Origin of the sequence: Chondromyces crocatus (genome assembly GCF_001189295.1) — a bacterium.
GTDB lineage: Bacteria > Myxococcota_A > Polyangia > Polyangiales > Polyangiaceae > Chondromyces > Chondromyces crocatus.
Genome location: NZ_CP012159.1, coordinates 1720858 through 1778528 on the forward strand (window position 1 = coordinate 1720858; position 57671 = coordinate 1778528).

Here is a 57671-nt window from a genome sequence, read left to right on the forward strand (position 1 = left end):
ACATGGCGCCCGAGCAAGCCGGGAGCAGCCGGTCGATCCTCGCAGCGAGCGACGTCTACTCCCTCGGCGTCATCTTCTACGAGTGCCTGGCCGGCAAGCCGCCCTTCGACGGACCCCATTTCGCAGGGGTACTCGCCCGGGTCCTGTTCGAGGCCGAGGTGCCGATCCGTGCGCTCCGACCCTCCATCCCGGACTCCTGGGCCGAGCTGATCGGCCAGATGTTGAGCAAGACCCCGGCGCTGCGCCCGAAGGACGCGATCACGCTGCGGATGCGGCTCTCCAGGCTGCCCGCGGCGAGTGACGACATCGACGGCGATGCCACCGCCGCCTGGTCGACCAGCCCGTCCTCGCTCGCGGCCGGTGAGCAGACGCTCGTGTGCGTGGTGCTCATCATCCCCCTCAGGCACACGGTGGCCGAGCTGCAAGTGCCGGAGTCCGAGCGCTCCTCACACCTCACGGCCGAGCTGTTTGCCCGTCGCGATACGGTGCGGAGCGGGCTCTCTCGCTTCGGGTTCGTGACCGAGGTGCTCGCGGACGGCTCGCTGATCGCCACCCTCTCGTCGAGCAACGTCGCCACGGATCTCGCACGCATTGCAGCGAGAGGCGCCCTCTACGCGCGTGAAGCCTGGCCCGAGGCGCGGATCGCGCTGGCCACGGGCCGCCTTCTCCTGGGCCACCACACCTGCGTCGGCGAGGCCGTCGATCGCGCCGCGTGTCTCCTCTCGGCCACTCACGACAGAGGTCCGGGAGGCGTCGGCGCCGAGAGCGGGATCTGGATCGACCAGCTCACCGCCGGCCTCCTCGACGAGCGCTTCGTCATGAGCAAGGAGGCGGGCGGCGTGCTGCTGCGCGGCGAGCAGCAGGCGCCGGATCAGAGCCGCCTCTTGCTCGGGAAGCCCACGCCTTGCGTCGGGAGAGAAGTAGAGCTGGCGCAGCTCGAGGGCCTGATGGCCCGCGCCGTGGAGGATGACGTGGCCCAGGCCGCACTCGTGCTCGCGCCTCCCGGGGCCGGTAAATCGCGCCTGCGCCACGAGCTGCTCCGCCGCGTCCAGCGGACGTACCCCGAGGCTGTGATCCTCTCCGGCCAGGGGGATCCCCTCACGGCGGGGTCGCCGTACGGCCTGCTGAGCAATGCCCTCCGCCAGCACGCCGGGATCTGCGCCGGCGACCCCTGGGAGCAGTCCCGGGCGTTGCTCACCGAGCGCATCGGCAGGCACCTGCCGCCCGCGGAGGTCCAGCGGGTCATCGAGTTTCTGGGCGAGCTGTGCGGCGTGCTCTTTCCTGCGGACGGCAGCCTGGCGCTGCGCGCGGCCCGCAGCGACCCGCGCTACATGAGCGAGCAGATCGTGCAGGCCTTTCTCGACTGGCTCGTGGCCGAGGCGTCCCTGCACCCCATCGTGCTCGTGCTCGAAGATCTGCAGTGGGGGGACGCGCTGACCGTCAAGCTGATCGACAGCGTGCTCCGCGATGGCGACCACATCCCCCTTCTCGTGCTCGCACTCGGCAGGCCCGAGGTGAAGGACGCGTTCCCGGTCCTGTTCGCCGAGCACGCGCAGGAGGTCGTGCTCCGGCCCTTGAGCCGCAGGGCGAGCGAGGCCCTCATCCGAGGCGTCCTCGGTGACGCCGTCACCCCGTCGGTGCTGGGCCGTCTCACCGAGCTGGCGGGCGGCAACGCGCTGTTCCTCGAGGAGCTGATCCGCTCCGCAGCGGAGGGCAAGGCGGGGAAAGCACCGGAGACGGTGCTCGCCATGCTCCAGGCGCGCATCGCTCACCTCACGCCCGATGCGCGCCGCGTCCTGCGTGCGGCCAGCATCTTCGGCGAAGCCTTCTGGGCGGAGCCCATCCAGCGGCTCTGCGATGTCTGGGGAGGGCCAGAGGACGTCACGCCGTGGCTGGCCCACCTCGTCGAGGCCGAGTTCGTACAGCGCCGCCGTCACAGCCGGTTCCCGACCCATGCCGAGTACGCCTTCCGGCACGCCCTCGTGCGCGACGCGGCCTACAGTCTTCTCACCAGCAGCGACCGACAGTCGGGCCATCTCTTCGCCGGCCGCTGGCTGGAGGCCATGGGGGACACCGACGACATCGAGCTCGCTGGCCACGCCTGGGCTGGCGGCGAGCAGGAGCGCGCGCTCACGTTCTACACCCATGCCGCCGAGCAGTCCCTCGGCCAGAACGACCAGCACCAGGCCATCGCGCATGCGGCGAAGGGCCTTGCCTGTGGTGCTGAAGGCCATGCGCGCGGCGTCCTCTCGAGCATCCAGTCGATCGCGCTGTACAAGCTCGGCGAGTGGGCCCGCTGCAGCGAGACCGGGCTCGAAGCGCTCGATCTCCTTCCGCGCGGGAGCTTGTGGTGGTGCCGCACTGCCGAGCGGCTCTTGCACGTGCTCGCCCAGCTCGACCGGATCGACCGGGCGAACCTCCTCACCGACGAGATCCTGGCGACGACCCCGGAGACCGACGCGCGCGCCGCCTACGTTTACGCCCTCTGCACCTTGATCGGCTCGTTGACCCTCGTGGGTGCGCGGGGCAAAGCCGAGAGCTGCATCGCCCTCCTGGAGAAGAACGGCCACACCCTCTTCGACACCGACCTGCGCGCCCGCGGCATGGCGCTTTGCTGGCACTCGTACTTCCTGGCGGTACTCGGCGCCGAACCCTGGCGCGCGTGCGTGCTCGCGGAGGAAAGCGCTCGGGTCTTCGCCGAGGGCAAGGTTCCTTACCAGCTTGCCCTCGCCGGTGCCCTGGTGGGCTTCATGCGCCTGGAGCTGGGCGATCTCGAGGGGGCCGAGCAGTCGGGCCGCAGCGCGCTCGCTGGTGCCGAGCAGCTCGGCGACGGCTACATGCTCGTGAATGCGCGGTTCTACCTCGCGCACACCCTCAGCGAGCGTTCGGAGCCGGCCCTCCTCGACGAGGCGGTGGCGCTCGCGCAGCGCGTCCTCGATGCCGAGATCAGCGCGTCCTACGATGGTTGCGCCCACTGGATCTTCGCCGAGGTGGCGCTCGCTCGTGAGCAGTGGCCGGTCGCCGAAGTGGAGGCACGCCCCACGCACGCGCTGTTCGAGACGCTCCCATCGTACCGGGTGGCGCTGTCGCGCTGCCTTTTACGGAGCCTGATCGGCCAGGGCCGGGTCGAGGAAGCCGCGAACATCGCGAGAGAGGACCTCGAGCGGATCGACCGCCTCGGCGGCGGGGGCTTCGCCGAGATCCTGTTCCGAGCGGCTGCCGCGGAGGCCTTGCTCCTCGCGGGCGACGTCGATCGTGCGCGGGACACGCTCGGTCATGCGGTGCGCGAACTCGAGCGGTGCGCCTCCAGCATCCCCGACGCCCTTGCGAAGGAGCGCTACCTCCGCCGGAACCAGGCCGTCCAGCAGCTCGTCGAGCGCTGGCCGAGCGACGCAGGCCCTCCTCCCTGAGCGCGGAGCAGGTGCGGAAGGCCGCCACGAGGCGGCGAGCATTGCACGGAGCGCGCGTCGTTCATGAGCACGAAGTGGAGAGGGTGGTCTATGGTCCGCCCGCCTTTCCTTCACGCTTCCCGGAGGCTGGTTCATGACAGAGCGACACCAGGTGTTTTCGCGGTTCACCCTCATTCTCGCGCTGGCCAGCGTGAACGGCCTCGTGGGCTGTGGCGGAGACGAGGGGCCGGCGGGGCAGCCCGGTCCCACAGGGCCAGCTGGAGAGCCAGGCGCCCCGGGACCCGAGGGTCCGCCCGGGCCACCTGGTGACGGCAGTGGCACGGGCGCCACGGGCCCCACCGGCCCCGAGGGACCGGCGGGCGCACCCGGAGCGCAGGGGCCGGCAGGTCCGCAAGGCGCAGCAGGGCCCATGGGACCGCAGGGGCTACCTGGTTCTCCAGGTGCGGCTGGACCTGCGGGACCGACTGGACCTGCGGGCGGGGTGGGGGCGACGGGTCCTGCTGGTGCCGCAGGCGCCACGGGGGCCACGGGCGCGATGGGACCGGCGGGGCCGGCGGGGTCGGCGGGCCAGGCGGGAGCCACGGGCCCTCAGGGCACCACCGGCCCCGCGGGACCTCCTGGCCCTCAAGGGCCGGCTGGACCTCCTGGCACCGGGGCTCATACGGAGGACGATTGGGGCTTCGCCGGCTTCACCGTGGCGACCTTCAACGGCAACATCGGAGGCCGGACCGCCGCGCATACGGCCTGCCGTGTCGAGTTTCCCGGTGCCCATTTCTGCCACGCCTCCGAATATCTCCTCTCCAACTCCGCGACCGAGCCTCCCCCCGACGGAGCCTGGCTCGATCCCAGCGTCTCTCCCGACGGCTCCATCGTGTTCGGGAGCGCGCCTCACTTCGGCCGAGCCAACGGCGGCAACACCTGCAACGGCTGGCTCAGCAACAGCAACGGCTACTCGAGCACGAGCATCACGACCGGCGGCATCCTGACGAGTGCCGGCCAGTGCGGCGTCGCGCGCGCGCTCGCGTGCTGTAACGGCGCACCGCGCGTCGTGTTCGCGGGCCTCACCTCCACCACCCACACGGGCAACTTCGGCGGTCGCACCGGAGGCCACGCCCTGTGCGCCGGGGACCATCCCGGATCCCACATGTGTCACGTCTCCGAGTACCTCCGGTCCAACGCCCTGGATCCCATTCCAGCCGAAGGCGCCTGGCTCGATCCGAGCACCGCTTTCACGGGCAGCGTCGTCTTCGGGGGCGCCGCGATCTTCGGCCGAGCCAACGGCGGCAACACCTGCAACGGCTGGCTCAGCAACAGCAACGGTTACTCGAGCACGTCGATCCAGCAGGGGGGGAGCATCACGAGCGCTGGTCAGTGCGGCACGCTGAAGCCAATCGCCTGCTGTCTCTAGCGGGCCCGATGGTGCGCCGACCCGCGGTGGTCTCGGTCGAGCCGAGCAGACCTCGCGGGCACGACCTCACCGCCCAGGCACGACCTCGGTCTGATAGAACGATGGCTGGCCCGATGCTCCGGCCGGAGAGATGACGTTTCGTGCGAGGGGGGGGATGACTCATCCCAGGGGAGGTCATGGCGCGCGAGCAGCTGATGGTGATCGCGGACCGTTTCGAGGTCGAGCGCCTGGTCGCCCGCGGTGGAATGGGCTCGGTTTATCGCGCCTTCGACCGAGAGGAGCAGCGCATCGTCGCCCTCAAGCTCATGGATGGCGATGCCGGTGACGGGCTGGACGTCGAGCGGTTCCTGCGCGAGGCCGACACGCTCGCCCGTGTGCAGCACCCCCGCGTCGTGCCGTACCTCGGCAAGGGTCGCACCACCGAAGGGAGACCCTACCTCGTCATGCCCTGGCTCGATGGGGAAGACCTGCGTGGCCGGCTGGATCGCGGCCTTCTCTCGCTGCGGGACGCCCTCGACGTGATCCGCCGTGCCGCCGAGGCGGTGGCTGCGGTGCACGCCCACGGCATCGTTCACCGCGACCTCAAGCCAGCGAACTTCTTCCTGCCCGGCGGCTCCATCCAGCACCTCACGCTGCTCGACTTCGGCATCGCGCGCCGGTTCGCGACCCGCTCTCGGCTCACCCTGTCGGGCGCCATCCTGGGCACGCCCCAGTACATGGCGCCGGAGCAGGCCGGAAACGGCCAGGCGATCGTCCCCGCGAGCGACGTCTACGCGCTCGGCGTCATCTTCTACGAATGCCTGGCGGGCAGGCCACCGTTTGATGCCCCCCACATCGCCGGGGTGCTCGCGCGGATCCTGTTCGACGTCGAGGAGCCCATCCAGGTCCTGAGGCCTGGGGTCCCGGGGCCCTGGGCGGCGCTGCTCACGCGCATGCTCGACAAGACCCCGGCCCACCGCCCGCAAAGTGCGGAGGCGCTGGGTGTCGAGCTTGCGAAGCTACCCCTCGCAGTCCTCGAGGAAGGCACCACGGCCGTCGCGTGGTCGCCCAGCGCCCCGTCGACGCACGCGGCCCCGGCGACGCCCGAGCAGATGCTTGCTTGCGCTCTCCTGCTCGCGCTGCCCCAGGCCCCCGGCGAAGAAGGTTCCTCGCAGGCCGGATCGGGAAGCTCGACCCCGGGACACAAAGTGGAGAGCGCCTTGCTTCGCTTCGGCTTCCATGTCGAGAGCATTGCCGGATCGACGCTCCTCGCGATCCTCTCTTCGGGCAACGTCGCCACCGATCTCGCGCGCACCGCAGCGCGCGCCGCCCTCCACGTGCGCGAGGTCTGGCCGACCGCCCGGATCGCCCTGGCCACCGGGCGCGCCCTGGTCGATCTGCGGCACCCCGTCGGAGAAGCCGTCGATCGCGCCGCGCTCCTTCTCGAGCGCGCCACTTCGCAAGCCGCCATCGACCTGCCAGCGGAGGGATGGATCCGGATCGACCCGCTCACGGCCGGACTCCTCGACGCCCGCTTCCTCATTGCGACCGAAGGAGACACGGCCATCCTGCTCGGCGAGCGTTCTGATCTCGACGAGAGCAGGCTCCTGCTTGGAAGACCTACCCCCTGCGTTGGTCGAGAGATCGAGCTCACGCAGCTGGAGGGGCTCATGACCCGGGCCGTCGATGATGCCATCGCCCAGGCGGCACTGATCGTCGCGGCACCGGGGACCGGGAAATCCCGGGTGCGCCATGAGCTGCTTCGCCGCCTCCGGAGCACGCATCCCCAGGCGGAGATCGTCATTGGCCACGGCGATCCCGTCACTGCCGGCTCGCCCTACGGCATCCTGAGTGGTGCGCTCCGCGGCCTTGCCGGCATCCGTGCTGGAGACGCCCCGGAGCAGGCGCGCACACGGCTCGTGGCGCAGCTCTGCCGCCACGTCGCCGCTCCCGACACCGGACGCATCGCGGACTTTCTGGGTGAACTGTGCGGCGTGTGCTCGCCCGACGAGGACAACCCACCGCTCCGCGCCGCCCGTAGCGATCCCCACCTGATGAGCGAGCAGATCACGCAAGCGTTCCTCGACTGGCTCGTCGCCGAGTGCGCGCACCACCCGATCGTCCTGGTCCTCGAAGATCTCCAGTGGGGTGATGCCATGACGGTCAAGCTCGTGGAGACCTCGCTGCGGGATGGCGGGGATCTGCCGCTCCTCGTCCTCGCGCTCGCGCGGCCCGAGGTGAAGACCGCCTTTCCCGACCTCCTGTCGAAGCGCGCGCTGGAGCTGACCCTTCAGCCGCTCAGCCGCAGGGCGAGCGAGGCGCTCATCAGAGAAGTCCTCGGAGCCACCGTGGACGCCTCCACCATCGCACGGCTCTCCGATCTGGCCGGCGGGAACGCCCTCTTCCTGGAAGAGCTGATCCGCACCGAGGCGGAGGGCAAAAGCGGCGTCGTCCCCGAGACGGTGCTGGCCATGCTTCAGGCACGCATCGGACGCCTTTGCCTCACGTCACGACGCTTGCTTCGTGCGGCGAGCATCTTCGGTGAGGCCTTCTGGGCGGAGCCCGTGCAGCGTGTGTGCGAAGCGTGGGGAGCGCCCGAGGACGTCTCGCCTTTGCTGCCCCAGCTCGTCGACGCGGAGTTCATCCAGCGCCGCCGCAAGAGCCGGTTCCCTGACGAGCTGGAGTATGGTTTCCGTCACGCCCTCGTCCGCGACGCGGCCTACAGCCTGCTCACGGACACGGATCGTCGCACGGGCCACGTCTTCGTCGGGCACTGGCTCGAAGCCATGGGCGACTCGGACGCGATGGAGATCGCTGGTCATGCGCACGAAGGCGGGGAGCCGACGCGCGCGTTGACGTTCCACCTCCGTGCGGCCGAGCAATCGCTGGACCGCAACGATCTCGGCGAAGCCTTCGCGCGAGCGACCAAGGGGCTCGACGACGGTGCCCAGGGCCTCGAACTCGGGATCTTGCACGGCATCCAGGCCATCGCCCTGCATGGCCTTGGCGACTGGCCTCGATGCGCGTCCGTGGGCCTGACGGCGCTCGAGCTCTTGCCGACCGGCAGCGCATGGTGGTGCCGCACCGCGGAGAAGCTCTTGCACGTGCTTCCCCAGGTCGGCCAGCTCAGGCGTTCCGCGGCGCTCTCTGACGACCTCCTCCTGCTGACACCGGCCCCTGATGCGCGCGCCGCCCATCTCGTCGCCCTGTGTCAGCTCGTCGGCTCGTTCACCGTCGTGGGGGCGCGCGCGAAGGCCCAGCACTGCCTTGCGCGATTAAACGGTACCGAGCGCGAGTTCTTCGACGGCAACCCCCACGTCCGAGGCATGGCCCTCCACTGGCATGCCTTCTTCATCACCGTGCTCGACGCCGATCCATGGCGTGCGAAGGAACTCACCGAGCAGAGCGAGAGCGCCTTCCTCGACATCCAGGCGCCCCACCACCTGTCGTTCGTGCGCACCCTGGGGGGCTTCGCGCGGGCGGTGCTTGCCGATCTCGCGGGCGCCGAGCAGGCCTGCCGGAGTGCCCTCGCGCTCGCGGAGCGGCTCGGCGACGGCTACCTCCTGGCCAACGCGCAGTTCTATCTGGCGTACGCCCTCAGTGAGACCTCCACGCGGGAGAACCTCATCGAGGCGACCACGCTCGCTCAGCGCGTCCTCGACGCCGACGTCAGCCCCACCTACGAACTCAGCGCCCGCTGGGCCCTGGCTCGTATCGCCCTTGCGCAGGCGCAGTGGGCGAGCGCCGAGGCCGAGGCTGGTCGCGCCCGCGCCTTGAGCCACGAGGTCCCCATTTACCGGCTCGCCACATCCACCTGCTCGATCCAGGCCCTGCTCGGGCAACGACGGATCGAGGAAGCCGTGACCATCGTGAACGAAGAACTCAAGCGAGTCCGTCGGCTCGGAGCCGCTGGCTTTGCCGAGATCCCCTTTCTGGCCGCAGCGGCCGACGCCTTGCTGCTGGCAGGAAAGCGTGACGCCTCCAGGACCTGCCTCCAGGACGCTGCCGCAGCGATCGCGCTGCGTGCTGGGCGCATCCCCGACGAAGCGGCGAAACATCGCTATCTCCACGAGGAGCGCTGCAACCGAGGCGTCCTCGATGCGTGCTCCCGCCTCGTCTGACGCGAGATCGCCGCTCGATGCGTGCTGCCGCCTCGCCTGGAGCGAGCGTTCTCTTCGAGACCTCGATGCGTCGATGCGGTGCGATGCCTCGATGCCGGATGTGCACTTCACCTGAAGCGAGAGCGCGCGGTCTCTCCATGAACAGCGACTTTCGACGCGGTTTTTCGATCGAGCGCATCAGGAACGCACTCTGTGGATTATGGTCGCTCGCCTTTTTCATCTGGAGACAGGTTCATGGTGATGCGACTCCGAGCGTTCTCGCGGCTTTCCTTCGTCCTCGTGATGGGTCTGAACGGTGTGGCTGGCTGTGGCGGCGACGAAGGATCCGAGGGACCGCGCGGGCCGGAGGGACCTGCAGGAGAAACGGGTCCTACCGGACCTGAAGGTCCCCCTGGACCCCCTGGGGATGCCGACGGTGTGGGCCCCACGGGCCCCACCGGCCCCGAAGGTCCCGAGGGTCCCGCTGGCATGCCAGGCCTTCAAGGACCCGCTGGTCCGCAAGGACTTCCGGGACCTGCCGGGATGCAAGGCCTGCCCGGCCCCGCGGGGCCTCAAGGACCCACGGGACCTGCTGGCGCGCAAGGCGCGGCGGGTCCTGCTGGTGTCACGGGTGCGACGGGTGCGACGGGTGCGACGGGCGCGACGGGTGCGACGGGTGCGACGGGTGCGACGGGTGCGACGGGTGCGACGGGGGCGACTGGCCCGACGGGCGAAACGGGTGCGGCAGGTGCAATGGGAGCAGCTGGGCCAGCCGGACCCGCCGGTCCTGCGGGCGCCGTGGGGGCCATGGGGCCGATGGGGCCAGCCGGACCCACGGGTCCTGTGGGTCCCAGCGGCACGGGCCCCGCGGGCCCACCGGGACCCCAAGGGCCAGCAGGCCCTCCAGGCACGGGCGCTCATACCGAGGACGAGTGGGGCTTCGCCGGCTTCACCGTGGCGACCTACACCGGCAACCTCGGAGGCCGCATTGCCGCCCATGCCCTCTGCGCGGCCGAGTTTTCGGGCGCGCACTTCTGTCATGCCTCGGAGTACGTCCTCTCCGTGTCGATGACGCCCGTTCCTCCGGATGGCGCCTGGATCGATCCCAGCGCCACGCCGGATGCCTCCACCGTCCTCAGCGGCTCTCCTCAGTTCGGGCGCAGCAACGCCGCTTCGAGCGTTTGCGGTAGCTGGGAGTCCAGCGCCACCAACACCAACGGATACATCGTGCAGCCTTCGGGGATCCCTGTCTTGATCAGCTCATGTGCCCAGGCGCGGCCCCTCGCGTGCTGCAACGGGGCATCCATGTCCGCCTTCGCGGGGGTGACTTCGGACAGCTACGCGGGCAACCACGGTGGTCGCGTGGCAGCCCACAGCAGGTGCAACGCCGAGTACCCCGGCGCTCACCTCTGCCACGCAGCCGAGTACCTTCGTACGAGCTCGTCCCACACCATCCCTCAAGAAGGCGCCTGGCTCGATCCGAGCACCAACATCACGGGTGGCCTGAGCCTCAACGGCGTGCCCACGTATGGCCGCAGCTCCTCCCTGGCGGCGACTTGCAACGGGGGGGCCACCGCAGCGAGCAACTCCAATGGTACGAGCGTCAATGCCGCCGGCATCATCGCCAGCACCAGCAGCTGCGCCATCGCGCGTCCCTTCGCCTGCTGTTTCTGATCCTTTCCGAGAGATGGACAGCCTTCGCGCATCACGTGGAGGCGTTCCTCCGAGCCCACCGCTGTCGCAGCTTCCTTGTTGCTGACGGCGTCTTCATCGGCCCCTCGTTGCCGCAGCCACCCTGTGTACGTCCTCTCGCTGTCGATGACGGTCGTTCCATCCCAGGGCGCGTGGATCGATCCGAGCACGACACCGGACGGCACCACCGTCGTCAGTGGCTCACCGCAGTTCGATCGCTCCAACCTCACCGGGGGCAGTTGCCAAGGCTGGGCCTCCAGTGCCTCGAACAGCGAGGGCTACATCGTGCAGGTCTCGGGCTACCCCACCGTTCATTCGTGTGCAGCGGCGCGCCCCCTGGCGTGCTGCAACGACGTGCAACGGCGGCACCTCCGCCGCTGCTCAGCTGTACGGCACCACCGTCGACGCAGCAGGCATCGTCGCCACCTCCTCTTCGTGCGCCGTCCAGCCCCCCTTCGCCTGCTGCCTCTGAGCCTCTCGTGCCTCTCGCAGACGACATCCACGGAAGCTGCCCGGGCCATGAGCGCGGGCTACGCCCCGCCTCGCTGTCCGCGCCTGCCTGGCATCGAGCTCACCATCCCAGCCCGCTCACCGTCGTCATCGCCACCGTGTGCGCCTCCACGCCCTCCACCGCGAACGACCGCGAAGCCCCCAGCGTCAGCAGCTCCACCTGCGCGCCGCTTCCTGATTTCCCTCCAGCAGCGATCACGCGGAACGTCCCGTTCATCAGGTGCGACAGCGCAATCTCGCCCCGTGACGCGCGTCCTGGACCTGGCGTCCACGGCGACACCACTGCGCCACTCGGCGTCACCACCGCGACCCACGGGCATGCCGAGGGCTCCCCCGAGCACACCACCTTGGCCATGAAAGGTCCCCGACCCCCACCAGCTGCATCGAACCCTGGCGCCCGACCTGCTTCGAGCGCTGCGATCAACCCGCGCACATTCGCGCCTGACCCCTCCATCGCCCGCGCCTCGGCCAGTACCTCCGCCACCTCCCCGAGCGCTCGCGCCCGGCACCGCAGCGCCTCGTACATGTGCTCGTCGCTGCTCGGCCGCAGCTCCCCGAGCGCCCGCCAGTGGGCGCAGGCTCGCCGCTCCTCACCCGCTGCTTCGAACGCCTTCGCCGCGCGCAGGTGGTGTTTCATTTCTCGCGGCCCCCCCACCGACAGCGCGTCCATCGCCGTCAGCGCGAGCGCCGCCCGACCACTCGCTGCTGCCGCCCCGGCCAGAAGCTCCCGCGCAATCTCCAGATCTGGATCCATCCGCGCGAAGCGCGTCGCCGCCGTCAACGCTTCCTCGACCCGCCCCGCCACGAGCAGCTGCCGCACCAGCGCTGCGTGCTTCTGCCGGCTCGCGCCCTCGCGCTCCACCCCCTCCCGCAAGCTCGCCAGCGTCGCTTCCGCCACCGAGCCCGCACCCGTCGGCGGCCGGTGCACCGCGCTCGGTCGCACCGGCTCGTAGCGGGGTGCCACGGTCTGCAGACTCGGCTCCCAGGTCAGGCCCGACCGCTCTGGCTCTCGCGGAGGGTTGAACTGGATCGGGTACGTCACCATCACCACCCCCCCCTCGGGCGACGGGAACGAGAGCCCCCGGAACGCTTGCACCACGCACCCCACCACCGTCGCGTCCGGGAGACTGCTCCCCCCATCGCCGACCCCGACCGCCGACCCCTCCGCGTTGATCGCGAACCGCACCGTCACCCGCCCTTCGAGCTCGGGATTCCGTTGCAACCCCGCGTCGTAGCAGAGCCGGAACCGCCCGAAGTTCTGGCGCACGATCCGCTGGATCACCTCCGGCGGAAGCCTCCCGTTCACCGTCGTTTCCCCCGCCCGCAACCTGGGCGACGGCATCCGGTGCGAACCCCCCAGGCGGCCGCTCGCACCCGACCCGAACCCCGACCCGGTACCCGCCGACGTCCCTGCGCCGTGCCCGATCACCCCCACCTTCCCCAGCCCGATCGCCCCGTCCCCTGTCCCACCGCCGCCGCGCCCCGTCCCGCTCAGCGCTGGCCCCTCTTGCGCCTCTGCGCGCTCACCCCACAGATTCCCTTGCGCCTCCCACGGGTCCCCGACCGTCCCGCCCGATGGCGATGCATCCTTGCGTTGCGGCTCCATGGGCGTCTTCGTCGATGCCGACGACGGTTCACCTGCCGCGTTGCCTCCGCTGCTGCCTCCGAGCCGGCCGTGACCCCGCGCAGCGAACGGATCCTCCACCAGATCCACGGCGCGCTTCGCCGTCCGCCCGATCCCGAACTCCGCGAACATCCGCTCGCTCTCCAGCACCAGCATCGCCGCGCCGCGCGTCATCACGTGGTGCTCCTTCGCCAGCACCAACGCTTCCATCCCCGCGCCCGCGCTCGTCTCGCGTTCCAGCTCCGAGATCTTCGCCTTCGCCCACAGCCGCGGTACCAGCGGGTTGTGCCCCGCTTTCCCCTCCGGCCATGAAACCCGCAGCTCCCGCGTGTACGGTGCCCCGGCCAGCGTCCCGCGCAGCGTCACTCCGGCGGCCGACTTCGCCGCCACCCGCCCGGTCACCACCACCTCTTGCCCCACCCGCAGGTTCGGGAGCTGCCGCGGGTACACCTCCGACATCCCCTCGGGCAACGTGAGCTGCGGATCCTGGATCACCGGCGCCCGCAGCGACGCCACCACCTCCGGCCCTCGCGTTCGCAGCGGCGCCCCCGTCGACACCCGCTCGTACGTCGCCCCCAGCGCCCGCGACAGCCCCCCGAGCATCACCTCGTCCACCGAGCGCCCCAGCCCCAGAAACCGCAGCTCCACCCCTTGCTGCCGCAGCACCGGCGCGACCCGCGCCGCGATCCGCGGACCCGAGAGTTCCCCCGACGACACCGCCCCGTCCCCGATCACCACCACCTGCCCGGCACCGTCCGGTGCCAGCCGCCGCGCTGCCGCGAGGATCGACCCCGCGAGGTCCGACGACCCCTGCGGCACCCGAGCGCGAAGCCACCCCTCCACCGCCACCGCCTCTGCGCTCCCTGCCACCCCGAGCCCGTCTTCGGGCCATGCCGCGCAGTCGCTGTCGCACGCCAGCACCACGAAGCGCTCCCCGGGTCGCAGCGAGCGCACGATGCCCGTCGCCAGCCGCGCCTCTTCCTCCACCGTCTCCGTCGACTGGCTGTGGCTCACGTCGATCACGATGGCCCGATCCCGCCGCGCCTCGGGCGCCTGCATTCCCTCCGGCAGCTCCGCCCGGAGGCGCAGCGCGAAGTAGCCCGGCGCTCCCGCATCGTCGTCGGCCTGCGCCGAGGTGGCCGGCGCCGCGTGCGCCTGGTTCCCGTGCCTCGCCGTGGCTGCTGCTGGCCCGGCGTGCGAGCCCTTCCCGGGACCACGCCTCCGCGCAGGCGCGCTCGACGGCGCGTACGCCACTGGCGCCTCCTCTGCGTCCGGCGCCTTCCGGTAGCTCACCACGAAGTCGGCCGTCGGTGTGAAGCCCTGCGCCGCGAACTGCACCAGGGATCCCTCGTCATCGCCGCGCAAGCTCGCCGCGTAGCCAGGTGACGCCACATCCGACAGCCCACCGCGCTCGGCGACCTTCACCTTGATCGAGAAATCGTCGATCCCCGTCGCCCGGTCCGCACCGAGGGCCAGCGGGTACACGTACCGCACCTCCCCGCGCGACCCCCGCGTCTCCGACGTCAGCGCCTGATCGTAGGCCAGCACCACCTTGCGCTTCCCTCGCGCCGGGATCGGAAAGATCTTCAGCGAGAACTCCGATGCGCTCACCCACTCCAGCAGCGCCGGGTCCCGCGGCCGCACCGTATCGTCGACGATCCCCTTGAAGATCCTCGCCGCTTGCGGCCGCTCCACGATCTCTCCCTCGATCAGCTCGTCGCCCACGTACAGCGCGAGCCGCGAGATGCTCGCGTCCGGCGGCAGTGGGAACACGTACCGTCCCTCCAGCACCTGTCCCGTGTCGTTCTGGAACTCCTCCTCGATGGTCGTCCGCGCGAACCCGTCCCGCACCGTCGCGCTCACGTGGTGCGACACCAGCCGCACCCCGGAGATCACGCGCTCGGTCCCAGGCACCCGCGCCGTCATCCGCCCGAACCCCCGCGGCGCGTCGTCCCCGCTCCCTTCGCCGGCTCCCTGACCTGCCCAGACTGCCGCCACCCGCTGCGCTGCGGCATGCTCTGCCACCTCGTCCAGCGTCCGGTGCAGCCCTTCCACCCCCACCGCTGCCCCCTTCAGCTCGGCGTGCTCGTCCACGCCGAGGGCGCCCACGGCGCCGACCACGCCGACCACGCCGACCGCCCCCACCGCGCCGAGCAGCGAAAAGCTCCCCACCCACCGACCTGCCCGTTCCACGCTGTGTGCGCGCGCCATCCCGTGCCTCCTGACCGTCGTGGAGACCTGAGACGACGCGGCGCGCTCGAAGTTCCCGGTCAGAGATCGATCCTGGCCATGGCATGGCGACCCATCGGCCTCCCAGCGGCCTCGGCACGATGGTTCCCCGCCGTCGTGGCCGTTTCCGTCGGCACGCCCCCCCGCCGCCATGGTGCTCCCTCGCCATGGCCCTTTCGTCGAGGTGCCCCCCCGGGCTCCCGCCCTCGCTGCTACGGAGCCGGCAGACGGAAGCCTACTGGGGCGGCGTACAGAACACGCCCAGCACCACCCCCTGGTTGTTGTCGTCCTTGCACTCCGCGTAGGCGTGGTTGTCGTTCGGGATCACCGCCACATCGACCGCTGCACCTTGCGTCACGGGCGGTGACGACCACACGCAGGACACCGTCTCGCACTCCCCGGGGGCCAAGGCCTGGCTCGTCTCGGTCGCGCACACGCTCGTCCCGTTCACGTAGAACCCCACCGACAGCCCCGTCCCGATGCTGTCTGCGCCCCGGTTGCAGATCGGCGCCCGCAGATCCACACCGGACCCCGAGCAGAGCGCCGTGTTCGACGCCCCCGCCGTCACGTCACCCGTCGCCGTCCCGTTCGGCGTGCCGGGCACGTTCTGCCGGAAGTTGTTCAGCGTCGGCTGCTTCCAGTTCGCCATCCACTGGCTGCTCCGCGGGATCGTCCCGTCCTCGTTCACGTGCGTGACGGCGTACGCGTGCTGGTTCCAGATCGTCCGCGACCGGACCCACTTGTCGTTCGCGTCCGAGTACACCCGGATCCCTGCGACCCCGGACGGGTGCGCCGCGCGGCACGTGTTGCCCGAGCCCGGTGTCCCTGCGGGCGGCGGCGCGCAGAAGTGACCCTCCGCGATGCACGTGGCGTCGTCGTTCGCGGTGCAGCACTGCGCCGTCGCGATGCAGCGGCAGAACCCGCTGTCGCACACGCCCGACGTGCAGTCCGCGCTCTGCTGGCAGCGCAGCCCCGGGAACTGCGGGTCGACGTTGTTCGCTTCGAGCCCCACGCAGGGGCGCCCGTTGCTCGTCGGCGAGCACGCCTTGTTCGACGGCACCACCAGGTCGGCGCGGAAGTTCCCGTCCACGTCGGCGATGATCGGGTTCTCGTACCAGGTGCACGACGAGCGGTACTGGCTGAACAGCACGTCCCCGGTCTGCCCGTTGTAGACGCGCGTGAAGCACTCGTCGCCGTACACCACCTCGCTCACCCCGTCGGCCTCGAAGTCGAACACGCTCGACCCGGTGACGTTCGACGAGATGTCCTGCGTCCTTCGCGACCACGCAATGTACCCCTCGGCCGGGCACACCCCGTCGGGCGCGAACTCACACACGGCCTGCGAGCACACCCCGTTCGGACGTGGTGAAGGCCCGCAGTCGATGTCGTAGATCGTGTAGAACTCCTCGCCCGCGACCGCGACCTCCACGAGCCCATCGCCGTCGAAGTCCGAGATCGTCGGCGGACCACCGCCCCCCTGGCCCGGCACCGCCACCTGCGGCATCGCGAGCTGCCCATCGCGCGCGTACACCCGCACCGTGCTCGACCGCACGACCGCCAGCTCCGGCGCATCGGCCGGCACCCCGTCGCCGCCGTACGCCCCGAAGTCCGCCACCGCCACGTGCCCTGGCGCTGCCGCGCTCGCCCCCGGGAAGTACGGCTCCAGCACCCATCCGTTCTTCGTCCACTCCCAGATGCGCGCCCCGTTCGTCGTCTCGATCGCCGGGTCGTCGTCCAGGTTCGCCGTCACCGAGAGCAGCCCCTGCGAGTAGCTCTGGTAGCCTGGCGGCGACGCCGACAGGAACGTCCCGTCGGCGCCGAAGACCGCCGCCTCGCGCAGCACCTCCGGCACCCCATCGTCGTCCAGATCGTGGATCGCCGGCCCTGCCCACCCCCGGCTGCAGCGGTGGTTGTTCGGGGTGCATGGGTTCCACACCGCGCCTGCCGGATGCGGCGCTTTCCAGAGCAGCGACCACGTGCCCTGCTTGCGCGTGAACGCCATCGTCGACCCGTCCGCCCCGTAGGCCACGATCTCCGCGCTCCCGTCGCCGTCGAGATCCCCGGCCGCGAGCGATGCCGACGACACCACCCAGTCGACCACCCCATCGCCGTCGAGATCGGTCCCACCGAGGTTCGCCTCGAGCGAGCAGTCGGTCCCGCGCAGCACGCGGATGACCCCTTGGTCCTCGGTGAAGCTGCTCTGCACCGTGACCGTGAACGACGCCGCGATGCTGGGCGGCCCTGCGTTCGACGGCACGTTGAAGTTCACCACGATGGGCGTCGCCTGCACGTCCAGGTGCCCCGGGAAGGGGTCTCCCGCGGGCGCCGCGGTGAACTCGCACTTCACCTTCGGTGCGAAGATGCCCGCCGCGATCACGTTGATGCACGCCTCGTCGTACGGCGGCATCCCCTGATCCCACGGCAAGCAGCCCTCGCCCGGCACGCAGGTCGTGTCGTTCGAGCAGTCATCGTCGCCCTCGCATGGCAAGAGCGGCACACACGTCCCGTGCGAGCAGATGTTCCCTTGCTCGCAGGGCTCGTCGCAGCTCACGGGCGTCGGTGGTGCGCCCCCGGTCCCTGGCAAGAGCGTCCCTCCGTCGCCATCGCCGCCCGTCCCGCCCGCGCCTCCCGAGGGGACGCCGTTCGGTCCCTCGTCACCGCTGCACGAGCACCCCTGGGACGAGCCCACGGAGAGCACCGTCAGCATTCCGAGCGACAGCAACCATCGAACCCTTCGCCCAACCATCTGCGAAGCTCCTTGAAGCAAGAACCCCGGATCTCACGTCGAGCGCTCCTGGCGTCGACATGGCCGGCCGCCATACGCCCATCGCCGCCCCGGCGATAGATGATTTCAATCGCCACGTGGACATCTCGGGGTGTCGCAAGGTCCACGACGTCACGCCGCGCCGAGGAGCACGTCCGCGCTTCACGATGTTCGTATGCTGCCGTCGTGGTGGCTCGAATCGTCGCGTCACAGGTCGCCAACGCGATGCTTCGGCGCCCGTCGTGCCGTGGTTGCGTCGGCAGTCGTCGTGCCGTCGATGCACGGCGACTCGCTCGATGTTGGGGGTGTGGTCCCTCGTCGCGCCGTGGGGGGCGGTGGCCCCGGTGAAGCTCGTGGCTGGGGGACGCTTCGCGGGACCATCGGCTTCAAATCCCGCGGCGCGGCGCCGCATCCGGGTCCTCCACGGCCACCACACCCCGTCAGGAAGGGGTGATCACCTCCAAGGAGTCGGTTTGGGAAGCAAGGACACATGGTAATGTGCCCAATATTTTTGTCCGCTCACCGAAAGCTCCAGGTCCGATGATGAACCGACCCTACCTGCATCCATCGAAACGACTCGTCCAGGCAGCCACGGTGCTCTGCAGCCTTCTCGGAGGAGCAGGCTGTGAGTTGATCGCCGTCGTCGACAGGGGCCAGATTCCCACCGAGTCCAGCTCGACGAGCTCGGGTGGCGGCGGAGGCCAGGGCGGAGCCGATGGCGAGGGCGGCGCGGGCGCACAGGGCGGTGCGGGGGGCAACCAGGGGGGGGGTGGTCATGGCGGCAGTGGTGGCGATGGCGGCAGTGGTGGCGATGGCGGCAGTGGTGGCGATGGCGGCAGTGGTGGCGATGGCGGCAGTGGTGGCCAAGGGGGCGGTGGGAATGGCGGAGGCGGTCACGGTGGCGATGGCGGTGGCGGTGTCGGCGGCCAGGGAGGCAGCGGCGGCCAGGGAGGCGGCAGCGCCTCCTGCGTGATGCCGAGCGATTGCCCCACCCCTGCGAACGAGTGTCAGGTGCCCACGTGCGTCAACGCGGCCTGTGGTGTCGCGAACGCCCCTTCAGGCGCACCTGTCGCAAACCAGGTCCCTGGTGACTGCCAGCGGCTCGTCTGCGATGGCAGCGGTGGCACGACCCAGGAGATCGACGACACCGACATCCACGACGACGGCCTCGACTGCACCCTCGAAGGCTGCTCTGCGGGCGTGCCCACCTCGAATCCAGCGCCTGCGGGCACGGCGTGCGATGACGCCTCGGGGGTCGTCTGTGATGGCGCGGGCGCTTGCGTCCTCTCGTTCTGCGGCGACGGTGTGGTCTCGGGCAACGAGGTCTGCGACGACGGCAACCAGAACGACTGCGACGGCTGCCGCGCCGACTGCAGCGCCATGGAGACGGGCTGTGGTGACGGTTTCGTCTGCGGTGCCGAGACCTGCGACGACGGCAATACCGTCGGTGGCGATGGCTGCTCCGCGGTCTGCACGGCCGAAGGTGTCATCGCGGTTGCGCCGGGCGAACTCCACACCTGTGCGCTGCTCGGTGACGGCACCGTCAAGTGCTGGGGCGCAAATACCGCGGGTCGCCTCGGCCTTGGTGACACCGCGCACCGCGGTGACGGCGCGGGCGAGATGGGCGCGAGCTTGCCCGCCGTGGACCTCGGCACCGGCGAGCTCGCCGTCGCCATCGCCGCTGGCGGCTCGCACACCTGTGCGCTGCTCGCTGGCGGGAGCATCAAGTGCTGGGGCTCCAACAGCTTCGGCGAGCTGGGCCTCGGGGACACTGCGCACCGGGGCGACGAGCCGGGAGAAATGGGTGACGCGCTGCCCGCGGTCGACCTGGGCACGGGCCGCACCGCCACGGCCCTCACCGTCGGCTACCGCCACGCCTGCGCGCTGCTCGACGACGGCAGCGTCAAGTGCTGGGGCTCCGGGCAGAACGGCCGCCTCGGCCTGGGCGACACGGCGAGCCGAGGGAACGGCAACGGACAGATGGGGGACCTGTTGCCCACGGTCGATCTGGGCACGGGCCGCACCGCCAAGGCCATCTCTGCAGGCGCCTTCCACACCTGCGTCGTGCTCGACGACGACAGCGTGAAGTGCTGGGGCGTGAACTCCCGCGGCCAGCTCGGCCTGGGCGACATGCTCCTCCGCGGTGACGAGCCGGGCGAGATGGGCAATGCGCTGCCCGTGGTCGCGCTGGGCGCGGGCCGCACCGCGAAGGCCATCACCACGGGCTACGAGCACACCTGCGCGCTGCTCGACGACGACCGCGTGAAGTGCTGGGGCAACGGCTTCAACGGCCGCCTCGGCCAGGGCGACCAGGAGCACCGTGGCGACGGCCCGGGCGAGATGGGCAACGCGCTGCCCGCCGTCGACCTGGGCACCGGCCTCACCGCGCGCTCGATCCGCGCCGGCGAGTTCCACACCTGCGCGCTCCTGAGCAACGCCACCGTGAAGTGCTGGGGCATGGGGACGTACGGCCAGCTCGGTCTCGGCGACAACGCGCACCGTGGCGACGCGGCCGGCGAGATGGGTGACGCGCTGCCCGCGGTCGACCTGGGCGCTGGCTTCTCGATCGCCGCCGTGCACGTCGGCGCCCAGCACTCGTGCGCCCGCTCCCAGACCGCGACCGTGAAGTGCTGGGGCCACGGTGGCCAGGGCCGCCTCGGCCAGGGCAACACCGCGAACCGTGGCAAGGCCGCGGGCGAGATGGGCGATCAGCTCCCCGTGATCCCGGTGCTCTGATGGACCTGGCGGGGGCACGCGCTCCCGCCGCCCCGCCGAGCAAACCTCGTCGGGGCCCCACCACCCCGCCAGCCACTCGGGAAATCAGGCATGTCTCGCCGCTTCGGGCCTGACGTCGTTGCATCGAGAAGCGGGCGAAGTCACCGGCCGTGTGCATCAGGCTGCAGGAAGACGTCCCCTTGCGGCGTCGTCGGAGCGCTTCGCTTCCACGTTCTCCTTCGCCTTGCGTGGCCGAGGGCGTCGTGTGCGCGTGCGCCGCAGGCACTCCCGCAGCGACACCTCCTCGAACGAGCGCCGCAGCGCCGGCTGATCGAAGCACGCGTTCACGCCCGCGGCCCGAGCGTGCCGACCTCGCAGCACCGCGTAGGTCAGCAGCGCGTCGCGCAGGTGATGCGCCTCGTCTTGCCGCCGGATTCCCACGATGCCCAGAAGGTTCCGCTGTCCCGCCTGGGTCAGGAGCGCTTCCCCCTCCTCGATCCATGCTTCGGTCGCGCCCACCGCGACGAGTCGCGCCTGGTGCTCTCGGGCCGCGCCCACGAGCCGTCGCAGCGCGGACAGCTCCTCGTCGATCGTCCCCGAGCGGTTCTTGCTGGAGAGCACGGCCCGTGTCGCTGGCTCGTAGGCGAACGCCTGCGCCGCGTACGCCCGGAGCCGAGCGCGAAAGGGCCGGCTCGCCGCCACCACTTCTTTCACGGTGAGCGGGCGGTGGTTCCGGGCGCGGGTGCCCTCCAGAAACCAGAGCTGTGCGGTGTCGACCAGCCGGATGGCATCCCGGAAGCTCTCGCGCGCGGTGGCGCCATAGTTCACGGCGGTCAGCGCGTCGGCGTGCTGGGAGAGGAGCCGGTACAGCTGGCGCAGCGCGATCAAGGTGGCGTCGACCGGCTGATCGGGGCCCATCACCTCGTCGACGAGCGCGCCGAGCTCTGGCTGCGCGTGCTGCAAGAGCGCGGCGAATGCTTCCGGCGTGTCGATGGCGCGGGTCTCTTCGAGGACGGCATGCTGCGCGGCGGTTAACTCGATGGCCATGCTGCCCCTCCTTCGGGGGGCCCGACCCTGAGCGAACGATTCCGGTCAGGGGGGATTTGTCAGGTGTAAGTCGAGAACGGCCGGAGTCAACGGGTGGCGCTCTTTCCCGTCGGGGCGTGAGGCCCTGGCGGCTGGGTGGCGTGACCTGGCAGGCGGTGTGCGAAACCTGGCCGCGGTGCAACGTGACCCGGCAGGGTGAAAAGGTGACCCGGCAGGGTGAAACGTGACCCGGCAGCCCCGCCACCGGCTCCAGCATCCGCGCCAGGGATCCCGGCAGGCACGTCATCTTGTCCCGGCTGGGTGGGTGGTCTGACCCGTCACGTTCGGCCATCAGCCCGCCAGCCCCGGACGAGATGACCGAGGTGCCGGGACGATGTGCTCACCGTGCTGGTGTCATGCGTCAGCCGCGCCGGACCGAGGCGCGTTTCATGCCGGGTCTCGACGACCTGGGTGCCGGGATGGCCTGACCCGGACGCCGGGTGCCCCGCCATCCCTGCCGGGATCGCCGCGCCAGTGCACCGGGCACCGTCGCCAGGCCTGCTGGGGCGTGTCGCCGTCAGGTTTCGAGGCGTTCCTGCCAGGAGGGGTGGCGTTGCAGTGGGTCCTCCGGAGCCGACAGGTCTCGTCAGTGACGCCTTCCTTTGGGCGTGAGTCGTCCGTCCGACGGGTCAACAGGGCTCTCGACGGCTGGCGTGGCGCGCAGCGCTGCCCGCACCTCCATCAGGATCAGGCCGAGCCGGTTGAGCCCAGAGCCATCGTTCCCGCAGCCCCAGTAGAAGTCCGTGGGCGACGCCTCCACGAGCTCCGCATCCCCCGTGTCGAGCAGCGCACGCCGCAGCTCATCGTGTGTCTCGAACTTGCACCGCACCCCCCGCCGCATGACGTCGTCCTTGACCTCTTCCCAGTCGCACCGGAGCGGGTGCCCGCGATCGCGCCCGAGCCGCGCGGCGTCCTTCGGCTTGTGGGCGCGCTGGATCCGCACCGCGTGCGCCGGGTCCGTCTCCGTGAACTTCGCCGCCTGGAAGAAGTGCTCCACGGTCGGCCAGTAGGTGCCATCGAGCGCGACCCCGTGCGGGGAGAAGTTCGAGAGGAAGCCCCACTCGTCTCGTGGCAGGTAGAAGTAGATCGTCACCCGGTCTCTCCACGGCGACATGACGCGTCACGTCGTTCCGCAGCAGGATAACACTGCCCTCACGTCACGCCCCGCTCGGACGAGGCATGGTAGCCTCGTGCGCATGTTAACCGCCGAGCAGATCCTCAACGAGCTGATCCTCGATAGCCGCGTGTTCCTGCACTACACGAGCAGCAGCGGGCTGTCGGGCATCATGAAAGACGGCGTGATCCAGACCGATGGAAAGTACGCCGTGTATTTCAGTCAGGAGCCGATGAGTCCCGACGACGTGCACACCAAGCTGCTCATCGGCGCGACCACACACGAGGGCCGGGGTACGCACCTGCTCGTCATCCGCGTCGACTCGGGCATCCCGATCGAGACCACGGGCTACCACGAGGTGTGCGTTCGTCAGCGGATCCGCCTCGATCAGCACATGGTGCTCTACCACGGCCCGAACCCCTTCTGACGCCATCCGAGGAGGGTCGCCTCCGTCGCGCCGGGCCTCGACCCGCCCCGCAGGTGGGCTTATCCTGGCTCCTCGATGTCGAAGGAACGCGATTTTCTCGTCTCGCTGAGCAAGCGTGTCTCGCACGCCCTCCGCCATGAGCCCTGGCTCTACGAGCTGGAACTCGATCAGGAGGGCTGGGTCCTCGTGGACGACCTGCTCGACGCGCTGCGCGAGGATCAGGGCCCCTGGGCTGCGCTGAAGCGCAATGATCTGGCCCGGATGATCGCCTCGGCGGACAAGAAGCGCTACGAGCTCGAAGGCGATCGCATCCGGGCGCTCTATGGTCACTCGGTGCCGGACGTCCTGCGCCGCACGCCGGCTCTGCCCCCGATGACGCTCTTCCACGGCACGTCCCCCGCGGCGGTGGAGATCATCCTCGCCGAGGGCCTGAAGCCGATGCGTCGGCAGCATGTGCACCTGTCCGTCGACCGGGTTACGGCAGTGCAGGTCGGAAAGCGCAGAGCGATGCTGCCCGTGCTCCTCGCGGTGCAAGCGCAGGTCGCCCACACGGAAGGGGTCTCGTTCTACGAGGGCAACGACAAGGTGTGGCTGGCCGACGTGATCCCGGCGCAGTTCATCGCGGTGGTCGACGACGAAGGGTGAGCGCTCACGGTGCTCCGGCCCATGCTCGCAGCGCGTCAGGTGAGCATCTGGATATCAGCGGGTTTCTCGATGGTGCTGCTCTTCGGGCGCCGTTGCAGCAGGCCGCGGAGCGACAGGTAGCGTTGGCGTTTATGGGCCTCGATGGCCTTCTCGTAGCCGGTTGGATCGAGCGTGCAGCGTGTGCGGATCAGCTCCTCCCCGACCTGGAGGAGGAGCACCACCTCTCCTTCCAGCGCCCCGTGCTCATTGGCCTCGCCGCGCAGCTCGATCACCTTGCCGACGAAGCGATCTTGCCGCGGAGCACTCGGAGGACGCAGGCGCTGGCTGAGGTCCTCGAACATGGGGAAGAGGGCCCGGTCCACCTGCACGCGTGAGGGGATCTGCGGTGGGTTGACGAGCGGCGACCAGGACGCGCCCACCCAGAGATCGCCACGCTGATCGGCCGGCATCATCTCGACGAGCGCCTCGCACAGGTTGGCCGTGATGACGGGCGGCTCCGGACCATCGAGGAGTCGTTCACGCTCACCCTGCCGGAGCAGGGCGACGGCGCGGTAAATGGAATTGAGGAGCTGCGCCACCGCGCGCCGCGCGAAGGGCGCCATGGGATCGTCGACGGGCGGCGCGTCCAGGGGACAGAGCAGGGTGAGTACGAAGCTCCCGCGTTCGGTCTGCCCGAGCCGGCAGCGGTCCACGAACGCCTCGGCGCTCTTCAGCGTCATCCTGGGGTGAAATCGTGCGTCGGGTCGCTCCACGCTGCACGCCGACGCCAGCAGGGCGCGGCGAACTCCCGCGAGGAGGGAGGCGCCGTCGAGGAGGCCGAGGGTACCCTCCTCGCTGCCCTCGTCCGTGCGACCGACGCGGACACGGTCGGCGCGCGGGCAGGTGAGGTCGGCAAGGACGGCTTCCGGGCTCCTGGCTTCGGCCGAGGCGATTCGCTCGGCGGCCGTGGCGATGGCCTCTTCATAGTCCGCGAGCGAGCGATCGAGGGGGACGAGGACCTCGCGCCCTTCGTGCCGGAAGATGTCGACGTCGTCCCGGCGTGAGCGGGCACGCGTCCAGCCGCGGCTCGCAAGGTACTGCTGGAGGTCCGTCCAGTCGACCGAGGACGCGGTGAGAAAGGTCTGGTCCTGACTCATCGTAGGTCCTCCTGACGCGCTGCGCACCGCATGAGCCGCTCCAGCGTGGGCGGGTCGAAGATCTGATGACGGGGCAAGCGAACCGTCTCGCCTGTCTCATTCATCGTGGGGGTATGCCCCTTCAGATCGAGCCAGTAGCCACAGCGGCGCAGCACGAGCTGCTGTTCCGAGAGGTGGAGCCACTCCGCAGGATCGCTCGGGAGATGAACGACCACGAGCAGCCGCGGCGTCTGGGCTCGCTTGACCAGGTCGTGATGGTTCTTCCGCTTGAGAAAGAATGTGAGATCGGCATCCGAGGTCGGTGCCGTCGTGCATGCCTTCACTTGCAGAGCGAGCTCCGGGGAGCGCAGAACCGCCTCGGGGTCCCCGTCGTTGCGGAAGCCGAGCTTGACGTCAATGCTGTCGCGGTCCACGCGTGGCTGGTCGAAGGAGCAGCGCGCTCGTGTCGCAACGGCGTACACATAGGCCAGTGCGAGGTGCTCTTTGACGTCGTTATCCGTGAGCATCGTGGTGAGCCCGAGGGAGGGAATCCGGTCGGCAGGGTAACCTGCGGAGGTACTCCGTGCTGGGACTTCGCATCTCATGGCACTCGGGGCCATGGATCGAGTCGGCCCGGGCGCGGGGCCGCCCGGATCACTCACTCCGCCGCGATGGCGGCTGGCTGCTGGAGCAAGGGAAAGCCGGCGGCTTCGCGCTGGGCGAGGTAGGACTCGGCGACGGCGCGGGCGAGGGCGCGCACGCGGCCGATGAAGCGCTGGCGCTCGGTGACGCTGATGGCGCCGCGGGCATCGAGCACGTTGAAGCGGTGAGCCGCTTTCACCACGAAGTCGTACGCGGGGAGCACGAGCGCTTTCTGAGGGTCGATCACCGCGCCCTTCTTTGTGCGGTCCACGTCGCGCCAGAGCAGGCGGTGCGCCTCGGCCTCGAAGTGGTCGAAGGCGGCGAAGTGCTCGGTGACGTCGGCCTCCTCGAAGTTGTAGGTCGACCACTCCCACTCCGCGCGCTTGTAGAGATCGCCGTAGCGCACGATGCGGCCGCCGCTGTTCGAGTAGTCGAGGTCGTAGACGCTGTCCTTGTTCTGGAGGTACATCGCGATGCGTTCGAGGCCGTAGGTCAGCTCGCCGGACACCGGGCGGCAGTCGATGCCGCCGACCTGCTGGAAGTAGGTGAACTGCGAGATCTCCAGGCCGTCGAGCCACACCTGCCAGCCCAGGCCCCAGGCGCCGAGCGTCGGCGACTCCCAGTCGTCCTCGACGAAGCGGACGTCGTGCTTCAGCGGGTCGGTGCCGAGGGCGCGCAGCGACTCCAGGTAGAGGTCCTGGATGTCGATGGGACTCGGCTTGAGGATCACCTGGAACTGGTGGAACTGCTGCAAGCGGTTCGGGTTGTCGCCGTAACGGCCGTCGGCCGGCCGGCGGGACGGCTCGACGAAGGCGACGTTCCAGGGCTCGGGGCCGAGGGCGCGGAGGAAGGTGGCGGGGTTGTACGTGCCCGCGCCGACCTCCGAGTTGTAAGGCTGGACGATGAGGCAGCCGCGATCGGCCCAGAACTTCTGGAGGGTGAGGATCAGGTCCTGGAAGGTCATGGTCGGAGGGGGGCCTTAGCGCGGAACGCACCCGGCGGCGACCCCTGCCATGACGCGCCGTGACGACGAGCAAGCGCCGCGGGCGTCCGTGGTCACCGCGGTGTGGTGGTGCTCGGGGACGCTTGCGAGGAAGGCCGCCGACCGCGTTCGGTAGCACGTGTACCGGACGATCCCCGCCGCAGGGATCGGTTCGCAGGGGTGACGCGACGCGCTACGATCACGGGTCATGCCCTCTCGCTTTCGTTCGTCCGTGGCTCCCGTGCCGACGGCCGGCGTGCCCGGAGTCGCTCCGGTGCCGGCCACGTGGTTCGCGTTCCGTCACAACGACCTGCTCGTGCGTGACCCCTCGGGCTCCGAGGCCGCGATGGAGAGAGCGCCTGCGGTCGGCTGGGGCGTGTCGACGCACGACGCGCCGCTGGAGCTGCCGCAGGTGGCGGAGCTCTCGGCATTGGGGCTCTCCGTGGTGCGGCAGCAGGTGCTCGGCGTCCTCGATGGACAGCTCTGCTTCTCGGCGGAGCTGCCTCAGGACGCCAAGGCGCCCGAGGGGTACGCGTTCGTGTCGCTGCGGCGGCTGTTCGGGCGCGTCGACGTGGAGGTGTACGATGCCGCGGGGGTGGCGTTCCAGGTGCAGTACTGGGACCGTGTACACCAGGTGTGCAGCGCGTGCGGGGCAGCGCTGGAAGCCCGCGGTGACGAGCGGTGCAAGCGGTGCGCTTCGTGCCGGCTCGACTACTACCCGCGCGTCGCGCCAGCGATGATCGCGCTGATCGAGGACGGTCCACGGGTGCTGCTCACGCGAGGGCCGCGGTTCCCGCCAGGGATGTACGGGCTCGTCGCCGGGTTCGTGGAGCCAGGGGAGAGCCTGGAGGGGTGTGTGGCGCGCGAGGTGATGGAGGAGACGGGGATCGAGGTGACGGACATTCGTTACTTCGGGAGCCAGCCGTGGCCGTTCCCGCACCAGGTGATGATCGGGTTCACGGCGCGCTACGGGGGCGGAGAGCTGCGGGTCGATCCGCGCGAGCTGGAGGATGCGCGGTGGTTTCACCGGGACGAGATGCCTCCCTTGCCGCCGCCGATCAGCATCGCGCGCAAGCTCATCGATGCCTGGCTCGCGCGGGGTGCATGACGGCATGACGGAGACGGCCTGCGATGTGCTGGTGATCGGCGCGGGCTTCGGGGGGCTGGGGGCAGCGCTCGCGCTCGCGGAGCGCGGGGCGCGGGTGGTGGTGTGCGAGGCGCTGCGTTACCCGGGCGGGTGCGCGAGCACGTTCGAGCGCGGCGGGCGGAAGTTCGAGGCGGGGGCGACGCTGTTCTCGGGGCTCGGGGAAGGCCAGGTGTTTGCGCAGTGGCTCGGGCGGCACGGGCTGTCGGTGGAGGTGGACTGGCTCGACCCGGTGGTGGAGGTGCGATCGCCGGGGCTGCGGTTGCCGGTGTGTCGGGACCGAGCGGCGTTCGTCGCGTCGCTGTGCGCGCTGCCTGGTGCGCCCGAGGCCGAGCTGCGGGCGTTCTTCGCGCGGCAGGGACGGGTGGCCGAGACGCTGTGGGCGCTGTTCGATGATCCGGCGCTGTTGCCGCCGCTCGGCGCGGGGGCGTTGCTGCGGCATCTGGGACGCGCGGGGCGGTATGCGGAGCTGTTGCCGCTGATGGGTCGGTCGCTGGGAGCGGCGCTCGGGCGTGCAGGACTGGGGGCGTTCGCGCCGCTGCGGACTTACCTGGATGGGCTCTGTCAGATCACGGTGCAGTGCCGTGCGGACGAGGCGGAGGCGCCGTTCGCGATGGCGACGATGGACTACTACTGGCGCGGGACGGGGCACGTGCGCGGTGGGGTGGGGGCGCTCGCATGGGCGATGGTGGAGGCGGTACGGCGTGCGGGGGGCGAGGTGCGGATGGCGAGCCGGGTGAAGGGGCTCGCGCGCGATGGAGAGGGGTGGCGCGCGGAGACGCGGTCGGGGGTGATCCGGGCGAGGCATGTGGTGGCGAACCTCTTGCCGCAGGATGTGCGGGCGCTGCTCGGGGCGCCGCTCGGCGCGCTGCCGCGGGTCGATGCGCTCGCAAACGAGGTGGAGAGCGGGTGGGGGGCGGCGATGCTGTACCTCGTGGCGCGTGCGCCCGAGGGGGCGGGGGACGAGCCGGTGCACCTGGAGCTCGTCGCCGATCACGAGGCACCGTTCATCGAGGGCAACCATGTGTTCGTGTCGATCAGCGGCGCGGAGGATGAAGGGCGCGCGCCGGAAGGGCATCGGACGATCACCACGTCGACGCATGTGCCCCTTTCGACGCTGCGCCAGCAACCGAAGACGGAGAGCGCGGCCTACGTGGCTTCGGTGCAAGCGCGGATGCGGGCGACGATCGACGCGCTCGCGCCGGAGTGGGCCGCGGGGGTGGTGGAGGTGATGACCGCATCCCCGCGCACCTTTCAGCGGTTCACGGGCCGAGCGGGGGGAGCGGTGGGCGGAATTCCGAGGCGGGCAGGGCTCGGCCACTACCTGGGGGCGTGGCCGCGCGCGGTGATGCCTGGGCTCTGGATGGTGGGGGACTCGGTGTTCCCTGGGCAGAGCACGCTGGCCACCGCGGTGGGGGGACAGCGCACCGCCGCGCAGATCCTCCGTGCGCTCGACATGGCCGTGCCGTGACACCGGTCGGGCTCGGGGCTGGTAGCATCGCGCTGGTGTACACGCCCAGCCTGTTCCGAGAGGTCGATCAAGCGCGTCTCTTCGAGGTGATCGAGGCCAACTCGTTCGGCACGTTGGTGGCACAGACGCAGGCCGGAGGGCTGGAGATCTCGCATCTGCCGTTTCTGCTCGATCGCGAGGTGGGGACGCGCGGTCGGCTCCGATTCCACGTGGCGCGGGCGAACCCGATCTGGCGGGCTGCACTCGATGGGGGGCAGGTGGTGTCGGTATTCCAGGGGCCGCACGCATACGTGTCGCCGCGATGGTACGAGCGGCCCCACGAGCAGGTGCCCACGTGGAACTACGCCGTGGTCCACGTGCACGGGCGCGTGGAGGGGCCGCTCGAGCCGATGGAGGTGCGGCAGCTCCTCGACGACATGGTGGTTCACTACGAGTCGGAGGCGGGTGAGCCGCCGGGGGAGCTGCGGGAGCTGCGCGGGGCGCGGGAGCCGCGCTTCGGTGGGTGGGGGAAGGGGAACGGTGCGGGCGAGGGGGCGCCGTGGCGGATGGCAGACCTGGACCCGGGGTTCGTGGAGAGCCTGGTCGGGGGGATCGTGGGCCTTTCGATCCACATCGATCACCTGGAAGGCAAGTTCAAGCTGAGCCAGAACCGCGCGCCCACCGACCGCCGCCGCGTGATGGAGGCGCTGTCGGCCCGAGGTGAACCGGCGGATCTGGAGGTGCTGCGGCTGATGGAGGCGCCCGCGTCAGAGCACTGACTCTGGTAGGGTGCGGGCCGTGCCGGCACCCGAATCCCTGAAGACCCTCCTCCTCTCCAGAAACGACGTGGCCTCCCTCTTGACCATGGAGGCGACCCTCGCCGCCGTGGAGGCCGCATTTCTCGCACACGGTCGTGGCGAGGTGCAGATGCCCAGCAAGGTGTACCTCTCGTTCGAAGCGGAAGGGGGTGACCTGCGCGCGATGCCCGCGTACGCCGCCGGCGCTGCGGGCGTGAAGTGGGTGAACTCCCACCCGCACAACCCGGAGCGCTTCGGGCTGCCGTCGGTGATGGGGCTGTACATCCTGAGCGATCCGGAGACGGCGTTTCCGCTGGCGGTGATGGACGCGACGCTGATCACGGCGATGCGCACCGGCGCCGCCGCCGCGGTGGCCTCGAAGTTCCTGGCGCGCTCCGCGCCACGGACGGTGGGCTTCGTGGGCTGCGGGGTGCAGTCGCGCTACCTGCTCGACGCGCACCGCGCGGTGTACGGAAAGAGCTTCGAGGTGCTCGCGGCAGACGTTTCAGCCGAGGCGAGTGCGCGGTTCGCGGGCGAGGTGGGCGGGCGCGCCGTCTCGCTCGAAGAGGCGTCGGGCTGTGACATCGTGTGTACGTCGACGCCATGCCGGGCGCCGGTGGTGATGCGCGGGTGGCTGCGGCCGGGCGCGCACGTGAACGCGATCGGCGCCGACGCGCATGGCAAGCAGGAGCTGGACCCGGCCATCCTGCGGGACGCGCGTGTGGTCATCGACGACTGGGCGCAGGCGACCGAGAGCGGCGAGGTGAACGTGCCCCTGCACGACGGCTCGTTCACGCGCGAGGCGATCCACGCCACGCTGGGCGAGGTGATCGCGGGCAAGCGACCCGGGCGCGAGCAGGCCGATCTCACCGTGTTCGACTCCACCGGCCTCGCAGTCCAGGACGTCGCCGTCGCCCGGGTCCTCCATGACGCCGCGCGTGCTCGTGGCGTCGGGACGGCCTTCGATCTGCTGAGCCTCTCGCGGTAGGAGAGCGTACCCTGCATCAGGGGGTCCGTCTCGACGCTCGGCGGCGCGCAGAGAGCGTGGGGCGCGTGGGGCGTATGGCGCGCTGCGGCGAAGCGCGCAGGTTTTCGTCGCCCTGCTGACCCTGAAATCGTGTGGTTCTCCGCGCGTGCCGCACTTGCCGCAGGCGACGCGCTCGTCTCGCTTGTCGCATCGGCGCGCGCCGGCTAGAACGCTCGTGCCATGATGCGAGGCGCACTCAGCGACATCACGAAGGCCGTAGGGCACACGCCGATCGTCAAGCTGAACAAGGTCACGGAAGGCCTGGACAGCGAGATCTACGTCAAGTGCGAGTACCTGAACCCGGGCGGTAGCCACAAGGATCGGGTCGCGCTCAACATGATCCGCGACGCGGAAGCGGCGGGGCTCAAGCCGGGCGGCACCATCGTCGAAGCGACGAGCGGCAACACCGGCGCAGCCCTGGCGATGATCGCCGCGATCAAGGGGTACAAGTGCGTCTTCGTGATGCCGGACAAGATGTCGCAGGAGAAGATCTCCAGCCTGCGCGCGTTCGGTGCTCGCGTGGTCGTCTGCCCGACGGCGGTGGAGCCGGATGATCCGCGCAGCTACTACCAGGTGGCGAAGCGGCTCTCCGAGGAGACGCCGAACTGTTTCTACGCAAACCAGTACCACAACCCCTCGAACCCGGGCGCGCACTTCCTGTCCACCGGGCCCGAGATCTGGGAGCAGTGCGGGCACGAGCTCGACGTGTTCGTCGCCGGCATGGGCACGGGCGGCACCATCAGCGGCTCGGGCAAGTTCCTCAAGCAGAAGAAGCCCGACATCCGCCTGGTCGGCGTCGATCCCGTGGGCTCGCTCTACTACGACTACGTGAAGACGCAGCGGATCACGAAGCCGTTCTCGTACAAGGTGGAGGGCATCGGGGAGGACTTCTTCCCGAGCACGATGAACCTCTCCATCCTCGACGACATCGTGCGCGTCGACGACAAGGAGTGCTTCCTGACGACGCGTGATCTCGTGCGGCTCGAGGGGCTGTTCGTGGGCGGCTCGGGCGGCGCGGCGGTGGCTGGCGCGATCAAGTACGCGCGGCAGAGCGGGCGCAAGGAGAACATCCTGGTGCTCCTGCCCGACAGCGCGTCCAAGTACATCTCCAAGATCTTCAACGACGACTGGATGCGCGAGAACGGCTTCCTCGAAGAGGAGAAGGGCCTCGGGACGGTGCGCGACCTCCTGGGCAACCGGCCGGCGAGCGCGGTGGTGACCGTGGTCGGCTCGGCGAAGGTGCGCGACGTCATCGACCTGATGAAGTCGAACGGCATCAGCCAGGTGCCCGTGCTCGACGGTGGCAAGCTGCGCGGGATGGTGCACGAGGTGGATCTCCTGCGGCACCTCGTCGACGGACGCCGCACGCTCGACTCGAAGATCGGCGAGCTGGTGGAGAGCGACTACGCGACGGTGACGCCCTCGACGCGCGTGGAGCTGCTGAAAGGCGTGTTGAGCGACGCGAAGATCGCCATCGTGCTGGACAAGGACACCGTGATCGGGGTCGTGAGCAAGATCGATCTCATCGACTACCTGGCGCGCCGCGCCGCGCCCGCGGCCTGATGAGCGCGCGGTGAGCCAGCCCATGACACCGTCGTTCGACGACGTGCGGCGTGTCCTCCACGATCACCTGGTGCACGAGATCCTGCTCCGGCCCGAGCCGCTCGGGCCGGACACGGATCTCTTCGAGGCCGGCTTCGACTCGCTGTCGTTGACCCGGGTGCTGGTCTTCGTGGAGGACCGGTTCGGGCTCCGGATCCCCGACGAAGAGGTGGTGGTCGACGAGCTGTCGACGCTGGAGCGGATGGCTCGCTTCGTGACGGTGCGGATCGAGGCGGCTGCGGTGAGTGCGGGGGGTCGACGCTGAAGGAACCTTCGCTCTCGTGGCGCTGAGCGGCGCGGCAGGGGCGTCGCAAGGAGAGAGCACCGTGGGCTTGCCGCTTCGCCTGGAGGAACTCGCCGCGCGAGGCGAAGCGCCAGCGATCGTGTCCCGCGGGGGGGTGGTGAGCTACGTCGAGCTTTCGCGACGTGCGGAAGCCGTCGGCGAGGCGCTGCGGCGCGTGGGCGTTCACGCAGGCGATCGGGTGGCGCTGCTGTCGGCCGGTCGCGGCGAGGACGAGGCGGTGGCACTCGTGGGCGCGCTGTGCGCGGGCTGCGTGGTGGTGCCACTCGACGCAAGCGCGCCGGCGGGAAGACTCGCGCGGATCGTGGGCGCGCGCGGGTGTCGGGCGCTGGTGCACGATGCTGGGGCCGAAGGGCTCGTGGGGGGGCTCCTGTCGGCGAGGGGCGAGTCCGGTGGATTGGGGCGGGTGACGCTCGATGCGACGGGGGGCGTGCGCTCGGTGGAAGGGGGCGTGCGCTCGGTGGAAGGGGGCGTGCGCTCGTCGAAGGTGAAGGAGCGCTCGGTCGACGAGGGCGAGTTCTCGGAGAGGCGCAGGACGTCAGCTTCGGGAGAGCCGGCGGTGAAGCGGCCGGGGCATGAGGCAGGACCTCTCCCGGCCGTGGAGGCGCTGGCGTGCATCCTCCACACGTCGGGCAGCACGGGCGAGCCCAAGCCAATCCCGATCACCTGGGCGGGGCTCGATGCGTTCACGGGGTGGGCTGCGCAGCTCACGGGGCTCGGGCCAGGGGACCGGGTGCTGCGGGTCGCAGAGCTGATCTTCGACCTCGCCTGGTTCGATCACGTGGCGACGCTGCGCGTGGGAGCGACGCTGGTCACGGTGGCGCGGCGTGAGCTCCTGGCCGGGCGCGCGTTGCGCGAGGCCGTCGAGGCGCTCGAGCCGACGGTGATCTACGGCGTGCCGTCGCTGTTCATGAAGCTCGTGGCCGCGCTGCCGGAGGGAGCGTCCCTCCTGCCGGTGCCGCGGGTGCTCCTGTTCGCGGGTGAGGTGTTTCCACCGCGAGAGCTGAAGGCGCTGGCCGAGCGGGCACCTGGTGCGGCGCTGTTCAACCTGTACGGGCCGACGGAGACCAACGTCTGCACCTTCCACGAGGTGGATCGGAGGGCGCTGGACGGGGTGCAGGAGGCGCCGATCGGGCTGGCGTGCCCCTATGCGGACTGCTGGCTCGTGGACGAGGACGGGAGCGGGCGCAGGATCGAGGGGGCGGGGACGGGAGAGCTGGTCGTGGCGGGGGTGACGACGGTGGGCGGGGGGCCGTACGCGACGCGCGACCGGGTGGAGCGGGGCGCCGATGGGCGGCTCTACTTCCGGGGGCGCATCGATCGGATGGTGAAGATCCGGGGCTACCGCGTGGAGCCCGGTGAGGTGGAAGCGGCGCTTGCGGGGCACCCGGTGGTGAAGCAAGCGGCGGTGGTGGCGGTGGATGATCCGCGGCTGGGGAGGGTGCTTCGGGCATTCGTGGCGGTGGGAGAGGGCGAGGGGAGGCGGGGGCGCGTGACGGTGGGGGAGGCTCTGGCGGCGGAAGAGGCCGTGGCGGGGCAAAAGGCTGCGGCGGCGACTGGGGGCGTGGCATCCCAGGAGAGGGATGCGGAGGTGGCGGTGGATGGGCAGACGCTGAGGCGCTACCTCGCGGAGAGGCTGCCGCCGTACATGGTGCCGGAGCGGGTCGCACTGCTGCCGGAGCTGCCACGCACGTCGACGGGGAAGATCGACTACCGCGCGCTGATGGAGGGGTGAGCATGGACTTCGGGTGGCGTGCCGAGCAGCGCGAGGTGTACGAGCGGATGCGCGCCCTCGGGGCGGAGGCGGATGCGACGGTCGCGGACGGGCGGATGGCGATCCTGTGCCGTGGTGGCGTGCTGGGGCTCGCCGTGGACGCGGAATACGGGGGCGGTGGGCTCGACCTGGTGACGACGGCGCTCGCTTACGAGGGGCTCGGCGCAGGGCTGCGCGATGGCGGGGTGCTGCTCGCGGCCGGGGCCCACCTGTTCGGGGTGGCGCTGACGATCGCGCGGGTGGGGACGCCGGAGCAGCGCCGCGCGTGGCTGCCGCGGCTCGCGACGGGGGAGGTGATGGCCACGATCGCGGCCACCGAGGCCGACGCGGGATCGCACATGGCGGCGGTCGAGGCGCGGGTGCACCACCTGGAGGGTGGGTTCCGGCTGACGGGGGAGAAGCGGTTCGTGACGTGGGCCGATCGGGCGGGGTTGTTCCTGACGCTCGCGCGGGACGATGGGAAAGAGCACGGGCTGACGACGTTGCTGGTGCCGCCGGGGCCCGGGGTGGTCTGCGGGGCGCTCCTGGAGACGGCGGGGCTGCGGGGGGCGCGGGTCGCACCGGTGCGCTTCGCGTGCGAGGTGGGCGCTGAGGCGCTTCTGGGCCGTGAAGGTGCGGGGCTCGCGGTGTTCCAGGTGGCAATGACGTTCGAGCGGGCGCTGATCCTGGCGTTCCGGATCGGGGCGATGGAGCGGGCGCTGGAGGAAGCGGTGCGCTTCGCGCGGGAGCGACGGCCGGGCGGGCAGTCGATCGGGCGACACGACGCGGTGGCCCACCGGCTGGCGCGGATGAAGCAACGGCTCGAAGCGTCGCGGTTGCTGGTGTACCGGGCGGCGTGGGAGCTGGACCAGGGGCACCGCGCACAGTCAGAGGCGGCGCTGGCGAAGTGGCAGCTGGCGGATGCGGCGCTGGCGTCGGCCCTGGATGCCGTCGCGCTGCGCGGGGGCGTGGGCTACCTGGAAGACGGGGGCCTGCCGAGCGCGGTGGATGACGCGCTCGGGGGGACCATCCACTCGGGGACGCCGGACGTGCTGGCGACGATCGTGGCGCGCTGGCTCGGCGTTTGAGGGTCTCGTGTCGAAACCAGGGCGATCAGGGGCGGGCGCGGCCGAGGAGGAAGGCGGCGAGGGCTTCGGCCTTGGGGACGAGCGAGGCGATCTCGATCTGCTCATCCTTGGTGTGGAAGCCGGTGCCGCGGGGGCCCATGGCGTCGATGCTGGGGATGCCGATCTCCGCGGTCGAGCTGGCGTCGGAGCCGCCGCCGATGAGGGCCGCTTCGGCATGGCCGAGGCCCGCGGCGCGTGCGTGGGCGGCGTACTCCTGGAAGAGGGCGACGTTCGCATCGGTGCGCTCGAGGGGAGCGCGTGCGATCCCGCCCTGAACCGTCACCGTGGTGCCCGGGACCTCGGCGGCGGCGGTCTTTGCGGCCTCCTCGAACGCAGCGACCGTGGCCTGCCCGTCGACGAGGCGCACATAGCGGAAGTCGACCTGGGCCTCGGCGTGCTCGGGGACGGTGTTCTTGCTCGTCCCGCCGGAGATCTTGCCCACGTTCACCGTGACACCGCGGTCGTAGTCGGTGAGGCGCTGGGCGTGATCGATGAACCGCGCGAGGGCCCAGATGGCGTTGGCGCCGTCCTTGTGGTTGGCGCCGGCATGGGCGGCCTTGCCCTCGACCTCGACGTGCACCGCGCCCGTGCCCTTGCGCGCGGTGATGATCGCGTCGGCCTTGCGGCCTGCCTCGAAGGCGAGGGCACACGCCGCGCCCCCGAGTTCGCGGTGCAGGATCGCGCGTCCCTCGGGGGAGCCCACCTCCTCGTCGGAGACGATGGCCAGCCGCACGGGGATGCGCGGAAGCTCGCCGATCTTCGCGAGCACGCGTAGCGCCTCCAGCATCACGACGAGGCCACCCTTCATGTCGAGGACGCCAGGACCGCGTGCCAGCTCGCCGTCACGCCGGAAGCCCTCGAAGATGCCGGGCGGGAACACCGTGTCGAGGTGCCCTACGAAGGCCACGAAGCCCTCCTTCGCGCCCCGCGCGGCGTCGCTCTCGCCGATCCAGTGGGTCGCGTAGCGCGTGCTCGCGATGGAGCGCGCATGCATTCCCGGGATCGCGCGGATCTCGGCAGCGAGCAGCGCCCCGACGGCGTTTCCGCCCTCGATGTTGTCCGTGAAAGAGTTCACCTGGACCAGCCGCTCGATCAGCCCGAGCATGGCATCCGTCCGCCCCGCGAGCGCCTTGCGAATGCGTTCCATGACGGCAGGAGCATCGCACGCCGCACCCCGAGGCGACCAGATCCGACCCCCCTCCCCTCGCGCAGGCGGCGGTGCTACGCCCATGTCATGAAGCGCTTCAAGGCGTCCATCATCGGCGGCAGCGGTTACGGCGCTGCCGAGCTCATTCGTCGCATCTTGATCCACCCGGAGGTCGAGCTCGTCCGGGTCGCCTCGATCGACTACGTCGGGGAGCTGCTGTCCGCGGCTCACCCGCACCTGGAAGGGCGCACGGAGCTGCGCTTCGAGAAGCTCGAGCCGGAGGAGGCGGCAGCAGGGTGCGACGTCGTGCTCCTCGGGTTGCCGCACAAGGTGGCGGCCAACGTGGTGCCACGCCTGCTGAAGAACACGCAGGCGAAGATCGTGGATCTGTCGGGCGACTTCCGGCTGCGTGACGTGGCGGCCTACGAGAAGTTCTACGGGGGCAAGCACCCGGCGCCGGAGCTGCTCGACGGAGCGGCCGTGTACGGCCTGCCCGAGCTGAACCGGGAGGCGATCCGGAACGCGCGCCTCGTCGCGTCGCCGGGCTGTTTCGCGACGACGATCCTGCTCGGGCTCTTGCCGCTGGCGAAGGCGGGGTTGCTCGATGGATCGGTGGAGACGGTGGGGATCACGGGGTCGAGCGGGAGCGGGGTGGCTGCATCGGCGACGACCCACCACCCGGTGCGCGCGCAGAACCTGCGCACGTACAAGCCGCTGTCGCACCAGCACATGCCCGAGATCACCGAGACGATCACCTCGGCGGGCGCGCGGAACTTCGGGATCAACTTCGTGCCGGTGAGCGCGCCGCTCACGCGAGGCATCTTCGCAACATCGTTCGCGCGCATCGACGCGTCGGTGCCTACGGAGCGGGTGGGCGAGGCCTTCGCGGCAGCGTACGAGGGCGAGCGCTTCGTGCGTCGGCCGAAGAAGCGGCTCCCCGAGGTGGTGGCCGTGGCCGGCACGAACTACGCCGAGGTGGGCTTCGAGCTGGGTCCCGTGGAGGACGGGAAGCGGACGGTGGCCTGCTTCTCCGCGATCGACAACCTGATCAAGGGCGGTGCAGGCCAGGGAATCCAGTCGATGAACCTGGTGCTCGGGCTCGATGAGGCGCTGACGCTGGAGGATCCGGGAGGCTACCCGTGAGCGGGACGCTGAGTTCTTCGCCGGATGGCTTCGAGGGGACGCTGGTCGTCAAGCTGGGCGGCGAGGTCGTGGGTGGGCCTTCGCTCGCGACGATCGCCGAAGATCTCGCCACGCTGAGCGGGGCGGGAGCGCGCATCGTGGTCATCCACGGAGGCGGGCCGCAGGCGACGAAGCTGCAAGAGCAGCTCGGGCTCCCGGTGCAGAAGGTGGCCGGGCGCCGGGTGACCGACCGGGAGACCCTCGAGGTCATGAAGATGGTGGTCGCCGGCAAGCTCAACGTGGAGCTGTGCGCGGCGCTGGTCGCGGCCGGCGCGCAGCCGGTGGGGCTGCACGGAGCGAGCGGTCCGGTGATCGTGGCCGCGCGGAGGCCACCGCGGGTCTACCCGGGCGCCGGGCCGGATCCCGTGGACCTGGGGTTCGTGGGCGACGTGATCAGCGTGAACCGCGACCTGCTGAACCTCTTGATGCGCAACAGCTACCTGCCGGTGGTGGCGTGCATCGGGGCCGGGCCGAACGGGCAGGTCTACAACATCAACGCGGACACGGTGGCGAACCGCCTGGCCGTGGAGCTGGGCGCCGAGAGCTTGCTCATGGTGAGCGACGTGCCCGGCGTGCTGCGCGATGTGGAAGACCCGAGTTCGCGCATCCAGAAGCTGACCCGCGCCGAGGGCCACGGGCTCGTGGAGAGCGGGGTGGTGAGCCGCGGGATGATCGTGAAGCTGGAGGAGTCGTTCGACGCGCTCCGCGACGGGGTGCAACGGATCCACATCCTCGGTCAGCTGAAGCCCGGCGACCTGGCGCGCGAGGCGCGGGAGCCTGGATCGGTGGGCACGGTGCTGCTGCCGTGAGAGGCATCGACCCGGTGCGGCTGGCGGATCGCCTGCCTGCGCCGGGGGCGTCCCCGAGCGCCCTGTCCTCGTGAGTGGCGCGGCTGGAGAAGGCAGGTAGGGTCGAGGAAGGAAACCACAGGGTCGAGGTCGGTTCGTCATGTCGATTCGCCAGCGCGACTACCTTCTCCGGATGATCGATCAGCTCGCCCACGCCATCGGCCGCGCGATGTTCGCGCGCAAGGCCGGCAACCTGGAGGAGGCGCAGCAGATCGTGCAGGAGACGGCGGATGGGCTGCTCGGGCCGGTCCGCGCCATGGTCGAGAAGGTGGACGCGTCGAGCGCGGCGCTGCTGCTCGGCAGCCACGAGAAGATCACGGCGTATGCGCTGCTGGTGGCCGAGGAGGCGATGATCCAGGAGGCGGCGGGAGAGCCGCGCGCGAAGTCCAGCCACCGTCGGGCGCTGGAGCTTCACCTGGAGTCAGCGCGTCTCGGCAAGGAGGTGTCCGAGGTGGCGCTCACGTCGATCGAAGCGCTCCATGGGAAGGTCGACCTGGAGCGGCTCGCGCCTCGTTACCGGGAGGTGCTGGACCGCCTCCCGAGACCAACACCATCGGATCCAGACGACGGCCCGGGGTGACTCACCCGCCGAACGTGCAGCCCTCGATGTCGAGCGTCATGTCCTTCTGGGGCTGGCAGATGCCGCAGCCCTCAGGGGGGTGATTGAACACGAGCTGACCGCAGGTGATGGTCAGCTTCATGTCGCCGCCCTGGGTCGTGTCGATGTCGCCGGTCACCTCGACCGTGCAGGGGTTCGGCGTGGTCGAGCAGGCGGCGTTCGGGTAGCTCTGGATGAGGTAGCTGTCGCTGCAGCCGGTGTCGGGCACGACCAGGTTGGCCAGGACCTGGACGGGGCCGTCGGCGGCGCCGTCGCCGCGGTAGCGGCCAGGGCCGTTGAAGTCGCGCAGGCGGACGGTGAGGCTGTCACACGTCTCGCTGGTGACCTGGACCAGCAAGCCGTCGGTGGACGAGTAGCTGCACTGCGCGGGCCCGCTGAGGCTGCGGACCACGGGGACGCCTGCGGAGAAGAAGTCGGAGCAGGTGAGGTCGATCTGCCCGTCGCCCATCGCAGGTTCCTCGTCGCCGCAGACCTGGGTGCCGTCCGCGAGGGTCCTGCAGGTCTCCCACTCGCAGCTCGCCGCGCCGAGGAGCGAGAGAAGGGCGGAGGCGACGACAAGGGTGGCTCTCATCAGGGGCTCATACTGCCGGACCTCGCGTTTTCTTCCCAGATGTAGCGGCAATTTCATCGAGGGGACGGCGGGGACGGTTGTGGGCGACCAAAGGGGCCGCTGCTGCATCCGATGCAAGACAGGCCGGGGGGGCAGGCTGCCGCGCGCGTCGAGCAGGCGTGTGGACGGCGCCTTCCTGTACGCTCGGGCCTGCCGGACAGGGCGGTGTGGCGAGCATGGAGGAGAAGATCAGCGCGTGGCTTGCCTATGCGAGCGCCCATCGAGGACAGATCGCCTGGGGCGTGGGCTTGTTCCTCGTGTCGTTGCTCGGCTCGCTGGCCCTGGTGACGTTCGTGCTGGTGAGGCTGCCGGTCGACTACCTCAGCTCGACCGAGGAAACGCCGTTCATGCAGGGGCGCCACGCGGGGCTCCGGTTGTTCGCCCGGATCGGCCGGAACCTGGCGGGGGTGGCGCTGGTGGTCCTCGGGGTGCTGCTCTCGCTGCCAGGGGTGCCCGGGCAGGGGGCGCTGACGATCCTCATCGGGATCATGTGCCTCGACATTCCGGGCAAGCGAAAGCTCGAGCACAAGATCCTCGGTCAGCCGCGGGTGTTCGCGAGCGTGAACAAGCTGCGTGCGCGGTTCGACAAGCCGCCCCTGGAGCCGAAGCGAGACGACGAAAAAGAGCGCTGAGCTGGCGTGGCGGTGACGTCGCGGCGGTGACGTCGTGGCGGTGACGTCAGGCGGCCGGCGGTTCTTTCGGGGCTTCGTCGGGCGTCGCCTCCGATGCGGGAGGGGCGTCTCCAGCTGGTGCTTCGGGCAGTGCTTCCGAGGTCGTCGTGGTGCTGGCTGTCTCCGAAGTGCCGCCCGTCTCTGTGGCGCCGCCTGCCGTAGCTGGAGCAGGGGATGCAGCCTCTTCCTTGCTGGTACGCACCTGGTGCCAGACGTAGAGCGCGACGGTGAGCGCTGCCGCCATGCCGGCGGAGACCCACTGGCGGGGGAGGAGGAGCAGCGTGCTCGCCGAGAGGGCCGAGCCGATGAGCGCTCTCCGTTCGCTGGCGTCGAGCTTCACGGGGACCTGGGAGGGCTCGTAGTCCCGCCGACGGGCTGCCGCAACTGCGAGGCCTGCTGCGCTGCGCGCGAACCTGGGGTACCTATCGGCGGAAGGACCTGGCTCGTCGCGCAGGCCACACGCACCCATGAACGCCGACAAGGAAAGCGCCGCCGCGATCGCAGGCCACCCGTCCGAGGCCACCCCCGAGCCGCCGCCCGCGCCCACCTCGCTGGGCGGCCGCATCCGCGAGGTGCTCACGCCGATCTACGATCCGACGGGGCGCCGGTACTCGTGGTGGGATCTCTTCCGGGACTCCTACTTCACGCTGGATCGCCGCACGCTCGGGTTCACGCGGATCCTGCTCGGGCTGTACCTCATCGGCGACCTGTTCCGGCGCACGTGGGACTGGGGCGACATGTACTCCGTCGAGGGGGTGCTGCCGAACCACGTGAACCTGTTCCGGCGCGGGGCGGACAACTTCACCATCTTCAACGCCTTCTCCACGAACGGCGAGCTGTGGGTGCTCTGGGCGATCATCCTGGCGACGTACGTGTGCGTGCTCGTCGGGTTCAAGACGAAGCTGGCACAGGTGCTCTCGCTCCTGTGGGTCGCGAGCATGAACGGGCGCGTGCTGCTGATCGAGAACGGCGGCTACGTGGTCCACAACCTGTTGCTCCTGTGGACGTGCTTCCTCCCGATGGGGGACCGCTTCTCGCTCGACGCGATGCGGGCGTCGCTCCGGCGCAGCAAGGAGCGCGGGGCAGCGGACCTGAACGACAGGAGCACGATCGACGATCCGGACAAGCCGGATCGGTACGTGTCGATCATCGGGCCGGTGATCATCCTCCAGCTCGCGTCGATCTACTTCTTCAACGTCGTCCACAAGACGGGGATGGCGTGGAAGAACGGGACGGCGGTGCACTACGTGCTTTACGTGGACCGGATGGTGACGCCGGCCGTGGCGCAGGTCCGCGAGTACATCCCGGGGTGGATGATCTTGATCATGACGCGGGCGGCGCTGGCGTTCGAGGCGTCGATCCCGGTCTGCCTGCTCGCGCCGATCGGGCGGGTGTGGGCGCGGCGGCTGGTGATCGTGATGATGAACGCGCTGCACCTCGCGTTCGGGACGACGTTCGTGCTCGGGCCATTCGCGTGGGCGCTGTGTGTGTTCTCGACCTTGATGTTCCAGCCCGAGGACTGGGAGATCGCCACCCAGACGATGCGGCGGGAGCACCGGGCGCGGGTGGTGAGGTTCGACCCAGCGTCGGCGGGAGCGCTCGGCGTGTGCCGGCTGCTGATGCGAATGGACCGGTTCGGGCTCTTGACCTTCGAGGAGCAGCCGGGCCTCGGGGGGCGGCTGTCGGTGCGGACGCCGGACGGCAAGACGGTGGACGGCGCGCGGGCGCTCGCGGACATGGTGGCGGCGCTGCCGCTCGGGCCGGTGGTGGCCTGGATGCTGCGGCTGCCCGGGGTGCGGGGACTCGTGGACGCGCTGCTCGGGGCGCTGGACCGCTGGAATGCAGGGGCCTGGTTGGGGCTGCGCGTACCGGAGGTGGCGAGCGTGGCGCCGCCGCCGTCTCCGCTCCTGCGGGGTCGGCGCAAGGGGGTCGCCGCGCTCCGGGAGCTTTTGATCGTGGTGATGTGGGCCTCGGCGGTCAACCAGGCCGCGGTGGAGCTGTGGTGCATCAACCGGAGGATCCGGGTGCCGCAGCACGAGCCCATGAGATCGCTCGCGCACAAGTTCAGGTTCCTTCAGGGCTGGTTCATGTTCTCGCCGAACCCCGTGATGGACGACGGGACGATCATCGTGGACGCGGTGACCATCGATGGGCGGCACATCAACCCGTTCACGGGGCAGGAGCCGGACTTCGACCTGAAGAGCGTGAAGAGCTACGGGTACAACCAGATCTGGAGCGACTACTTCAACCGGATGCACCTGCCGGCGAACACGGGCTACCGGGACGCGATGAAGGAGTACATGTTTCGCTACCCGGAGCGGACGGGGCGGCCGGAGGACGTGATCGTCTCCGGGGACGTGTACTGGGTGAAGGACTTCAACCCGAAGTGGGGGAAGACCGAGAGCTACAACCAGGAGAGGGAGAAGCTGTTCTCCTTCGTGAACCCGAAGGCGCAGGCGCAGTCGCAAGGGATGACGCGGCCCTCGTCCGCGCCCCCTGCGCCCGAGGAGCCACTGATGCCCCGCCCTGCGCAGGACGATGCGTCGTCGGGGCCAGTGCCTGCGCCAGAGCCACCGCAGACGCCGTTCCCGTAGCCACCGGCGGGGGAGCGCGCTTCTCCTGAAAAGGCGCGTGCGCTCCGAGAAAACGCGCACGCGCTCCGAGAAGGGGACAGGAAGTCGTGCGGATGGCGTGATGCCTGTATGCTCCCGCACCGCATGGCTGAAGAGACGGGTGCTTCCGCGCAGACGACCTCCGAGGAGGTCGGGGACAAGGCGCTCCTGGTGGGGGTGCTGAAGGAGGTGGATCCACGGGAGAAGCGGGTGGCGGCGACGCCTGCTTCGGTGGAGCGCCTCCTGAAGTTGGGGCTCGAGGTCGCCGTCGAGAGCGGTGCCGGGGCCGGAGCGGGCTTCGAAGACGCGGCATACGCGGAGGCTGGGGCCCGCGTTCTGCCGTCGGCCGAGGCGGTGTGGCAGGAGGCCGACCTGGTGATCAAGGTGCGGCCTCCGATGGAGCACCCGACGACGGGTCGACACGAGGCGGAGCTGGCTCGGAAGAAGCAGCGGCTGATCTCGTTCCTGTGGCCCGCGCAGAACAAGGCGCTCGTCGAGCAGCTCGCGGCCCACGAGATGACCGCGCTGGCGATGGACGCGGTGCCCCGGATCACCCGCGCACAGAAGCTGGATGCGCTGAGCGCGATGTCGAACATCTCGGGCTACCGAGCGGTGGTCGAGGCGGCGTTCGGCTACGGGCGCTCGCTGGGTGGGCAGGTGACGGCGGCGGGGCGGGTGAAACCGGCGCAGGTCTTCGTGATCGGGGCCGGGGTCGCGGGGCTCGCGGCGATCGGCGCGGCGCGCTCGCTGGGCGCGCAGGTGAAGGCATTCGACACGCGCCCGGTGGTGCGCGAGCAGGTGGAGTCGATGGGCGCGCAGTTCGTGCCCTTCGAGTTCTCCGGGGAGACCGGCGAGGGGAAGGGGGGCTACGCCAAGGAGGTGAGCGAGGCGTACCTCGATGCGGAGCAGCAGCTCATCGGAGATCACTGCCGCACGAGCGACATCGTGATCACCACGGCGCTGATCCCGGGGAAGAAGGCGCCGGAGCTGATCACCTCGGGGGCAGTGGTGGGGATGCGCCGCGGCTCGGTGATCGTGGACCTCGCGGCGGAGCAGGGCGGCAACTGCGCGCTCACCGAGCGGGACAAGACGGTGGAGCACTACGGGGTGATCATCAACGGGCACACCGACCTGCTCAGCCGGATGGCGCTGCAAGCGAGCGAGCTGTATGCGAACACCATCGTCAACCTGATCGAGGAAATTCTCGGCAAGGAGCGGGTGTGGCGGCTGAATCTCGAGGACGAGATCCAGCGAGGGATGGTGGTGCTGCACGAGGGGAAGCTGCTCTGGCCACCGCCGAGCCCCACCATCCGGCCTGGCGCGCCCGCGCCGCAGAAGCCGGCGGCGCACGCATCGGCGAAGCCGGAGGTGCCGTCGAGTCCGTGGCCTGCGCGAATCGGGATGCTGATCGGCCTGGGCGTGCTGCTTCCGATCGGCCTCTTCGGGCAGCGGGATCTCGTGCAGCACCTCACGGTGTTCCTGCTGGCCTGCGTGGTGGGCTGGCACGTGGTCTGGAACGTGACCCCGGCCCTGCACACGCCCCTGATGAGCGTCACCAACGCGATCAGCGGCATCATCCTGATCGGCGGCATGCTGCTCTCGGCGAGCGGCACCGTGGGGGTCCCGGTGGCGGCGATCCTCGGGGCGGTGGCGGTGCTGCTCGCGTCGATCAACGTGGCGGGTGGTTTTCTCGTGACGCAGCGGATGCTGCGGATGTTCCACAGGTGAGGGGAGCGCGATGCGGATCAGCCTGATCAATGTGGCCTACCTGCTCGCGAGCCTCCTGTTCGTGATGTCGTTGCGCGGGCTGAGCGCGCAGCAGACGGCGAGGAGCGGGAACGCGCGCGGTGCACTGGGGATGGTGCTCGCCGTGGTGGTGACGCTGGGCGCCCTGCTCGCGCCCGATCCGGAGGTGGGGGCGCACGGAATGCACGCCGCCATTCGCCCGGAGGGTCTCGGCCTCCTGGCGGCGGCCATCGGCGTGGGGAGCGTGGTCGGCGCGGTGCTGGCCGCGCGTGTGGCGATGACCTCGATGCCGGAGCTGGTGGCCATCCTGCACAGCTTCGTCGGCGCGGCCGCGGCGCTGGTGGGGATCGCGACCGAACTGGACGCGGTGGGTCGAGGGGCGCCGCCCGAGGTCGCACACCATACCGAGATCCACCTGGGGGTGTTCATCGGCGCGGTGACCTTCACCGGCTCGGTGGTCGCCTTCTTGAAGCTACGCGGCACGCTCGGGAGCAAGCCGCTGCTCTTGCCGGCGCGGCACGCGCTGAACATGCTGATGGTCATCGGGTGCTTCGCGCTGGGAGGGCTCGCGTTCTCTCAGGGGGGCGACGGGAGGGTGACCTTCCTGCTCGTCTCCACGGCCATCGCGGGCGTGCTCGGGGCGCACTTGGTGCTGGCCATCGGCGGCGGCGACATGCCCGTCGTGGTCTCGCTCCTGAACAGCTACTCGGGCTGGGCGGCGTCCGCGGCGGGCTTCATGCTGGGCAACGACCTGCTCATCGTCACCGGCGCGCTGGTGGGCAGCTCGGGCGCGATCCTGAGCTACATCATGTGCAAGGCGATGAACCGCTCCATCTGGAACGTGGTGTTCGGCGGCTTCGGCGAGCTGAGCGGCGCCAAGGTGACCGGGGGGGACGGGGGACCTGCGAAGCGCGTGAACGAGACCACGGTCGACGGCGCCGCCGAGCTGTTGCTCGGGGCGAAGAGCGTGATCGTCGTGCCGGGCTACGGGATGGCGGTGGCCCAGGCCCAGCACGCGGTGAAGGAGATCACGACGCTGCTGGCGCAGCGGGCGGTGAAGGTGCGGTACGCCATCCACCCGGTGGCCGGGCGGCTGCCGGGCCACATGAACGTGCTGCTCGCCGAGGCGGACGTCTCCTACGAGATCGTGAAAGAGATGGAAGAGGTCAACGAGGACTTCGGCGACACCGACGTGGTGATCGTCATCGGTGCCAACGACATCGTGAACCCGAGCGCGCTCGACGATCCGTCGAGCCTCATCTACGGGATGCCGGTGCTGGAGGCGTGGCACGCCGGGAAGGTGATCATGCTGAAGCGTGGCATGGCCGCCGGGTACGCCGGGGTCGACAACCCCCTTTGTTACTACGACAACACGCTGATGCTCTTCGGGGACGCGAAGGCGAGCGTGCAGAAGCTCTTGGTGGCCCTCCAGGGGCGCGTCGATCAGGCGGCGTGACCGCGGGAAAACCCCGAGGGATGGCGGGCTGGAACGAAACTGCGTCAATCGGTCTTGACAGAAACCCTTCGCAGAGTAGAGTCCGCCGTCCCAACGACACGGGCCTGTAGCTCAGCTGGGAGAGCGCTAGAATCGCACTCTAGAGGTCTGGGGTTCGATCCCCCACAGGTCCACTGATTCGCTGCATCGCGCCGAGCAGCGCATCCGACATCATCGGAGGCGCACTTTGGCTGATTACGACAAACTGGCAGGCTTGGTCGAGCGCGACCAGGACCATGATTGCACGGGCTACGGCCCGGATCAGGTCTGCGTGCGGGTCGCTGGCGTGGCGGAACTCCCCACGCGGCTCGGCAGGTTCCGCATCGTCGCCTTCTGGAACAACCGGGATGCCAAGGAACACATCGCCATGGTGCATGGCGACGTGGTGGGCGCTTCGGAGGTCCACACCCGGCTGCACTCCGAGTGCCTGACCGGCGACGTGATGGCGTCGTTGCGCTGCGACTGCCGGGATCAGCTCCTGGAAGGGCTGCGCAAGATCCAGGAGGCGGAGCGAGGGATCCTGCTCTACCTGCGGCAGGAGGGGCGCGGGATCGGGCTGATCAACAAGGTGCGCGCCTACGCGCTGCAGGATCACGGCATGGACACCGTCGACGCGAACCTGGCGCTCGGGTTCCGGGACGACGAGCGGGACTACGCCGTGGCGGCGCACATGCTGCTGAGCCTGGGGGTGCAGTCGGTGAAGCTGATCACCAACAACCCCGAGAAGATGAAGCAGCTCGAGCTGTACGGGGTGAAGGTGGCCGGGCGGATCCCGCACGTGATCCCTCCGCACGAGCACAACAGCTTCTACCTGCAGACGAAGGCGAAGCGGTCGGGGCACTACATCGATCCCTCCGGCTTCACGCACCTCTCCGAGCAGAGCGACCCGGTGATGGTCGAGGGGATGACCGAAGGGACGACGGCTCCTGCGACACCAGAGGCTGGACCGGACGGGAAGCGCAAGACCGGCTGAGCCCTCCTCCTGCATGGAGCGCCGAAGCGCCGAGCGCGCGTAAGGCCTTCCAAACACGGTGCAGCGCGTCGTCATGCAGCCCGCCGAGCGCAGGGCGCAGGTCTACTTGAGATGCGCGAGGCGCTTTCGTAGGCTGCCGCCGTGCGTCCGGAGGGTGCGGAGAAACAACCGACGGCATCGGGCCGCGCATCGTCGTGGGACCCTCGGGTCGTGGAGCGGAGTCCTCTGTTCTGGCCCCTCCGCGCGGCCGCGTCGGCGTTCACGGGCTTCGAGAGCTGGCCCTCCGTCGACGACTACGATCGGGCGGCGGGTGAGGAGTTCCCCGTACGGTTTCGCGAGCAGCCACCACGCCCCCGGCGGCGAGGGCGGCGAGGGCCGGTGGAGATCACCAGCCTCTACGAAGGGCGGATTCACCTGGAGGGGTGGATTCCGACGCGCCCGGCATCCTGGCACGACTTCTTCAACCTGCTGGTGTGGCTGTCCTTCCCTCGGGCCAAGCGGCAGCTCAGCGCGCGGCAGGCGGGCACGCTGGCGCAGTGGGTGACGCCAGGAGCGCGGGGGCTGCCAGGCCGTCGTACGCGGGAGCAGGACGGTCTCGCCATCCTGGACGAAGGCGGCATGCTGCTCCTGGTCGAGGAGGCTGCCGCGCCCGAGATCCAGGCTGGGCTGGACGCGCGCCAGGGGGACGCCGTGGCCGACGTGATCGCGACAGGGCGTGCGGTCGCACTGGTGTTCGGTCACGCCGTGTACGAACAGCTCGCGCTGGGTGGCCCGCTGGTGCGGGCGATGACCCATACGCTATCGTCTACAGGCCCCTTGCCGGCGAACGCAGAGGCGCGGGTGGCGCTGGCCGACCAGCTCCTCCAGGCCGCGTTGCGGCAGCCAGAGAGCTTCTGCGACCCGGCGTCGTTTCGCTCGCTTCCCGTGGACGAAAGGTTGCTGGGTGGACACGTGTCGGCGTGACGACCCGCGAGAGCGACCCGCCTGTCCCTGGGTTGCCGCGCCGCGGGGTTCGTCTTACGTAGCAACCCACTCTCATGAGCGAGCCTACCGAGAATCCTCTCCTCTCCTCTGGCTACGAGATCCCGTTCGACCGTGTGCGCGGTGAGCACGTCGAGCCCGCCGTGAAGGTGCTGCTCGACGAGGCTCGGCATCGGCTGGATGCGCTCACACGGGCCTCCGGTGCGCGCACGTACGAGAACACGCTGCATGCGTTGGAAGAGGTCACGGGAAGGCTCGACCAGGCGATGAACGTCATCTCGCACTTCGAGTCCGCGGTGACGACGCCGGAGCTGCGGGCCGCCTACAACGCGGTGCAGCCCGAGGTGAGCGAGTTCATGAGCGGCATCTCGCTGTCCGACGAGGTGTGGCGCGCCCTCAAGTCCTTCGACGCCACCGAGGAGGCGAAGGCGCTGACGGGCGCGCGGCGGAGGTTCCTCCGGAAGACGGTCGACGACTTTCGGCGCAGCGGTGCGGACCTCGACCCCGCCGGCAAGGAGCGGCTCCGTGCGATCGAGGTGGAGCTGGCGAAGCTCACGCTGCGCTTTGGCCAGAACGTGCTCGACGCGACGAACGCCTTCGAGCTGGTCGTGGAGGATCGTGCGCGGCTCGCCGGCCTCCCGGAGTCCGCGCTCTCGGCGGCGCGTGACAGCGCCGAGCGCAAGGGGCTGAAGGGGTACAGGTTCACGCTGCAGGCGCCGAGCTACCTCCCCGTGATGACCTACCTGGACGACGCCGAGCTCCGCGAGCAGATGTGGCGGGCGTTCAACACGCGCGCCACGGCAGCCGAGATCGACAACCGGCCCATCCTGCGGCGGGTGCTGGAGCTGCGCCAGGAGAAGGCGAAGCTCCTCGGGTTCGCGACGTTCGCCGACCTGGTGCTGGAAGACCGCATGGCGCGCTCGGGGGACGAGGCGAGGCGCTTCGTGAAGACGTTGCGAGAGAGAACGCTGCCGTTCTTCGCGCGCGAAAATGAGGAGCTGTTCGCTTTCCGCCGGGAGCTGGAGGGCGCGGATGCGGCGCCGCTGCGGCCCTGGGACGTGGGGTACTACGCCGAGAAGCTGCGCCGCGCCCGGTACGACTTCGACGAGGAGGCGCTGCGACCTTACTTCCCTCAGGACGGGGTGGTCGCGGGCCTGTTCGAGATCGCGAAGCGGCTCTACGGGGTGCGCATCGAGCCGTGGCTGGACGCGCCGGTCTGGCATCCCTCGGTGCGTGCGTACCGGATGTTCGAGGAAGACGGGAAGCAGAGCGCCTCGTTCTACCTGGACTTCTTGCCGCGCGAGGACAAGCGCGACGGGGCGTGGATGCACGGGATCGTCACCGGTGCACACGACGGCCGCGGCGACGCACGGCACCTCGAGGTGCTCGCGGGCAGCTTCACGCCGCCCGTGGGCGATGGGCCAGCGCTCTTGACCCACCGGGAGGTCGAGACGCTGTTCCACGAGTTCGGCCACATGATGCACCACGCATCGAGCCGGGTGGACGTGCGGAGCCTCGCCGGCACCAACGTGGCCTGGGATTTCGTGGAGCTGCCCTCCCAGATCATGGAGAACTGGTGCTGGGAACGTGGCGCGCTCGATCTGTTCGCGCGCCACCACGTGACGGGCGAGGCCATCCCCGAGGAGCTGTACCAGCGGATGCGCGCTGCGCGCTCGTTCCGCGCTGCCAACGCGATGATGCGTCAGCTCGGGTTCGCAGAGCTGGATCTGTCGCTCCACGTCGACTGGAAGCCAGGGGAGGAGGACGCGATGGCGCTGGCCAGGGCCGTGCTGGAGCGCCACGCGGCGGTGCCGTTGCCCGACGACTACGCGATGGTCGCCAGCTTCTCGCACCTCTTCTCGAGCCCGGTGGGCTACGCGGCCGGCTACTACTCGTACAAGTGGGCCGAGGTGCTCGACGCGGACGCCTTTTCCCGCTTCCAGCAGGAAGGCCTCTTCAGCCGTGCAGTGGGCGAGGCGTTCCGGGAGCGCATCCTCGCCCGTGGCGACAGCGAAGAGCCCTCGACGCTCTACAAAGACTTCATGGGGCGAGGCCCGCGGCTGGACGCCCTCTTCGAGCGCAGCGGCCTCACTTGACGCATGGAGAACACCCCTCCGCGGAGGGATTTCCGCAAGGCTGAAGCACGTGACGGCTTCCCCCCTTCCCGAGGGGGCTGGCCCAGCCATCTCTCAGGCGTCGCATCGCCACCGTCCGTTCAGCTCAGGGCGTGGTGCTGCCAGGCCCCATGGCGGCCGTGGTGAGCAGCGCATCCATCAAGCTGAACTCCGGCGCCAGCCGCTGATCGAAGGCCTCGATGACCATGCTCGCCGGCGGCAGGGGCGTGCGCAGGACGCGCATGGCGACATCGACCGCTTCCGACGCCCCGAGCAACTCGCAGATCGTGGCGATCTCGCGCAGCGCTGGTGGTGTTGCCGTCCATAGCCGACAGAGACGCAGGGCACGCTGTGGGACCGCGCTCGGCGCGTGCAGCTCGGCCAGGATCAACGTGGCCGCGTCGAATGCCGCACGCGCAGCCGGTACGAGCCCGACGCGGCATGCAGCCACCGTCGGGTTGAGCGCATCCTCCAGCCAGCGCGCACGCTCGGCCGCGCTCGCCGTCCTGGAGAGGCGTGCAGCGCGGCCGCGCAGGACCCGATCGAGCTCCGCCGCCAGCGCACCAGCCGTCGCCAGCCCGGGGACGAACCCCTCGAATGGCCCCGTCTCGCCCCACATGAAGCGAGCCGGCGCCACCTCCTCCGGCGTCGAGCCGACCAGCCGCAGCGGCCTCACGGGCGGTGATGTCGGCTGCGCGGGCGCCCCCTGATCGGAACGCTGGCTGTCCGTCTCGGCCGCCCCCTCTTGATGGGTGGAAGCGCGCTTGCCCATGGCTTTCTCCCCTCCAGCAGGGTGTAGCCCATGAAAGCCCGCAAATAAACGCGCAATTCCACGCAAGTGAGCGGAATCTATGGCCTTTGTAGATCTGTTCTGGCTTTTTCCATAGCCGACAGACGAATGTCGAATCAGCCCTTCTCCGGGCGGAACCCGCAGTTGCCAGGGCTGCTCCCAGGACGCACGTTGGCATGTCGGTAAGGGTGTCCTCGATGGGACATCGCAAGTATGCACCGCGTCGACATCATGTCGGACCGTCCCAACCCCACAGGAGTGTGCTCCGTGAGCCAGCCCTCGGAGATCGTCGTTCGTGCCATCACGCAGGATGGTGCCTTCCGTGTCATCACCGCCTTGACCACCCAGACCGTGCAGGGCGTGGTCTCGGCCCAGCAGGTGACGGGGGCGACCGCGCAGCGGCTCGGCGAGCTCGTCACGGGAGCCATCCTGGTTCGAGAGGCCATGGCGCCCACCCTGCGGCTGCAGGTCATTGCGAAGGACACCGCAGGTCGAGGCAGCCTGGTGGCCGATGCGCACCCGGACGGGTCCACACGGGGGCTCGTCACGTTGCGGGGGGGCGAGACGGAGATCGAGGTGGCAGGCGGCTCGCTGATCCAGGTGATGCGGAGCCTGCGCAACGGGGCCATCCAGCAAGGCGTGGTCGAAGTGCCCGAGGGCGGAGGCATCTCGCAGGGCCTGATGGCCTACATGCAGGAGTCGGAGCAGGTGGTGACGATGGTCTCGGTCGCGACGCTGCTGGACGAGCACGGCGTGGGGCGCTCGGGCGGGGTCCTCGTGCAGCTCCTGCCCGAGGTCGAGCGCGGACCCTTGATGGTGATGACCGAGCGCCTCCGCGAGTTCGAAGAGCTGGGCGCCGTCCTCGCGAACGAGGAAGTCACCGCGGACAAGCTGCTCGACGAGCTGCTGTACGGCATGCCGTTCACGCGGCTCGAGGAGTCGGCCCTCCGCTACGCCTGCCAGTGCAGCCAGGTGCGGGTGGTGACCGCCCTGGCGACCCTGCCGCGCAGCGACATCGAGGAGATGGTGTCGGACGGAGAGATGCTCGACATCAACTGCGACTACTGCGGCAAGGCGTACCAGGTGCCACCGGCCGCGCTGCAAGCGCTCCTCACGCCGAGCTGAGGCCGCTTCACGGGTGCGCGATGGTGGACTCGTCCCCGCCAGGAATCTCCGGCGCGAGCTGGAACCGACGCTCCTCGCAGCCGTAGGCGGTGGGCACGAGCTCGATCACCGTGTGCAACGGGATCGGCAAGCTCGGGCAGGTGTGGGGGGGCTTGTCCATGAGGTACGCATAGAGCGCGCGGAGCACCGCTTGGTGCGCGATCACCAGCACCGGACTGCGCTGACGTTCGAGCTCGATGATCATCGGGTCGAGCCGCTGGATGACGTCCTCGTACGACTCGCCGCGCGGGTAGCGGTAGCGGAACTTGTCCGCCGCGCGCGCCTCGAAGACCTGAGGCATCTTCAGCTGGATCTCCTCGTAGGTCATGCCCTCGCAGACCCCGGCGTCGATCTCGTCGAGCGCGCGCCAAGCCGTCGAGCGCTGGGTGAGCGGGCGTGAGGTCTGGATGGTGCGGCGCAAGCTGCTGGTCCACACCACCACGTCGTCGGGGATCCAGGCCGGCTCGCCGGGGATCCCCGACGCCTCGCCGAGTTCGCGCGCGCGGCCTCGGACGAACGCCGCGAGGCTCCGGGCGTACACCTCGCCCCGCGGAGAGAGATCGGGATCACCGCCGAGCAGGCCTTGCTGGTTGAAAAGGCTCTCGCCGTGCCGGGTCAGCCAGATCGGCCGCGGCGCCACGTGCATGTTCATGAGCAGCGGCACGAGCCGCGCCGGCACGTAACCGTGGATGCGGTTCAGCATCACCTGCCGGCCGACGTCGATGATCTTGATGTAGCTGCTCTCCAGATCGGTCACAGGCTCGTAGGCGCGCGTGTAGTGCGCGATGCGCGCCCGGAAGTCGCGCACGGCCTCTCGGGCATCGACGCCCTCGTAGTCGGGCGAGCGCAGCTTCGTCTCGCGCACGTTGGTCTCGATGATGGCCTCGTCGCCGCAGATCGACTCGATGAACACCACCGGGTAGCCCTGGTTCCGGCAGCGCTCGGAGATGATCTGGCGCCGCGCCCGGGTGCTGTTGGTCGCGTCGAAGATGGCCACCTCGCCGCCACCGCCCAGCCACGCGAGCAGATCGTCGAGCGCGGCCATGGCCATCTCGTCGAGCGTGCGCCGCGCCTCGCGGTTCTCCGGCGCGAAGAAGTTCGCCGGGTGGTGCGCTCCGAGGAGCGAGCGGCGGTAGCTGCCCACGTTGAACACGCGGGTCGGGTGTCCGAGCCAGGAGAGATAGCGGGTGATCTTGCGGGCGATCGACGTCTTGCCGCGGGCGGGCAGACCGACCATCGCCAGCACGTGAGGGGAGAGGTCGCGGGGGTGCAGGCTGTGCATGGGCTCTCGCACGACGGCGCAACGTCGGGCCTTGGGGGGAGGGGCGTCAATACAGTTCGCAGGCGATGGGGCGGCCGCCGCCACACTCGGTGTCGTGCCAGCGCCCATCGCTCCGCATCGCAGCGCAGTCCTCGGTGCCGTCATCGTTGGGCTCGCCGTTCGTCCAGGCGCTGTAGCGATTGCCGACCGGCATCCCGTTGGGCCCACCCTGCCAGAACGGATCGCCGTCCTGCCAGAGCCAGGTCTGCTCGGTCACCGCGTCGCTCGCTCCCAACCAGATCTGCCCGAACCCCCGCGAGAGCATCTGGGTGCGCAGCCAGGTGTTTTCGTCGACATCGTCGACGCGAACGAGGCGCATGCCCAGGTCTGCGCACCGCGCGCTGGCGTTCGCCCAGTTGGCCGAGGAGCAGAACGTGTACGAGTGCCCGTTCGCCGGGTTGACCGTGCCCGTGCACCCCGCGCTGCACGCCCCCTCGTCGACGACCTCGTCGCAGTCGTCGTCGATGCCGTTGCACAGCTCGATCGCGCCGGGCTTCACCCCGGCCCGGGTGTCGTCGCAGTCGCCGGCGAGCGCCACGTGGCCTGGAGGCTGAGGGCAGGTGACGGTGGCGGTGCTCTCGACGCCGAACCCATCGCCATCCTCGTCGAGGTACCAGGTCGACGGCGTGCACGAAGGCTCCTCGTCGCCCCCACCCGTGCCGCCAGCGCCGCCAACCCCCGCGCTCGACGTGGAGACCGGACCTGCCGCGCTGCCGGACGGCTCACCACCGCCGCTGCCATCGTCGGTCCCTTGAACGCACGCGCCGAGCAGGGCACCCGCCGCTGCGAACCAGCGCATGCTGATCAGCGAAGCCACGGCCGGAGGCTATCATCCTGGGAGGGGAGGGGGCGAGCGCGCAGGGAGCGCTCCAGTGCACTGCCGACGGTCGAAGCGCCGCATGGCGCGACGCATCGTGGTGCCATCGAGCACAGCGGCGACGACCTCAGTTCAGATCGTTGAGGCGCGCAGCACACTTTCCGTCGACGCACAGGCACGCCCCGCCGCAGTCCAGCGTCCCCTTGCGGCACTCCTGCGTGCACATGATGTCGCCGCACTCGGGCGCGCTCGCCTTGGCGACGCAAGCCGTGGGATGACAGCAGCTGGCGGGCACGCAGTCGGCGTCGGACTGACATGGCTCGCTGCCGTTCACGATGCTGCCGGTCGGTGGCTGCACCGGGGAGGTCGCCTGATCCGTCTTCTTCGAGCACCCCGAAGCACCGAGCAGGAGAGCGCCGAGGGAGAGCGTGCAGACCCAGAGCTTGCGCATGCGGCACCATGCGCCGGCATCCTGGTGCGTGCCATCGAGGCTGCTCTCTCAAATCCCGTCGGAAATGGCCCCAAGCGTCCGCCTGGGACCTCGCGCCGTTGCCCGTCCCAGCGAACCCGGGCCCGCGCGCCAGTGGGCCACGTGCCCTTGCCGCTCGGGGCCCTCGCCGCTCAGAAAGGAGGCGGCTCTGGGGGGTGTCCGGGGGGTTCGGGCGCCTGGCCCTTGTCCCGCTCCTTGACCGTCGGTGCCGGATCCTCCGCCTTGGTCGGCCTCACCTCGACCCCGGGATCCAGGATCACCTCGGGCAGCCCCTCGTTCTTCGGCTCCTCCACCACGGCGACCCCGGCATCGAGCCCCTCGGCCGCTGGCTCCTCGTCACCGCCGTCGACGCCCCCATCGGGCAGGGGAGCGAGTTCGGTCGGCTCGGTGCCAGCCAGGAAGATCTCGGTGAGCGCGTCCTCCTGGTTCTCGTTCGCGAGCAACCCTGTCGTCGGATCGATCTTCACCCGCACGATCCCTCGCGGCGCCGGGAAATCGGTGATGGGCCGCTTGTCGTGCGCCTTCTTCATGAACTCCACGAACGCAGGCAGCGCCGCGCTGGCCCCGGCTTCGCCACGCCCGAGGGGCACCGCGTCGTCGTAGCCCGTCCACACCGCGCACGCGACGTCCGTCGAGAAGCCCACGAACCAGGTGTCCTTCGCCTGGTTCGAGGTCCCCGTCTTGCCAGCGATCGGCCGCCCCAGCGCGCGGGCCGCCTTGCCCGTCCCGCTCTGCACCACCGAGCTGAGCAAGCTCGTCAGCACATAGGCCTCCGCTTCCTCCATGACCCGGTGCGACGGCGGCCGCGTGGGCAAAGGCAGCTCTGCGCCGTCCGGTCCCAGGATCTTCACGATGAGTTGAGGCTCCTCGTAGACCCCACCCGCGGCGATGGTGGCGTATGCCGTCGCCATCTCGCGTGGCGTCACCTCGTAGGCACCGAGCGCGAGCGACAGATCCGTACCGAGCTTCGCGTGGATGCCCAGCGAACTTGCGAAGGCGGCCACGTTCGAGGGCCCGAGCTGCCCCATCGCCGACACGGCCGCCACGTTCACGCTGTGCGCCAGCGCCTCCCGGAGGCGTGCGGGCGAGTGCCCCTCGCTCTCGTCGTAGTTCTGCGGCTTGTAGTCGCTCCCGAGCGCGGCAGGGTTCGTCTCCAGGATCGTCGCCGGCGTCATCCTCCGCGCTTTGATCCCGTACCCGAACACGAACGGCTTGAACGTCGACCCGGGCTGTCGCTTCGCGAACGTCGCCCGATCGAGCCCCCCGCGCGTCGCCCCGTAGCTGCCCACCAGGGCCCGGATCTCCCGGGTGCGCACATCGATCGCCACCAGCGCGCTCTCGGGGCCCAGCTCCAGGCGGAGCGGCACCGGCGCGGCGGGTGCAGCCGGCGCGGGCACATGGTTCACCACCGTCCCCGCCGCCGCGGGCTCCGCGTCGTCACCCTCCCGATCCTCGACCGCGGATGGCGGCGCTGCGCCCATCAGGCTCACCCGCACCACCTTCCCCACGTCCGCGAACTCGCTGGGCTTGAGCCCCTTCGGGTTGTACCGGTCCGCGTTCTTCAGCGAGACCGTGCCCCGCAGCGTGCCGACCTGCACGCTCAGCGTCCCCTTCGCGTCGTCCGTGCCCGTCACCACCCCACGGAACACGCGGTAACCCGAGGGCGACCCGTCGAACGCCGCCGGCTCCTTCTTCGCGCGCTTCAGCGGGCCGACCAGCTTGTGGCGCTTCGCATAGTTGTCGAGGTTCTTGCGCACGGCCCCGCGAGCGGCGCTCTGGAGGGCGGGATCGATCGTCGTGACGACCGTGTACCCACCGCGCTCCATGGCGGGCCCCGCCACCTGGCGGAGCATCCGCTGGGCCTCGGCCACCACCTCGGGCGCCAGCTCGTTCAGCGCCTCGGGCTCTGCCGCCAGCGTCATGGCCTCGCGCTTCGCGGTCTCCACCTGGGCCGCCTCCGCGAACCCCTTCGCCTGCATCTGATCGAGCACGAAGGCGCGCCGCGCCGTCGCCTTCTGCAGGTTGATCCTGGGCGAGTACACCCCCGGCCCCTTCACCACGCCGGCCAGCATCGCCGCCTCGGCCAGACTGACGTCGCGCACCCCCTTGCCGAAGTAGTAGCGCGCCGCCTCCTCGATCCCGTACCGGCTGTGACCGAAGTAGATCTTGTTCAGGTACAGCTCGAGGATCTCGTCCTTCGTCAGCTCCTGCTCGATCTTGCGCGACAGGATGACCTCGCGCGCCTTGCGATCGTACGTGCGCTCCGGCGTCAGCAGCACGTTCTTCACCACCTGCTGGGTGATGGTGCTGCCGCCCTGCCGCGTGCTGGTGGAGCGCAGGTTCACCGCGAGGGCGCGCAGCATGCCCAGGTAGTTCAGCCCTGCGTGCTCGTAGAACCCAGCGTCTTCCGCGGCGAGCACGGCGAGCTTCACGTGGGCCGGGATCTGC

Annotated in this window: 41 protein-coding genes and 1 tRNA gene (2 of these 42 only partly in view); 27 read left to right on the top strand and 15 right to left on the bottom strand. The window is 70.0% G+C overall.

Annotated features, from left to right (window positions below; genetic code table 11):
* From CMC5_RS06440 to CMC5_RS48355, 4 genes are all read left to right on the top strand, one after another.
* Positions 1 to 3410: the 3' portion of a serine/threonine-protein kinase gene (locus tag CMC5_RS06440; RefSeq protein WP_050429583.1), read on the top strand. It extends 538 nt beyond the left edge of the window; the window shows 3410 of its 3948 coding nt (coding positions 539–3948); the start codon falls outside the window, past its left edge; the stop codon is at positions 3408 to 3410.
* 133 nt (positions 3411 to 3543) lie between these two features.
* Positions 3544 to 4818, top strand: a complete 1275-nt coding sequence (locus tag CMC5_RS46380; protein ID WP_156338271.1) for a collagen-like domain-containing protein — start codon at positions 3544 to 3546, stop codon at positions 4816 to 4818.
* A gap of 176 nt (positions 4819 to 4994) precedes the next feature.
* Positions 4995 to 8918 (top strand): serine/threonine-protein kinase, encoded by a 3924-nt coding sequence (locus tag CMC5_RS06450; protein WP_050429585.1) that lies wholly within the window; start codon positions 4995 to 4997, stop codon positions 8916 to 8918.
* Between the two features lie 822 nt (positions 8919 to 9740).
* Complete coding sequence (locus CMC5_RS48355; protein WP_156338273.1) at positions 9741 to 10571, top strand: hypothetical protein; 831 nt, start codon at positions 9741 to 9743, stop codon at positions 10569 to 10571.
* Positions 10572 to 11160: 589 nt separating this feature from the next.
* Here the strand turns inward: CMC5_RS48355 and CMC5_RS06460 are convergent.
* Positions 11161 to 14934 carry a VIT domain-containing protein gene (locus CMC5_RS06460; protein ID WP_050429587.1) on the bottom strand — a complete coding sequence of 1258 codons (3774 nt, stop codon included), beginning with the start codon at positions 14932 to 14934 and terminating at the stop codon, positions 11161 to 11163.
* A 253-nt stretch (positions 14935 to 15187) separates the two neighbouring features.
* On the bottom strand, positions 15188 to 17698 hold the full coding sequence (locus CMC5_RS06465; RefSeq protein WP_156338275.1) for an FG-GAP repeat domain-containing protein: 2511 nt from the start codon (positions 17696 to 17698) through the stop codon (positions 15188 to 15190).
* Positions 17699 to 18256: 558 nt separating this feature from the next.
* Between CMC5_RS06465 and CMC5_RS06475 the strand changes: the two genes are divergently transcribed.
* Positions 18257 to 20452, top strand: a complete 2196-nt coding sequence (locus tag CMC5_RS06475) for an RCC1 domain-containing protein (RefSeq protein ID WP_156338277.1) — start codon at positions 18257 to 18259, stop codon at positions 20450 to 20452.
* 156 nt (positions 20453 to 20608) lie between these two features.
* Here CMC5_RS06475 and CMC5_RS06480 read toward each other — a convergent pair whose 3' ends face one another.
* Positions 20609 to 21478: a hypothetical protein gene (locus CMC5_RS06480; RefSeq protein WP_050429591.1), complete on the bottom strand. Its 870-nt coding sequence runs from the start codon at positions 21476 to 21478 to the stop codon at positions 20609 to 20611.
* Between the two features lie 625 nt (positions 21479 to 22103).
* Complete coding sequence (locus tag CMC5_RS06485) at positions 22104 to 22610, bottom strand: riboflavin biosynthesis intermediates N-glycosidase (protein WP_050429592.1); 507 nt, start codon at positions 22608 to 22610, stop codon at positions 22104 to 22106.
* 97 nt (positions 22611 to 22707) lie between these two features.
* Between CMC5_RS06485 and CMC5_RS06490 the strand changes: the two genes are divergently transcribed.
* A complete protein-coding gene (locus tag CMC5_RS06490; RefSeq protein WP_425394825.1) occupies positions 22708 to 23058 on the top strand; it encodes a hypothetical protein in 351 nt (116 codons plus the stop codon).
* 75 nt (positions 23059 to 23133) lie between these two features.
* A complete protein-coding gene (locus CMC5_RS06495) occupies positions 23134 to 23703 on the top strand; it encodes an RNA 2'-phosphotransferase (protein WP_050429594.1) in 570 nt (189 codons plus the stop codon).
* Between the two features lie 35 nt (positions 23704 to 23738).
* Here the strand turns inward: CMC5_RS06495 and CMC5_RS06500 are convergent, their stop codons facing one another.
* From CMC5_RS06500 to glyQ, 3 genes are all read right to left on the bottom strand, one after another.
* Positions 23739 to 24839 (bottom strand): hypothetical protein, encoded by a 1101-nt coding sequence (locus CMC5_RS06500; RefSeq protein ID WP_050429595.1) that lies wholly within the window; start codon positions 24837 to 24839, stop codon positions 23739 to 23741.
* Positions 24836 to 25345: a DUF4365 domain-containing protein gene (locus CMC5_RS06505; protein WP_050429596.1), complete on the bottom strand. Its 510-nt coding sequence runs from the start codon at positions 25343 to 25345 to the stop codon at positions 24836 to 24838. The genes CMC5_RS06500 and CMC5_RS06505 overlap by 4 nt, the downstream gene beginning before the upstream one ends.
* 131 nt (positions 25346 to 25476) lie before the next feature.
* Entirely contained in the window at positions 25477 to 26424 is a 948-nt protein-coding gene (gene glyQ / locus CMC5_RS06510) for a glycine--tRNA ligase subunit alpha (RefSeq protein ID WP_050429597.1), read from the bottom strand.
* A gap of 226 nt (positions 26425 to 26650) precedes the next feature.
* On the opposite strand from glyQ, the gene nudC reads away from it, so the two are divergent.
* The 8 genes from nudC to CMC5_RS06555 all read left to right on the top strand — a co-directional run bounded on the left by nudC (position 26651) and on the right by CMC5_RS06555 (position 35604).
* Entirely contained in the window at positions 26651 to 27550 is a 900-nt protein-coding gene (gene nudC, locus CMC5_RS06520; RefSeq protein ID WP_050429599.1) for an NAD(+) diphosphatase, read from the top strand.
* 4 nt (positions 27551 to 27554) lie between these two features.
* On the top strand, positions 27555 to 29057 hold the full coding sequence (locus CMC5_RS06525; RefSeq protein WP_050435747.1) for a phytoene desaturase family protein: 1503 nt from the start codon (positions 27555 to 27557) through the stop codon (positions 29055 to 29057).
* Positions 29058 to 29092: 35 nt separating this feature from the next.
* Positions 29093 to 29815, top strand: coding sequence for an FMN-binding negative transcriptional regulator (locus tag CMC5_RS06530; protein WP_063796496.1), 723 nt, complete (start codon positions 29093 to 29095; stop codon positions 29813 to 29815).
* A gap of 37 nt (positions 29816 to 29852) precedes the next feature.
* On the top strand, positions 29853 to 30821 hold the full coding sequence (locus tag CMC5_RS06535) for an alanine dehydrogenase (protein ID WP_050435748.1): 969 nt from the start codon (positions 29853 to 29855) through the stop codon (positions 30819 to 30821).
* A 219-nt stretch (positions 30822 to 31040) separates the two neighbouring features.
* A complete protein-coding gene (locus CMC5_RS06540) occupies positions 31041 to 32423 on the top strand; it encodes a cystathionine beta-synthase (RefSeq protein ID WP_050429601.1) in 1383 nt (460 codons plus the stop codon).
* Between the two features lie 10 nt (positions 32424 to 32433).
* Complete coding sequence (locus tag CMC5_RS06545; protein WP_245678328.1) at positions 32434 to 32727, top strand: acyl carrier protein; 294 nt, start codon at positions 32434 to 32436, stop codon at positions 32725 to 32727.
* Positions 32728 to 32743: 16 nt separating this feature from the next.
* Positions 32744 to 34498 carry an AMP-binding protein gene (locus CMC5_RS06550; RefSeq protein WP_156338279.1) on the top strand — a complete coding sequence of 585 codons (1755 nt, stop codon included), beginning with the start codon at positions 32744 to 32746 and terminating at the stop codon, positions 34496 to 34498.
* A 2-nt stretch (positions 34499 to 34500) separates the two neighbouring features.
* On the top strand, positions 34501 to 35604 hold the full coding sequence (locus tag CMC5_RS06555; RefSeq protein ID WP_050429603.1) for an acyl-CoA dehydrogenase family protein: 1104 nt from the start codon (positions 34501 to 34503) through the stop codon (positions 35602 to 35604).
* A gap of 25 nt (positions 35605 to 35629) precedes the next feature.
* Here the strand turns inward: CMC5_RS06555 and CMC5_RS06560 are convergent, their stop codons facing one another.
* A complete protein-coding gene (locus tag CMC5_RS06560) occupies positions 35630 to 36790 on the bottom strand; it encodes a M20/M25/M40 family metallo-hydrolase (protein WP_050429604.1) in 1161 nt (386 codons plus the stop codon).
* A gap of 87 nt (positions 36791 to 36877) precedes the next feature.
* On the opposite strand from CMC5_RS06560, the gene argC reads away from it, so the two are divergent.
* From argC to CMC5_RS06575, 3 genes are all read left to right on the top strand, one after another.
* Positions 36878 to 37933, top strand: coding sequence for an N-acetyl-gamma-glutamyl-phosphate reductase (gene argC / locus CMC5_RS06565; protein WP_050429605.1), 1056 nt, complete (start codon positions 36878 to 36880; stop codon positions 37931 to 37933).
* On the top strand, positions 37930 to 38781 hold the full coding sequence (argB, locus tag CMC5_RS06570; RefSeq protein WP_050429606.1) for an acetylglutamate kinase: 852 nt from the start codon (positions 37930 to 37932) through the stop codon (positions 38779 to 38781). Before argC ends, argB begins: the two co-directional genes overlap by 4 nt.
* A 139-nt stretch (positions 38782 to 38920) precedes the next feature.
* The gene (locus CMC5_RS06575) at positions 38921 to 39400 is read left to right on the top strand and encodes a hypothetical protein (protein WP_050429607.1); all 480 of its coding nucleotides are present in this window, start codon (positions 38921 to 38923) and stop codon (positions 39398 to 39400) included.
* A gap of 1 nt (position 39401) precedes the next feature.
* Here the strand turns inward: CMC5_RS06575 and CMC5_RS06580 are convergent, their stop codons facing one another.
* Positions 39402 to 40010 carry a hypothetical protein gene (locus CMC5_RS06580; RefSeq protein ID WP_050429608.1) on the bottom strand — a complete coding sequence of 203 codons (609 nt, stop codon included), beginning with the start codon at positions 40008 to 40010 and terminating at the stop codon, positions 39402 to 39404.
* 215 nt (positions 40011 to 40225) lie between these two features.
* Here CMC5_RS06580 and CMC5_RS06585 point away from each other — a divergent pair, with 215 nt between their 5' ends.
* On the top strand, positions 40226 to 40681 hold the full coding sequence (locus CMC5_RS06585) for a hypothetical protein (RefSeq protein WP_050435750.1): 456 nt from the start codon (positions 40226 to 40228) through the stop codon (positions 40679 to 40681).
* Positions 40682 to 40727: 46 nt separating this feature from the next.
* Here CMC5_RS06585 and CMC5_RS06590 read toward each other — a convergent pair whose 3' ends face one another.
* Positions 40728 to 41060, bottom strand: coding sequence for a hypothetical protein (locus CMC5_RS06590; RefSeq protein WP_050429609.1), 333 nt, complete (start codon positions 41058 to 41060; stop codon positions 40728 to 40730).
* Positions 41061 to 41187: 127 nt separating this feature from the next.
* Between CMC5_RS06590 and CMC5_RS06595 the strand changes: the two genes are divergently transcribed.
* The 7 genes from CMC5_RS06595 (at position 41188) to CMC5_RS06625 (ending at position 50623) form a co-directional block, all read left to right on the top strand.
* Positions 41188 to 43314 carry an HTTM domain-containing protein gene (locus tag CMC5_RS06595; RefSeq protein WP_050429610.1) on the top strand — a complete coding sequence of 709 codons (2127 nt, stop codon included), beginning with the start codon at positions 41188 to 41190 and terminating at the stop codon, positions 43312 to 43314.
* A gap of 123 nt (positions 43315 to 43437) precedes the next feature.
* Positions 43438 to 45060 (top strand): Re/Si-specific NAD(P)(+) transhydrogenase subunit alpha, encoded by a 1623-nt coding sequence (locus tag CMC5_RS06600; RefSeq protein WP_050435751.1) that lies wholly within the window; start codon positions 43438 to 43440, stop codon positions 45058 to 45060.
* A 10-nt stretch (positions 45061 to 45070) separates the two neighbouring features.
* A complete protein-coding gene (locus CMC5_RS06605) occupies positions 45071 to 46534 on the top strand; it encodes an NAD(P)(+) transhydrogenase (Re/Si-specific) subunit beta (RefSeq protein WP_050429611.1) in 1464 nt (487 codons plus the stop codon).
* Between the two features lie 100 nt (positions 46535 to 46634).
* A tRNA-Ala gene (locus tag CMC5_RS06610) sits at positions 46635 to 46707 on the top strand.
* An 80-nt stretch (positions 46708 to 46787) separates the two neighbouring features.
* A complete protein-coding gene (gene ribA, locus CMC5_RS06615) occupies positions 46788 to 47546 on the top strand; it encodes a GTP cyclohydrolase II (protein ID WP_245678329.1) in 759 nt (252 codons plus the stop codon).
* Positions 47547 to 47756: 210 nt separating this feature from the next.
* Positions 47757 to 48509: a DUF3025 domain-containing protein gene (locus tag CMC5_RS06620; RefSeq protein WP_169796465.1), complete on the top strand. Its 753-nt coding sequence runs from the start codon at positions 47757 to 47759 to the stop codon at positions 48507 to 48509.
* Between the two features lie 74 nt (positions 48510 to 48583).
* Complete coding sequence (locus CMC5_RS06625; protein ID WP_050429614.1) at positions 48584 to 50623, top strand: M3 family metallopeptidase; 2040 nt, start codon at positions 48584 to 48586, stop codon at positions 50621 to 50623.
* 124 nt (positions 50624 to 50747) lie between these two features.
* On the opposite strand, the gene CMC5_RS06630 is transcribed toward CMC5_RS06625, so the two are convergent.
* A complete protein-coding gene (locus tag CMC5_RS06630; protein WP_050429615.1) occupies positions 50748 to 51413 on the bottom strand; it encodes a hypothetical protein in 666 nt (221 codons plus the stop codon).
* A gap of 285 nt (positions 51414 to 51698) precedes the next feature.
* Between CMC5_RS06630 and CMC5_RS06635 the strand changes: the two genes are divergently transcribed.
* Entirely contained in the window at positions 51699 to 52556 is an 858-nt protein-coding gene (locus CMC5_RS06635; protein WP_050435752.1) for an Hsp33 family molecular chaperone HslO, read from the top strand.
* 7 nt (positions 52557 to 52563) lie between these two features.
* On the opposite strand, the gene CMC5_RS06640 is transcribed toward CMC5_RS06635, so the two are convergent.
* The 4 genes from CMC5_RS06640 to CMC5_RS06655 all read right to left on the bottom strand — a co-directional run.
* A complete protein-coding gene (locus CMC5_RS06640; protein ID WP_050429616.1) occupies positions 52564 to 53877 on the bottom strand; it encodes a 6-phosphofructo-2-kinase/fructose-2,6-bisphosphatase in 1314 nt (437 codons plus the stop codon).
* 46 nt (positions 53878 to 53923) lie between these two features.
* Positions 53924 to 54733 carry a C-type lectin domain-containing protein gene (locus tag CMC5_RS06645; protein WP_050429617.1) on the bottom strand — a complete coding sequence of 270 codons (810 nt, stop codon included), beginning with the start codon at positions 54731 to 54733 and terminating at the stop codon, positions 53924 to 53926.
* A gap of 127 nt (positions 54734 to 54860) precedes the next feature.
* Positions 54861 to 55184, bottom strand: a complete 324-nt coding sequence (locus tag CMC5_RS06650) for a hypothetical protein (RefSeq protein ID WP_050429618.1) — start codon at positions 55182 to 55184, stop codon at positions 54861 to 54863.
* Between the two features lie 170 nt (positions 55185 to 55354).
* Positions 55355 to 57671, bottom strand: the 3' portion of a protein-coding gene (locus CMC5_RS06655) for a penicillin-binding protein 1A (RefSeq protein ID WP_082362287.1). Its footprint extends 260 nt past the window's final position; 2317 of the gene's 2577 nt are visible here — the last part of the coding sequence; its start codon lies beyond the right edge, outside the window; the stop codon is at positions 55355 to 55357.

Bases quoted from the DNA above. Each gene is read 5' to 3' on its own strand.
- CMC5_RS46380 (WP_156338271.1), top strand. From the start codon at position 3,544: ATGACAGAGCGACACCAGGTGTTTTCGCGGTTCACCCTCATTCTCGCG.
- CMC5_RS06450 (WP_050429585.1), top strand. From the start codon at position 4,995: ATGGCGCGCGAGCAGCTGATGGTGATCGCGGACCGTTTCGAGGTCGAG.
- CMC5_RS06460 (WP_050429587.1), bottom strand. From the start codon at position 14,934: ATGGCGCGCGCACACAGCGTGGAACGGGCAGGTCGGTGGGTGGGGAGC.
- CMC5_RS06465 (WP_156338275.1), bottom strand. From the start codon at position 17,698: ATGGTTGGGCGAAGGGTTCGATGGTTGCTGTCGCTCGGAATGCTGACG.
- CMC5_RS06475 (WP_156338277.1), top strand. From the start codon at position 18,257: ATGATGAACCGACCCTACCTGCATCCATCGAAACGACTCGTCCAGGCA.
- CMC5_RS06480 (WP_050429591.1), bottom strand. From the start codon at position 21,478: ATGGCCATCGAGTTAACCGCCGCGCAGCATGCCGTCCTCGAAGAGACC.
- CMC5_RS06495 (WP_050429594.1), top strand. From the start codon at position 23,134: ATGTCGAAGGAACGCGATTTTCTCGTCTCGCTGAGCAAGCGTGTCTCG.
- CMC5_RS06500 (WP_050429595.1), bottom strand. From the start codon at position 24,839: ATGAGTCAGGACCAGACCTTTCTCACCGCGTCCTCGGTCGACTGGACG.
- CMC5_RS06505 (WP_050429596.1), bottom strand. From the start codon at position 25,345: ATGCTCACGGATAACGACGTCAAAGAGCACCTCGCACTGGCCTATGTG.
- glyQ (WP_050429597.1), bottom strand. From the start codon at position 26,424: ATGACCTTCCAGGACCTGATCCTCACCCTCCAGAAGTTCTGGGCCGAT.
- nudC (WP_050429599.1), top strand. From the start codon at position 26,651: ATGCCCTCTCGCTTTCGTTCGTCCGTGGCTCCCGTGCCGACGGCCGGC.
- CMC5_RS06525 (WP_050435747.1), top strand. From the start codon at position 27,555: ATGACGGAGACGGCCTGCGATGTGCTGGTGATCGGCGCGGGCTTCGGG.
- CMC5_RS06540 (WP_050429601.1), top strand. From the start codon at position 31,041: ATGATGCGAGGCGCACTCAGCGACATCACGAAGGCCGTAGGGCACACG.
- CMC5_RS06555 (WP_050429603.1), top strand. From the start codon at position 34,501: ATGGACTTCGGGTGGCGTGCCGAGCAGCGCGAGGTGTACGAGCGGATG.
- CMC5_RS06560 (WP_050429604.1), bottom strand. From the start codon at position 36,790: ATGGAACGCATTCGCAAGGCGCTCGCGGGGCGGACGGATGCCATGCTC.
- argC (WP_050429605.1), top strand. From the start codon at position 36,878: ATGAAGCGCTTCAAGGCGTCCATCATCGGCGGCAGCGGTTACGGCGCT.
- CMC5_RS06575 (WP_050429607.1), top strand. From the start codon at position 38,921: ATGTCGATTCGCCAGCGCGACTACCTTCTCCGGATGATCGATCAGCTC.
- CMC5_RS06580 (WP_050429608.1), bottom strand. From the start codon at position 40,010: ATGAGAGCCACCCTTGTCGTCGCCTCCGCCCTTCTCTCGCTCCTCGGC.
- CMC5_RS06585 (WP_050435750.1), top strand. From the start codon at position 40,226: ATGGAGGAGAAGATCAGCGCGTGGCTTGCCTATGCGAGCGCCCATCGA.
- CMC5_RS06595 (WP_050429610.1), top strand. From the start codon at position 41,188: ATGAACGCCGACAAGGAAAGCGCCGCCGCGATCGCAGGCCACCCGTCC.
- CMC5_RS06600 (WP_050435751.1), top strand. From the start codon at position 43,438: ATGGCTGAAGAGACGGGTGCTTCCGCGCAGACGACCTCCGAGGAGGTC.
- CMC5_RS06605 (WP_050429611.1), top strand. From the start codon at position 45,071: ATGCGGATCAGCCTGATCAATGTGGCCTACCTGCTCGCGAGCCTCCTG.
- CMC5_RS06625 (WP_050429614.1), top strand. From the start codon at position 48,584: ATGAGCGAGCCTACCGAGAATCCTCTCCTCTCCTCTGGCTACGAGATC.
- CMC5_RS06630 (WP_050429615.1), bottom strand. From the start codon at position 51,413: ATGGGCAAGCGCGCTTCCACCCATCAAGAGGGGGCGGCCGAGACGGAC.
- CMC5_RS06640 (WP_050429616.1), bottom strand. From the start codon at position 53,877: ATGCACAGCCTGCACCCCCGCGACCTCTCCCCTCACGTGCTGGCGATG.
- CMC5_RS06650 (WP_050429618.1), bottom strand. From the start codon at position 55,184: ATGCGCAAGCTCTGGGTCTGCACGCTCTCCCTCGGCGCTCTCCTGCTC.